At 56.7% G+C, this 57,671-nt stretch carries 52 protein-coding genes and 1 pseudogene (1 of these 53 running past the window's edge); 28 read left to right on the top strand and 25 right to left on the bottom strand.

Going from position 1 to position 57,671, the window contains the following annotated elements; translation table 11 throughout:
- On the bottom strand, positions 1-2,153 hold the 5' portion of the coding sequence (gene nifJ / locus IM290_RS19250; RefSeq protein WP_193042539.1) for a pyruvate:ferredoxin (flavodoxin) oxidoreductase. 1,372 nt of this gene lie to the left of the window's left edge; the window shows 2,153 of its 3,525 coding nt (coding positions 1-2,153); it begins with the start codon at positions 2,151-2,153; its stop codon lies off the left edge, out of view.
- Positions 2,154-2,423: 270 nt separating this feature from the next.
- Between nifJ and IM290_RS19245 the strand changes: the two genes are divergently transcribed.
- Entirely contained in the window at positions 2,424-2,690 is a 267-nt protein-coding gene (locus IM290_RS19245) for a DUF333 domain-containing protein (RefSeq protein WP_003856935.1), read from the top strand.
- Between the two features lies 1 nt (position 2,691).
- Here IM290_RS19245 and hslJ read toward each other — a convergent pair whose 3' ends face one another.
- From hslJ to IM290_RS19225, 4 genes are all read right to left on the bottom strand, one after another.
- The gene (gene hslJ, locus IM290_RS19240) at positions 2,692-3,129 is read right to left on the bottom strand and encodes a heat shock protein HslJ (protein ID WP_193042540.1); all 438 of its coding nucleotides are present in this window, start codon (positions 3,127-3,129) and stop codon (positions 2,692-2,694) included.
- A gap of 123 nt (positions 3,130-3,252) precedes the next feature.
- On the bottom strand, positions 3,253-3,381 hold the full coding sequence (locus tag IM290_RS19235; protein WP_017693358.1) for a DUF2474 domain-containing protein: 129 nt from the start codon (positions 3,379-3,381) through the stop codon (positions 3,253-3,255).
- Positions 3,381-4,391, bottom strand: a complete 1,011-nt coding sequence (gene cydB / locus IM290_RS19230) for a cytochrome d ubiquinol oxidase subunit II (protein ID WP_015570437.1) — start codon at positions 4,389-4,391, stop codon at positions 3,381-3,383. Before cydB ends, IM290_RS19235 begins: the two co-directional genes overlap by 1 nt.
- 5 nt (positions 4,392-4,396) lie before the next feature.
- Entirely contained in the window at positions 4,397-5,791 is a 1,395-nt protein-coding gene (locus IM290_RS19225) for a cytochrome ubiquinol oxidase subunit I (protein WP_015570438.1), read from the bottom strand.
- Positions 5,792-6,184: 393 nt separating this feature from the next.
- Here IM290_RS19225 and IM290_RS19220 point away from each other — a divergent pair, with 393 nt between their 5' ends.
- The 3 genes from IM290_RS19220 to patD all read left to right on the top strand — a co-directional run bounded on the left by IM290_RS19220 (position 6,185) and on the right by patD (position 9,444).
- The gene (locus IM290_RS19220) at positions 6,185-6,373 is read left to right on the top strand and encodes a hypothetical protein (RefSeq protein ID WP_017693360.1); all 189 of its coding nucleotides are present in this window, start codon (positions 6,185-6,187) and stop codon (positions 6,371-6,373) included.
- A gap of 82 nt (positions 6,374-6,455) precedes the next feature.
- Positions 6,456-7,880: a PLP-dependent aminotransferase family protein gene (locus tag IM290_RS19215; RefSeq protein WP_017693361.1), complete on the top strand. Its 1,425-nt coding sequence runs from the start codon at positions 6,456-6,458 to the stop codon at positions 7,878-7,880.
- Between the two features lie 139 nt (positions 7,881-8,019).
- On the top strand, positions 8,020-9,444 hold the full coding sequence (patD, locus tag IM290_RS19210) for an aminobutyraldehyde dehydrogenase (protein WP_193042541.1): 1,425 nt from the start codon (positions 8,020-8,022) through the stop codon (positions 9,442-9,444).
- Positions 9,445-9,479: 35 nt separating this feature from the next.
- Here the strand turns inward: patD and IM290_RS19205 are convergent, their stop codons facing one another.
- Genes IM290_RS19205 through IM290_RS19195 form a run of 3 tightly spaced genes read right to left on the bottom strand, consistent with a single transcriptional unit; the run spans position 9,480 to position 10,373 of the window.
- Complete coding sequence (locus tag IM290_RS19205) at positions 9,480-9,662, bottom strand: DUF1869 domain-containing protein (RefSeq protein ID WP_003856955.1); 183 nt, start codon at positions 9,660-9,662, stop codon at positions 9,480-9,482.
- 3 nt (positions 9,663-9,665) lie between these two features.
- Complete coding sequence (locus tag IM290_RS19200; protein WP_003856958.1) at positions 9,666-10,019, bottom strand: DUF1971 domain-containing protein; 354 nt, start codon at positions 10,017-10,019, stop codon at positions 9,666-9,668.
- A gap of 27 nt (positions 10,020-10,046) precedes the next feature.
- Positions 10,047-10,373: a DUF1971 domain-containing protein gene (locus IM290_RS19195; protein WP_023303799.1), complete on the bottom strand. Its 327-nt coding sequence runs from the start codon at positions 10,371-10,373 to the stop codon at positions 10,047-10,049.
- Positions 10,374-10,616: 243 nt separating this feature from the next.
- Between IM290_RS19195 and IM290_RS19190 the strand changes: the two genes are divergently transcribed.
- Positions 10,617-10,790 (top strand): GhoT/OrtT family toxin, encoded by a 174-nt coding sequence (locus IM290_RS19190; RefSeq protein WP_003856960.1) that lies wholly within the window; start codon positions 10,617-10,619, stop codon positions 10,788-10,790.
- A gap of 86 nt (positions 10,791-10,876) precedes the next feature.
- Entirely contained in the window at positions 10,877-11,635 is a 759-nt protein-coding gene (locus tag IM290_RS19185; RefSeq protein ID WP_193042542.1) for an alpha/beta fold hydrolase, read from the top strand.
- 33 nt (positions 11,636-11,668) lie between these two features.
- On the opposite strand, the gene IM290_RS19180 is transcribed toward IM290_RS19185, so the two are convergent.
- The 3 genes from IM290_RS19180 to IM290_RS19170 are packed head-to-tail and all read right to left on the bottom strand — an operon-like array spanning position 11,669 to position 18,163.
- Positions 11,669-13,843, bottom strand: a complete 2,175-nt coding sequence (locus tag IM290_RS19180) for a virulence factor SrfC family protein (RefSeq protein ID WP_193042543.1) — start codon at positions 13,841-13,843, stop codon at positions 11,669-11,671.
- Positions 13,840-16,821, bottom strand: a complete 2,982-nt coding sequence (locus IM290_RS19175) for a virulence factor SrfB (RefSeq protein WP_193042544.1) — start codon at positions 16,819-16,821, stop codon at positions 13,840-13,842. The genes IM290_RS19180 and IM290_RS19175 overlap by 4 nt, the downstream gene beginning before the upstream one ends.
- 4 nt (positions 16,822-16,825) lie before the next feature.
- On the bottom strand, positions 16,826-18,163 hold the full coding sequence (locus IM290_RS19170) for an SrfA family protein (protein WP_193042545.1): 1,338 nt from the start codon (positions 18,161-18,163) through the stop codon (positions 16,826-16,828).
- A gap of 282 nt (positions 18,164-18,445) precedes the next feature.
- Between IM290_RS19170 and IM290_RS19165 the strand changes: the two genes are divergently transcribed.
- Together IM290_RS19165 and IM290_RS19160 are read left to right on the top strand one after the other, a co-directional pair.
- Positions 18,446-20,044 carry an ABC transporter substrate-binding protein gene (locus tag IM290_RS19165; RefSeq protein WP_032669815.1) on the top strand — a complete coding sequence of 533 codons (1,599 nt, stop codon included), beginning with the start codon at positions 18,446-18,448 and terminating at the stop codon, positions 20,042-20,044.
- Between the two features lie 101 nt (positions 20,045-20,145).
- On the top strand, positions 20,146-20,379 hold the full coding sequence (locus tag IM290_RS19160; RefSeq protein WP_017382275.1) for a YdcY family protein: 234 nt from the start codon (positions 20,146-20,148) through the stop codon (positions 20,377-20,379).
- Between the two features lie 3 nt (positions 20,380-20,382).
- Here the strand turns inward: IM290_RS19160 and IM290_RS19155 are convergent, their stop codons facing one another.
- Both IM290_RS19155 and IM290_RS19150 read right to left on the bottom strand, forming a co-directional pair.
- The gene (locus IM290_RS19155; RefSeq protein WP_015570448.1) at positions 20,383-20,832 is read right to left on the bottom strand and encodes a DMT family transporter; all 450 of its coding nucleotides are present in this window, start codon (positions 20,830-20,832) and stop codon (positions 20,383-20,385) included.
- Positions 20,829-21,347 carry a GNAT family N-acetyltransferase gene (locus tag IM290_RS19150; RefSeq protein ID WP_032619622.1) on the bottom strand — a complete coding sequence of 173 codons (519 nt, stop codon included), beginning with the start codon at positions 21,345-21,347 and terminating at the stop codon, positions 20,829-20,831. Before IM290_RS19150 ends, IM290_RS19155 begins: the two co-directional genes overlap by 4 nt.
- 147 nt (positions 21,348-21,494) lie before the next feature.
- Here IM290_RS19150 and IM290_RS19145 point away from each other — a divergent pair, with 147 nt between their 5' ends.
- From IM290_RS19145 to IM290_RS19135, 3 genes are all read left to right on the top strand, one after another.
- Complete coding sequence (locus IM290_RS19145) at positions 21,495-22,070, top strand: helix-turn-helix domain-containing protein (RefSeq protein ID WP_017382277.1); 576 nt, start codon at positions 21,495-21,497, stop codon at positions 22,068-22,070.
- A gap of 66 nt (positions 22,071-22,136) precedes the next feature.
- Positions 22,137-23,171, top strand: coding sequence for an NADP-dependent oxidoreductase (locus IM290_RS19140; RefSeq protein ID WP_163313175.1), 1,035 nt, complete (start codon positions 22,137-22,139; stop codon positions 23,169-23,171).
- 259 nt (positions 23,172-23,430) lie between these two features.
- Complete coding sequence (locus tag IM290_RS19135) at positions 23,431-24,099, top strand: GntR family transcriptional regulator (RefSeq protein WP_003856981.1); 669 nt, start codon at positions 23,431-23,433, stop codon at positions 24,097-24,099.
- A 122-nt stretch (positions 24,100-24,221) separates the two neighbouring features.
- Here IM290_RS19135 and pqqU read toward each other — a convergent pair whose 3' ends face one another.
- Positions 24,222-26,339 (bottom strand): TonB-dependent receptor PqqU, encoded by a 2,118-nt coding sequence (gene pqqU, locus IM290_RS19130; protein ID WP_193042546.1) that lies wholly within the window; start codon positions 26,337-26,339, stop codon positions 24,222-24,224.
- A gap of 246 nt (positions 26,340-26,585) precedes the next feature.
- On the opposite strand from pqqU, the gene IM290_RS19125 reads away from it, so the two are divergent.
- Positions 26,586-27,647, top strand: a complete 1,062-nt coding sequence (locus IM290_RS19125; protein ID WP_023303790.1) for a YncE family protein — start codon at positions 26,586-26,588, stop codon at positions 27,645-27,647.
- A gap of 92 nt (positions 27,648-27,739) precedes the next feature.
- On the opposite strand, the gene ansP is transcribed toward IM290_RS19125, so the two are convergent.
- Positions 27,740-29,236 (bottom strand): L-asparagine permease, encoded by a 1,497-nt coding sequence (gene ansP, locus IM290_RS19120; RefSeq protein WP_015570454.1) that lies wholly within the window; start codon positions 29,234-29,236, stop codon positions 27,740-27,742.
- Positions 29,237-29,563: 327 nt separating this feature from the next.
- Entirely contained in the window at positions 29,564-30,454 is an 891-nt protein-coding gene (locus IM290_RS19115; RefSeq protein WP_033487813.1) for a LysR family transcriptional regulator, read from the bottom strand.
- Between the two features lie 112 nt (positions 30,455-30,566).
- Here IM290_RS19115 and IM290_RS19110 point away from each other — a divergent pair, with 112 nt between their 5' ends.
- From IM290_RS19110 to IM290_RS19045, 13 genes and pseudogenes are all read left to right on the top strand, one after another.
- Positions 30,567-30,965: a cupin domain-containing protein gene (locus IM290_RS19110; protein WP_015570456.1), complete on the top strand. Its 399-nt coding sequence runs from the start codon at positions 30,567-30,569 to the stop codon at positions 30,963-30,965.
- A gap of 71 nt (positions 30,966-31,036) precedes the next feature.
- Positions 31,037-31,576, top strand: coding sequence for a shikimate kinase (locus tag IM290_RS19105; RefSeq protein WP_017693371.1), 540 nt, complete (start codon positions 31,037-31,039; stop codon positions 31,574-31,576).
- Between the two features lie 109 nt (positions 31,577-31,685).
- Entirely contained in the window at positions 31,686-32,687 is a 1,002-nt protein-coding gene (locus IM290_RS19100; protein WP_193042547.1) for an LLM class flavin-dependent oxidoreductase, read from the top strand.
- The gene (locus IM290_RS19095) at positions 32,684-33,805 is read left to right on the top strand and encodes an amidohydrolase (protein ID WP_017382285.1); all 1,122 of its coding nucleotides are present in this window, start codon (positions 32,684-32,686) and stop codon (positions 33,803-33,805) included. Before IM290_RS19100 ends, IM290_RS19095 begins: the two co-directional genes overlap by 4 nt.
- 16 nt (positions 33,806-33,821) lie before the next feature.
- Positions 33,822-36,085, top strand: a pseudogene (locus IM290_RS21680) (NtaA/DmoA family FMN-dependent monooxygenase).
- A gap of 9 nt (positions 36,086-36,094) precedes the next feature.
- Complete coding sequence (locus tag IM290_RS19080; RefSeq protein WP_193042548.1) at positions 36,095-36,604, top strand: GNAT family N-acetyltransferase; 510 nt, start codon at positions 36,095-36,097, stop codon at positions 36,602-36,604.
- 9 nt (positions 36,605-36,613) lie between these two features.
- Positions 36,614-37,540 carry an amino acid ABC transporter permease gene (locus IM290_RS19075; RefSeq protein WP_040117689.1) on the top strand — a complete coding sequence of 309 codons (927 nt, stop codon included), beginning with the start codon at positions 36,614-36,616 and terminating at the stop codon, positions 37,538-37,540.
- On the top strand, positions 37,524-38,297 hold the full coding sequence (locus IM290_RS19070; RefSeq protein ID WP_017693375.1) for an amino acid ABC transporter ATP-binding protein: 774 nt from the start codon (positions 37,524-37,526) through the stop codon (positions 38,295-38,297). The genes IM290_RS19075 and IM290_RS19070 overlap by 17 nt, the downstream gene beginning before the upstream one ends.
- Positions 38,298-38,306: 9 nt before the next feature.
- Positions 38,307-39,194, top strand: a complete 888-nt coding sequence (locus tag IM290_RS19065) for a transporter substrate-binding domain-containing protein (RefSeq protein ID WP_193042549.1) — start codon at positions 38,307-38,309, stop codon at positions 39,192-39,194.
- Between the two features lie 41 nt (positions 39,195-39,235).
- Complete coding sequence (locus IM290_RS19060) at positions 39,236-39,853, top strand: glutathione S-transferase family protein (protein WP_006810732.1); 618 nt, start codon at positions 39,236-39,238, stop codon at positions 39,851-39,853.
- A 37-nt stretch (positions 39,854-39,890) separates the two neighbouring features.
- Entirely contained in the window at positions 39,891-40,121 is a 231-nt protein-coding gene (gene pptA, locus IM290_RS19055; protein WP_003857012.1) for a tautomerase PptA, read from the top strand.
- A gap of 186 nt (positions 40,122-40,307) precedes the next feature.
- Positions 40,308-41,309 carry a Kdo(2)-lipid IV(A) acyltransferase gene (locus IM290_RS19050; protein ID WP_032648397.1) on the top strand — a complete coding sequence of 334 codons (1,002 nt, stop codon included), beginning with the start codon at positions 40,308-40,310 and terminating at the stop codon, positions 41,307-41,309.
- A 91-nt stretch (positions 41,310-41,400) separates the two neighbouring features.
- Entirely contained in the window at positions 41,401-42,042 is a 642-nt protein-coding gene (locus IM290_RS19045) for a DNA-binding protein (RefSeq protein WP_032648396.1), read from the top strand.
- Here IM290_RS19045 and IM290_RS19040 read toward each other — a convergent pair.
- A complete protein-coding gene (locus IM290_RS19040) occupies positions 42,035-42,334 on the bottom strand; it encodes a helix-turn-helix transcriptional regulator (RefSeq protein WP_000612740.1) in 300 nt (99 codons plus the stop codon). The genes IM290_RS19045 and IM290_RS19040 overlap by 8 nt on opposite strands.
- Before the next feature lie 161 nt (positions 42,335-42,495).
- On the opposite strand from IM290_RS19040, the gene fusA reads away from it, so the two are divergent.
- Positions 42,496-44,595 (top strand): elongation factor G, encoded by a 2,100-nt coding sequence (gene fusA / locus IM290_RS19035; protein WP_163358534.1) that lies wholly within the window; start codon positions 42,496-42,498, stop codon positions 44,593-44,595.
- 48 nt (positions 44,596-44,643) lie between these two features.
- Here fusA and IM290_RS19030 read toward each other — a convergent pair whose 3' ends face one another.
- Entirely contained in the window at positions 44,644-45,216 is a 573-nt protein-coding gene (locus IM290_RS19030) for a flavin reductase family protein (RefSeq protein ID WP_017382293.1), read from the bottom strand.
- 105 nt (positions 45,217-45,321) lie between these two features.
- Between IM290_RS19030 and nhoA the strand changes: the two genes are divergently transcribed.
- Positions 45,322-46,167: an N-hydroxyarylamine O-acetyltransferase gene (gene nhoA / locus IM290_RS19025; protein WP_015570465.1), complete on the top strand. Its 846-nt coding sequence runs from the start codon at positions 45,322-45,324 to the stop codon at positions 46,165-46,167.
- An 80-nt stretch (positions 46,168-46,247) separates the two neighbouring features.
- Here the strand turns inward: nhoA and narI are convergent, their stop codons facing one another.
- The 6 genes from narI to IM290_RS18995 form a co-directional block, all read right to left on the bottom strand.
- Positions 46,248-46,928, bottom strand: a complete 681-nt coding sequence (narI, locus tag IM290_RS19020; protein ID WP_023303778.1) for a respiratory nitrate reductase subunit gamma — start codon at positions 46,926-46,928, stop codon at positions 46,248-46,250.
- Positions 46,925-47,620: a nitrate reductase molybdenum cofactor assembly chaperone gene (gene narW, locus IM290_RS19015; protein ID WP_032102973.1), complete on the bottom strand. Its 696-nt coding sequence runs from the start codon at positions 47,618-47,620 to the stop codon at positions 46,925-46,927. Before narW ends, narI begins: the two co-directional genes overlap by 4 nt.
- Positions 47,620-49,164: a nitrate reductase subunit beta gene (narH, locus tag IM290_RS19010; protein WP_015570469.1), complete on the bottom strand. Its 1,545-nt coding sequence runs from the start codon at positions 49,162-49,164 to the stop codon at positions 47,620-47,622. Before narH ends, narW begins: the two co-directional genes overlap by 1 nt.
- A complete protein-coding gene (locus IM290_RS19005; RefSeq protein ID WP_193042550.1) occupies positions 49,161-52,901 on the bottom strand; it encodes a nitrate reductase subunit alpha in 3,741 nt (1,246 codons plus the stop codon). The genes narH and IM290_RS19005 overlap by 4 nt, the downstream gene beginning before the upstream one ends.
- Positions 52,902-52,968: 67 nt before the next feature.
- Entirely contained in the window at positions 52,969-54,354 is a 1,386-nt protein-coding gene (locus IM290_RS19000) for a NarK family nitrate/nitrite MFS transporter (RefSeq protein WP_193042551.1), read from the bottom strand.
- A 210-nt stretch (positions 54,355-54,564) separates the two neighbouring features.
- Complete coding sequence (locus tag IM290_RS18995; RefSeq protein ID WP_015570471.1) at positions 54,565-55,140, bottom strand: TetR family transcriptional regulator; 576 nt, start codon at positions 55,138-55,140, stop codon at positions 54,565-54,567.
- A gap of 116 nt (positions 55,141-55,256) precedes the next feature.
- Between IM290_RS18995 and IM290_RS18990 the strand changes: the two genes are divergently transcribed.
- Positions 55,257-56,747 (top strand): MFS transporter, encoded by a 1,491-nt coding sequence (locus IM290_RS18990; RefSeq protein WP_193042552.1) that lies wholly within the window; start codon positions 55,257-55,259, stop codon positions 56,745-56,747.
- A 45-nt stretch (positions 56,748-56,792) separates the two neighbouring features.
- Here IM290_RS18990 and IM290_RS18985 read toward each other — a convergent pair.
- On the bottom strand, positions 56,793-57,671 hold an 879-nt coding region (locus IM290_RS18985; protein ID WP_058714967.1), incomplete at its 5' end, for a porin.

Here is a 57,671-nt window from a genome sequence, read left to right as displayed (position 1 = left end):
GGCGCGCCATCTAACGCTTCTGGCGACACCACTTTGGCGCGAATGGCCGAGTGCGGGCAGGCCGCCACGCAGTGGTTGCACTGGGTGCACAGCTCTTCTTTCCAGATAGGGATCGCTTCGGCAATGTTGCGTTTTTCCCAGCGGGTCGTGCCCATCGGCCAGGTGCCGTCAGGCGGAAGCGCAGAGACGGGAAGGGTGTCGCCCAGTCCGGCAAGCATCGCCGCCGTGACGGTTTTGACGAAATCCGGGGCGGCGTCAGACACCACTGGCGGCCGGTTCGGACTGCTGGCATTGACCGGCTGCAACGGCACCTCGAACAGCGATTCGCGGGCCAGCGCCAGCGCCTGCCAGTTGCGCTCAACCAGTTCCTGCCCTTTGCTGCTGTAGCTTTTGGCGATCGCCCCCTGGAGTTCCATTAGTGCGCTGTCGCCCGGCAGAATATTGGTCAGGTGGAAGAACGCCATCTGCATAACCGTATTGATGCGCGCCGCCAGGCCGCATTCGCGGGCGATCTTCGCGGCGTTAATGACATACAGGCGCGCCTGTTTCTGGTTAAGCACTGCCTGCACTTCCTGGGGCAGGCGTGCCCAGACCTCGTCGGCGCTGTAAGGGGTGTTGATCAGGAAAATACCGCCGGGCTTCAGGCGCTCGGCCATCTGATATTTATCAATGAACTGGAGCTGGTGACAGCCAACAAAATCTGCCTGAGAAATCAGGTATGCCGAGCGGATCGGGTGTTCGCTGACGCGCAGGTGGGAGACGGTCAGTCCGCCCGCTTTTTTGGAGTCGTAGACGAAATATCCTTGCGCATACCACGGCGTAGAGTTGCCGATAATTTTGATGTTGTTCTTGGTCGCCGAGACGCTGCCGTCGCTGCCCAGACCGTAGAACAGCGCTTCCAGTTTCGCATTGGAGGGCAGGGTGTTTTCCGGCAAGGGGAGAGAAAGGTTAGTCACGTCATCATAAATGCCGACCGTAAAGCGCGGCTTCGGTTTTGCCTCGCGGAGTTCAGCAAATACCGCCAGGACGCACTCCGGTCCGAACTCTTTGGAAGACAACCCATAACGCCCGCCAATGACGCGCGGCAGCGTTTCGCGCTCACCGCGGTTAAACGCCTCAGCCAGAGCGGTCATCACATCCAGATAAAGTGGCTCAGCCTGTGCCCCAGGTTCTTTGGTGCGGTCCAGTACCGCCACGGCACGCGCGCTGTCCGGCAGGGCTGCGAGCAGGTATTTCGCTGAGAAGGGACGGTAGAGGCGAACTTTGAGCACGCCAACTTTTTCACCACGCGTCAATAGCTCATCGACCACCTCTTCACAGGTGCCGATGGCGGAGCCCATCAGAACGATCACGCGCTCGGCCTGCGGATGACCGTAATATTCAAACGGCTTATATTCGCGGCCCGTCGCAGCGGCAAAATCGTCCATCGCCTGTTCAACGTGCTCATAGACCGCGTTGTACCACGGGTTTGTCGCCTCGCGGGACTGGAAATAGGTATCCGGGTTCGCAGAGGTACCCCGGATCACCGGATGTTCCGGATTGAGGGCGCGAGCGCGATGCGCATCGATGTCAGCCTGCGGCAGCAGATTCAGAATGGTGTCGTCCGGCAGCGGAACAATTTTATTGATCTCGTGGGACGTGCGAAAACCATCGAAGAAATGAATAAATGGCACTCGGCTTTTCAGCGTGGCGATATGCGAAATCAGCGCGAAGTCCTGCGCTTCCTGCACGCTGCTGGCGCAGAGCATAGCGCAGCCGGTCTGACGCACGGCCATCACGTCTGAGTGGTCGCCAAAAATAGAGAGAGCGTGAGTGGCTACGGTGCGTGCGGCGACGTGTAACACAAACGGCGTTAATTGCCCTGCCAGCTTGTAAAGCGTGGGGATCATCAACAGCAGCCCCTGAGACGACGTAAACGAGGTCGACAGGGCACCGGTCTGCAACGCACCGTGCACGGTGGCAATGGCACCGGCTTCGGACTGCATCTCTACAACCCGCGGGACATCGCCCCAGACGTTTTTTATCCCATTACCAGCCCAGGCGTCAGCCTGTTCAGCCATCGTGGAGCTGGGAGTGATGGGGTAGATGGCGATAACTTCGCTGGTACGAAACGCAACAGACGCGACTGCACCATTGCCGTCAATAGTTTGCATAGGAGAACACCCTTACATTGCGCAAAAAGAGGGGCCTGAAAAACGACGACAGACCCTGAATATTATCTGTGTATTTTAGCAAAGCTCAGGTTTTACGATTTTCGCTTTTGTGTCCTTGGTATGCGCTGTATCAATGACTCGAAGGCTATTCGCGTTAAAAAATTGCGAGAAATTGTTACCAGGGCGCATAAATACGCACATCCGCTCTCGACGATGCGGCGCGTGATGCCTATTATGCATAGGTTTCGCTTTATTTATGGGGAGGAAGGTATGCGTTCAGCATTTTGGGTCGGATGTGCCGCGTTACTGTTGTCGGCATGCAGCAATGAACCTGTACAGCAGGCGACAGCGGCACACGTTACGCCAGGTATGCGGGCGGCTATGTCCAGTTCAGGTCAGGCCAACTGCGCAATGATCGGCGGTTCACTCTCCGTTGCCCGTCAGCTCGATGGCTCCGCCATCGGCATGTGCGCATTGCCAAATGGCAAACGCTGTAGTGAGCAGTCGCTTGCCGTAGGTTCGTGCGGAAGCTACTGAGTTATTCAACTCGCTTAAACATCAATGTCTTATTGGCTGTCGCCAGTGTTAACTGGTCTTCGGTCAGGTCTACCTGTGCGCCTGTGCGTAGCATATCGGCGATGGTCTGATCCAGTTCATTTAGCTGCTGCTCGGTGCAGAGTTTCCGCGTCATTGCCAGCGTTTTGACCGTCAACTCTCCTTCGGACAGTTTCCCCTGGCCGTTGAAGCCGTTGCACATTGTGCCGGAGACGACAATGTTGTTAATCAGGCTGATATTGGGTTGCGCACTGAAGCGAATTTCAGGCTGGGTTTTCCCGCCTTTAACCGCTTTGCCATCCACATTCTCCAGAACGAAACGATGATTCTCTAGCTGTTCGGTCTGAACGGAGGCTTTACCAGGATTAACGCATCCAGCCAGTGCGAGGCTGATTAAACTTACTGCCGCGAGCTTTTTCATTTTTTTTCTCAAACTATCAATACCGTAAATATTTTTTCAGTGTAACCATACCCTCCTGGGTGTTAATGGGGTTTATCTGAAAGTGCGGGAAGGGACCGGGCGGCGGCGCACCCGGTCAGTGAGTTAGTGCGATTTAAATCCGGCTGCGGCCATCAGCATTTTAAAGAGCATACTTACGCAGGCCAGCGCCAGAACGCTGCCGCCCCAGATGATGGCAAGCCACATCAAACGTTTCCATACAGGTTGTTGCATCAGTGATAACCCTCCCCATGCTGTACTTTTCCGCGAAAAACGTAATAACTCCAGAAGGTGTAGACCAGAATCACGGGAATGATCAACAGTGCACCCACTAACATAAAGCCCTGGCTTTGGACTGGCGCAGCGGCCTGCCACAGGGTAATGTCCGGCGGGATAATATGCGGCCAGATGCTGATCCCAAGCCCGCTAAAGCCAAGAAAAACCAGCCCTAATGTCATAATAAACGGCAGAGTATGGCTCGCAGGATCGTTCAGGCAGCGCCACTGGCACAGACTCAGGATCGCAACCAGCGCAGGCACTGGCAGCAGATAAAACAGATTCGGCAGCGTAAACCAGCGCGCAGCAATAGCTGGTTGGGCGAGAGGGGTCCAGATACTGATTACTGCAATGAATACCAGAAGCAGGAGCAGAAGCACTTTCGATACCTGACGCATCCGCTGTTGCAGGGCATTTTCGCTTTTCATTACCAGCCACGTTGAACCTAGCAGCGCGTAAGCCACTACAAGACCCGCACCGCAGAAAAAATTGAACGCGGTAAACCAGTCAAACGGCCCACCGCTGTAAGCGCGACCAGTGACGCTGAACCCATGGATGACCGCGCCGACGGTGATGCCCTGGCTAAAGGTCGCCACAATTGATCCGCCAATAAAGGCCTTATCCCAGAACGGGCGGTGCGCCGGAGTGGCCTTGAAGCGAAATTCGAAGGCGACGCCACGAAATATAAGCCCGATCAGCATTATTGTCAGTGGAATGGTTAGCGCGTCGATGATAACCGCATAGGCGAGAGGAAAGGCGCCAAACAGGGCCGCACCGCCAAGCACCAGCCAGGTTTCGTTGCCATCCCAGACGGGAGCCACGCTATTGACCATCACGTCTCGGTCGTCCGCATTCGGCGTTGCCGGAAACAGGATGCCTATCCCCAGATCAAAACCGTCCATCACGATATACATCAACGTGGCGAAAACGATAATCACGAACCAGATAATGGAAAGATCGATACCCATTACGGTTACTCCTTAAATTCAGTGGTGACGGCAGAAAGCGGACGAGCAGGGCGGCCATCGGATTCAGTCGCGAAGGATTCATGGGGCTGCGGCCCTTTTTTAATCAGACGCACCATATAGCTGTAACCCACGCCGAATACAGCGGTATAAACCACGAAGAAGGCCAGCAAACTGACGCTCATGTGCAGATCGCCATGCGCGGAAACCGCATCCTTTGTACGCTGTAGACCATAGACGACCCAGGGCTGGCGGCCGACCTCCGTTGTTACCCATCCGGCGAGGATCGCGATCAGCCCGGACGGCCCCATCAGCAGGGCAAACCACAGGAAGGAACGTGAGGTATAAAGGCGCTGTTTATAACGCAGCCAGATTGCCGTCACGCCCAGGAGCAGCATCAACATTCCCAGGCCGGCCATGATGCGGAAAGACCAGAAGACAATGGTGGCGTTCGGGCGATCTTCTTTTGGGAACTCCTTCAATGCCGGAACCTGTTTATCGAGACTGTGGGTCAGGATCAGGCTGCCGAGAGCGGGAATTTCCAGGCCAAAACGGGTCCGTTCCTGCTCCATATCCGGCCAGCCAAATAGCAGCAGTGGGGTAGGCTCACCCGGCGGATTCTCCCAGTGGCCTTCTATGGCGGCTATTTTCGCTGGCTGGTGTTTTAAGGTGTTAAGCCCGTGCATATCCCCCACCAGCGCCTGGACTGGGGCCACGATCAACGTCATCCACAACGCCATGGAAAACATGGTGCGAATAGCGGGCGTATTGTTTCCGCGCAGCAAATGCCAGGCCGCGGAAGCACCGACAAACAGCGCGCTGCTGAGAAATGCCGCTATCGACATGTGCAGCAGGCGGTAAGGGAAGGAGGGGTTAAACACCACGGCAAACCAGTCCACCGGAACGACCTGACCGTTAATGATTTCATACCCTTGCGGTGTCTGCATCCAGCTGTTTGACGAGAGGATCCAGAACGTGGACATGAGGGTCCCCAGTGCGACCATGCAGGTCGAAAAGAAGTGCAGCCCTGGCCCGACCTTATTCCAGCCAAACAACATTACCCCGAGGAACCCCGCCTCAAGGAAGAACGCGGTAAGCACTTCATAGGTCAGCAGGGGGCCGGTAATACTGCCCGCAAACTGGGAAAACCCACTCCAGTTAGTGCCAAACTGATAAGCCATCACCAGGCCGGAGACCACGCCCATCCCAAAGTTGACGGCGAAGATCTTCGACCAGAAATGGTACAGCGAGCGCCAGACGGGATTTTTTGTTTTCAACCACAGCCCTTCCAGCACGGCGAGATAGCTCGCCAGGCCAATGGTTATCGCCGGAAAAATAATATGAAAGGATACGGTAAAGGCGAACTGTATTCGCGCAAGATGAAACGCATCTAAACCAAACATGCACTGCCTCAATGTTAAACGGTGTACTGTTATGATAGAGAGGCGGCAAATGAGATATCAGAAGCAGAAATCGATAATTTATCTATAACAGTTGTGGGAAAAGCTGAACTTTATCTGGCTGATATAGGTAACAAGGAAGAATAAAAAATTTCTTTTTATGATTTTTACGCATTAAACAGCTTGCTTTGTCGCCAGCAACATGCGTTAATGGATTTTTGGTTTTGAATCCAAATAAATATCTGACGTAGTTTTATAAAGCAGTTCTCATCACGTTGTGCCTCTCCGCAGCCTCTCTTGGGTCTTTATCTACATTCCGATTAGTTTTGTATCGAACCATTTATTGCCTGATCGGCTCATGAGTAATTTACGTTTTTACGTTTACAGGAGAATCCTATGACTTCTTATATCCATTTCCGCTGCCCATGCTGTCATGGCTCGCAGTACCGCACCTCAGCTTTTGATGTGTCTGACAAAAATCCGTTCGGCGCGAAATGCATTTTCTGCAAATCGTCGATGATCACGCTCGACCACCTGGCCGCAGCGCGTTCTGCTCAGAATCACATTACAGAGTACCGCAAGTAATCTGCCGCGTTTCCTATAACAGTTAGCAAAATCTTCTCTTTTTCTCCTGCTGATATACACTGTCAGCAATAAGGAGAATCTGATGAAAAAATACCAGCGTCTGGCGCAACAAATTATCTCGCAGATTGAGCTTGGCGTATGGTTGCCGGGCGATAAGCTGCCTTCTCTACGAGAGCAGGTGGCAAGCAGCGGCATGAGTTTTATGACCGTGGGCCACGCGTATCAGATGCTGGAAAGTCAGGGGCGCATTGTTGCCAGACCGCAGTCAGGCTATTACGTTGCCGCCCGCCCGACCACACACCAGCCTGCACCGCCCGCGCAGGTGATGCGCGATGAAGTGGTCGACATCAACACCTATATTTTCGACGTGCTACAGGCCAGCCGCGACCCCTCCGTTGTCCCTTTTGCCTCGGCGTTTCCCGATCCGCGCCTTTTCCCGCTTCAGCAACTCAACCGATCGCTGGCTAACGTCAGCAAAACGGCTACCGCCATGAGCGTGATCGAAAACCTGCCGCCGGGTAACGTCGACTTACGTCATGCCATTGCCCGTCGCTACGCTCAGCAGGGAATGAATATCTCCCCGGATGAAATTGTGATCACCGCGGGCGCGCTTGAGGCGCTTAACCTCAGTTTGCAGGCTGTGACTGAACCAGGGGACTGGGTTATCGTTGAAAACCCCTGTTTTTATGGTGCACTCCAGGCGCTTGAACGTCTGAAACTGAAAGCGCTGTCGGTTGCCACTGACGTGCGTGAGGGCATCGATCTCAGTGCCCTTGAGCAGGCGTTAAATGATTATCCGGTGAAAGCCTGCTGGCTGATGACCAACAGTCAGAACCCGCTCGGCTTCACGCTGAGTGCAGAGAAGAAAGCTCAGCTGGTGGCCTTACTCACCCGGCATAACGTCACGCTGATTGAAGACGATGTTTACAGCGAACTCTACTTTGGCCGCGAAAAGCCGCTTCCGGCAAAGGCCTGGGATAAGCAAGATATGACGTTGCACTGCTCCTCATTCTCCAAGTGTCTGGTGGCTGGTTTCCGTATTGGCTGGGTGGCGGCGGGAAAACATGCGCGCCGTATTCAGCAGTTGCAGCTGATGAGTACGTTGTCCACCAGCTCTCCCATGCAGCTGGCGCTGGTGGATTACCTGGCGACCAAACGTTACGACGCCCACCTTCGTCGCCTGCGACGCACGCTTGCTGAACGCAAACAGCAGGCCTGGCAATCGCTTTTGCGTCATATGCCTGCCGGCGTCAAAATCCATCATAACGACAGCGGCTACTTTTTATGGCTTGAACTGCCTGAACAGCTGGATGCGGGGCGGTTGAGTGAGAAGGCGTTAACCCATCAAATCAGCATTGCGCCCGGCAAGATGTTTTCCACCTCCAATATCTGGACACCGTTTTTCCGTTTCAATACCTCATGGGGCTGGGGCGAGCGGGAGGAGCAGGCGGTCGTCCAGCTGGCGGGGTTAATCCGCGAAATGATGCTGCACCCAGTCACACCTTGATGAAAATTCCTGAAGCGACATGACGCGCGGTCTACCTTTAGTAAGGGAGCGCGGATTGGTAACGTGACGTTGTCGCGTTTCTGCCCGCCAGAACGTGTGCTGACAGCGAAAACAATGTCGATTTCAACAGGACGATGCTATGCAAAATCAATTGCTGATTAATGGTGAACTGGTGACCGGCGAAGGTGAGAAGCAGGCGGTTTATAATCCTGCCACGGGTGAAGTGCTGCTGGAGATTGCTGAAGCGTCGGCAGCACAGGTGGACGCTGCCGTCCAGGCTGCCGATCGCGCGTTCACAGAGTGGGGACAAACGACGCCGAAAACGCGCGCCGAATGTCTGTTGAAACTGGCTGATGTGATAGAAGCCAACGCTGACGCGTTCGCAAAAGTGGAGTCCCTTAACTGCGGGAAACCGCTGCACTGTGTTCAGGGAGATGAGATCCCGGCCGTGGTCGATGTGTTTCGCTTCTTTGCCGGGGCCGCCCGCTGCCTGAACGGGCTGGCTGCCGGAGAATACCTCGAAGGACATACCTCAATGATCCGCCGCGACCCGGTTGGCGTTGTCGCCTCTATTGCGCCCTGGAACTACCCTCTGATGATGGCGGCGTGGAAGCTGGCGCCCGCGCTGGCGGCGGGAAACTGTGTCGTCATCAAGCCGTCTGAAATCACCCCGTTGACGGCGCTGAAGCTGGCGGAACTGGCGAAAGATATCCTCCCGCCAGGCGTGCTGAACGTGCTGTTTGGTCGCGGCAAAACCGTAGGAGATCCGCTGACCGGTCACGAAAAAGTCCGTATGGTTTCTCTCACCGGCTCTATTGCTACCGGAGAACATATTATCGGGCATACCGCATCTTCAGTTAAACGTACCCATATGGAATTGGGCGGAAAAGCCCCGGTCATTGTCTTTGACGATGCAGATTTGGATGCCGTGGTTGAAGGCGTGCGTACGTTTGGTTTCTACAATGCTGGTCAGGATTGTACCGCAGCCTGTCGTATCTATGCCCAGAAGGGGATTTACCCCGCGCTGGTCGAAAAGCTGGGCGCAGCCGTTGCCAGCCTGAAAATGGGCGCGCCGGACGATGCGTCAACCGAGCTGGGCCCGCTCAGCTCCGCAGCGCATCTTTCCCGCGTTTGTGCTGCCGTGGACGAAGCCAAAACCCTTGGACATATCCGCGTCGTCACCGGTGGCAGTAAAAGAGAGGGGGCAGGATATTACTTCCAGCCAACGCTGCTGGCCGGGGCGAAGCAGGAAGATGCGATCGTCCAGCGAGAAGTGTTTGGTCCGGTGGTCAGCGTGACAGAATTTGAGGATGAAGCGCAGGTGCTGAACTGGGCTAACGATTCGCAATACGGCCTGGCCTCGTCCGTCTGGACCAAAGACGTCGGACGCGCCCATCGCCTCAGCGCACGGTTGCAGTATGGCTGCACCTGGGTCAATACCCATTTTATGCTGGTGAGCGAAATGCCGCACGGCGGGATGAAGTTATCCGGTTATGGCAAAGATATGTCGGTCTACGGACTTGAGGATTACACGGTAGTCCGGCATGTAATGATCAAACACTAAACTCTCATGCCCGGCGCAGTGCCGGGCGATTCAGCTTACCAGCCACATACCTCGTGTTCATTTTCCGTATCGTAGGCGCGAACGGTGTTCACCAGATCCTTCACGACATCTGCCGCGACGTCCGGGATCAACAGCTCCATTGGCGCTTCTGTTTCATAATCCACCGACACGCCGTTGCTGTTGTTGGTGACGGTCACGGTATAGGTAGCCTTACCCATTATTTACTCCTTATGCGTGTTGACCACTTTACCGATGCCCGCACCGCTGAGCGTGACGGCAGGATCCGCGAAAAAATCGATATTAAAATAGGTGTCGTCGGTCAGTAGCTCAATGCGGTGCCATTTTTGCGGTGGGGAGATGCCAAAAGAACCGGCCTCAATGACCACTTCCAGATCGGGTTCGGTGGCGTCGCCATCGGCAAAGCCAAAGTAACGCACTGCACCCTGCATGACGGATAACCGACCGTACACGCCGGCTTTGGTGTTGTGATGGGTAAAAAGCGCTTTTGGGGCGGTCTCTTTATTCCAGAACGGCGTCGAGCGGGTATGAACAAAGTTTTCAGGAATACGTAACATCATAGTTTCCTTCATGTTGGCGGGCGCTTAAAGGGACTTAAGCACCTCAGGTTCAACAAAGAATTCAATATTGAACAGGGTGTCGTCGGTCATCACCTCAATGTGGTGCCATCTCTCTGGCGGGAAAACGCCGAAACGACCCGCTTCAATGACGAGCTCGCTGTCAGGCTCAGAGGTAAATTCATCAGCATAGCCCAGATAACGCACTGCGCCACGCATCACCGACAGGCGAGGGTAAACGCCCGGACGCGTGCCCGTATCAAGGTGACGTTTAAAAATGCCGGCGGGGGCCGTTTCTTTGTTCCAGAAAGGCGTGGAACGGGTGTGAATGCAACTCTGCGGAATGCGTAGCATGTTTCCTCCCTTAAAAGCCTGCTGTTATTAAACTGCTTTCTGAGGGGATGGATTTATCAAAAAGTGCATTTAATATGCATCTTATCAATAATAACCGTTTTGCTTTACCCGGCGTTGTTACACAAGGTACTCAGTTGTTATTATCCTTAGTATTTAAGTGGTTATGATGTAACGAAAAAACTTGATCTGTGTCAACATATGACGCATATTGCGTGCGGTTATTTTTCGGCTCAGGTAAACAGAATGACGTTGTATCAAAAGATGTTGGTGTTCTACGCAATCATGGCCTCCATCTGCGCATTAATCACCTGGTTCCTGTCTAAAGATCGTAAACGTATTCGCCTGTTGAGCGCATTCCTGGTGGGTTCCACCTGGCCGATGAGCTTTCCTGTTGCCCTGTTGATCTCTCTTTTCTGAAGCACGCTTCCAGAATCGGCATCAAGACATAGCATTCCATACATTGAATCTGTATAAATATACAGTCCTTCATACATGGAGTGCTTATGAACAGTTTCTATTCGCAGCAAGCAGGCTGCACTGTGCGCTGGCAAGATCTTCCCGGTGTCGGTGACCCGGTTGTGTTTATCCACGGGTTGGGCTGTGCATCGTCGTATGAATATCCTCGTATTGTCTGTGATACCCGTTTCGGGGGGCGCAGAGCCATTCTGATCGATCTTCCCGGTAGCGGTTACAGTGACAAACCTGACAACTACCGTTATCGCACGAGCGAACAGGCGCAGGTGGTGGTTGAATTGTTAAACCATCTCGGCCTGGATAGTCTATGGCTGTATGGTCATAGCATGGGGGGGAGTATCGCGATCGAAACGGCAGCACTGTTAACGTCGCGCGTTAAGGGCCTGATAGTATCTGAACCCAATTTTCATGCGGGTGGCGGGATGTTCAGCCGAGCAATTGCGGCCCAAACGGAACAACATTTTCTGGCTCAGGGCTATGATGACATGCTGCGGGCGGAAACGTCGCCGTGGGCTGGAAGCCTTCAAAGCAATGCCCCCTGGGCCGTCTGGCGCGGCGCAACAAGCCTGGTCGAGGGCGTTAAACCTGACTGGGCACGCCTGTTCTTGTCATTGAGCTGCCCGGTAATGTTAGTTTTTGGTGAGCGATCCCTGCCTGATGACGATTTTAATCGCCTGCAACAAAACGGCGTTGCTGTAAAAATTATCCCTGATGCGGGCCATTCAATGTCCTGGGAAAACCCGTCAGCGTTGGCTCAGGCTTTATCTGGCTTCATAAACGGCTCATGAAGGGGTAGCCCGCATTGCTGCGGGCTGCAATGATTAAGACAGCAGGGCAGACAAGGCTTTCCGCGCAGCAGGCTGAACGTCATACGGGCACTGATAATCCACGTTCTCAATCGCGCGTGTGTAGAGCGCAACCAGCCAGTCATAAACATAGGCTGTCGCCGCATGGACAGGCTGCTCGCCAAGTCGGGTAAGACGGGGTGAAGCGCTGCTCACAACTGGCGTCACAAAAATTGGCTGACCTTTGCGGATCCGGCTTGCAGGCCGTTCAGAAACGGGCGTCATTTCATAGCCAAGCCAGCTAATGAAATTGCCTGTCGCGGCATGCAGCTGCGCGGCACTGCTTTTATCTTTTTCTGCAATGCGTTGCAGTTGCAGCGGCAGATCCAGCCGGTAGCTGGTAACGATCAGCACATCCGCAATCTGCTGTAATACCTCTGCGTCCAGGCCCAGACGGGCAGCCGCCGCGTCGTTGCGACTCCACTGACGAAGATGGTTAACCCACACGTTATGGGCCAGCCGCGCCTTGTCTTTGGTCTGCAACGCGCCTGGATTTTCCTGCGTCTCTTCCGCAAACAGATCGATAACATCGTTAAACAGGCCGTTGACCTGTTCCTCACGAGGCTGGTGAACGGTCAGCAGCGTCTCAAACGCGTTTAACGGCGGCAGAAGCCCCTCAAGCAGTTCACCATGACGAGCGGCACTGCCTTGCAGCGTTCGGACCATTTTTTCGGCCTGTGCCCGCCCTGCGCCTGGCTCCTGAGTGAGAGGCGCGACATATGGGCGCATCAGCGTCGACACCGACTCTTGTAACAGCCTTTTTAGCGCGCGGAGACGCTTCTGGCGCTGTGCCGGCAGGGTAGCCTGCGACAGCCACTCAATCACCCGCTGCATGCTGTGGGTATCGAGCGCCTGGAGCGTGCCCCAGCGCAGGCCCGGCTGGCCCAGCAATTGCTGCACCGCTTCGTCCAGATTCTGCTTTGTGGTAAACCGCGCATCATGAGGGGTAATGGCCCAGACCAGCCCCGGCAACGCGGATTCTTCAACCGGCTGCGTCTCTTTGACCCAGTTTTGCAGGAGCCTTGCCGTTTTCGCGGTCTGCTGGTGGTGCGCCGTCGCATTGCAGATAACCAGGATATCCGGCTGAATGTGCTGACGATAATGCTCCAGCAACCACAGGCATTTTGCCTGCATCATCAGCGGCGTGTTTTCCTCAGAAATGGCAGGGATATCAATGACGTCAACGTTATCCAGCACGCAGTTCTCAACGGGCAGCACCACTTCGCGGGTCAGAGATGCCAGTACATCGACGGGCAGGCTAATGGCGTTAAGCAGCTCGCCGTTTTTTACCGGATGAAGCAGTGTTTCCTGTGCTTCCGGCACGGTAAACGCCCCGTGCGTAAGGAAGCCTTCGCAGGGCAGACCAAAGCTGTCCACCAGCAGACTCAACGGCGCCGCAAGCGCGCTGGCATGGCTGGTTTGATGCAGCACCTGGGCGAATTTAAGCCACTGCTGGGTTAACTCCTGCTGCTCACCCCACAGCAGAGACCAGACGCTGGCGCGGGTGCTGAGATCAAGCGACGGAACCAGCAGGGCAAACTGGTGCCACAGGGCATCATCAATATGCTGCTTAGCGCCGGGTACTACGCTTTGCCAGAACCGGGCAATGGTCGCGACTTCCCGCGCCGTCATTCCCGGCACGCTCTGCGGTTGACGCAGCGCCCGCCACTTCTCAAGCCGGGCTTCAATCACCAATTTATCCACCGCGCGGATCTGCGGATCCAGCGTGGTGCGCGCGATAAACAGCTGCACCAGCTCGGCCTCCGTTACCAGGCGCAGGCGTAAGGGAAACGCGTCGTCTGCGACCTCGCGGGACGCTCTGCTGAAACGCACGGCCATGTTGGTCGGTGCATGCCCGGGGTTAATATGCGAGAAGTAATCAAACGTGCGTTGACCCGGCGTAACGTTCAGCCGTTCGTCCCCGCTGCCGCAAAGAGCAGCCAGCAGGTGCGCTTTCGCGGCCTGCGAGTGGCCATATAAGCCGATACTGCCCTGGCTGACAAGGGCGCGATCGAGCGCCTCTTCACGCGCGCTTACTGCGTTAAGGCGGGCAAGCAGGGCGTCGGCTTCGTTATCCAGCATCGGGGCGTGCTGTCGCGTCTCGTTGATCCACCCGATTAAGGCCTGAGTGGTGGCAGTCGTCGCAGTCATTTAAGGTATACGCTCCCGCTGTCGATCCAGTAGTGGCTGCCGCTGTGTCGGCGATCGGCCAGAGTATTCAGTTTAAAGGTCAGGGCATCCGGCGGCACTGGCGTGCCGTCCTGTAGCCAGGCATCACTCAGCTCGAAAGATTCCGGGCCTTCCTGCTTAGTGCCGCCACGCAGCTTCAGGCGCACGTTCAGTACGCCGTCGCCCGCAATGGCTTTCGCCAGCTCGGCTGAGTTGATGCTCAGGGTATAGAGCGGCGTAGCGGGCCAGCGGGCATTGGCCAACTGCCGGAAGCCGAGCGTAACGTTGCCGCGCAGCGGGAAGTGCAGACGGGCGTCCAGTTTCGCGCCGGGTTTATCGAGGTCGATATCGTGATACCAGACGTTCTCGTCCCGCAGGGTATTGATCGTGTTATCCAGCACGCCCAGATAGCGCACCGTAGAATACGCGCCGATATCCGCTGCTTTAAAGTTAAAGCGCGGCAGACGAAGATCCAGCGCCAGGCTACAGAGCATCGCTCCCACCGCAGCGGTGGATTTCGGGTTGCCGATCCGTCCCTGCTGGCTGAACGGATACCATTCATGAACCTGGTATTTATCCAGCCAGACGATGCGGTTGACGGGCACCGGTTGCAGGTGGCGAATCAAGGCCTGAACGCCCGGCAGACAGCCCGGCCGTCCCGTGATCAGCAGGATATCGCAGCTGTAATGAGAGATCGCCTCACATACCGCATGAAGCGGGGCGGCAAGCGTGAATTGACCCGCCAGCATGGCGTCCCGCATCTCCCGGAAGCTGACGTGCAGCGGTACGCTGAACAGATCAAAGTGTTCTGAGCCGGCAGGCAACGCATGGTCGATCGCCTGCTGGAGATAATTCATCACGTTGCGCGTCGGTTTTTGCGCAAGCAGATCGCCAAAGGTGGCATGCAGCCCGGCCAGCGGATCGTCAACATCGCTCGATTCCCACGCCGCCAGGATCGTGTGACCGATCGGCATAAAGAGCTGAAGCGCCGTCTGCTGGCGCAGGACCGCCTGGGTATCGATCCGCCCGGAGTCACCGAACAGGGATGCCATCAGCTGGGAGGCATCGGCTATGCCGGATTTCTGAAGCTGGGTTTGCAGGGCGGGCAGAACGTAGCGCTGGATCACGTCCAGCAGCGTGTCGTCGCCAGCGACCTTGAACCCTTCGCGGAACAGCAGCTGCGGGGTGATTTTGACGTTATTCCCGGAACCATCATCTAACTGATAGTGCGTGATGGCCATATCCGTCGTGCCGCCGCCGATATCAATCGAGGCCACGCGCAGCGCACGCCCCGGCTGGACGCCAGGCTCAGGCGCGCGATCCGGACGGGCGAGGGAGGCGAAAAAGGCCTCGGTCTGGCCACCAAAATGGGAAATGGCTTCGTTATACAGCCACACCAGCTGGCCGCAGCTGGCCTCGTCCCACTCCATCTGGATCTCAGGGACCGGCACCACGCTTTTTTCCTGCTGCTTGCGGCTGGCAAAATCTTCATCCTGCGGGTGCCAGCCCATCGCTTTCCAGACGATGGCGATGGCTTCGAACATGCGGCGACGGAAAATCTCGCGCTCCTGTTTCGGCATTGCCGACGGCAGGGTGAGGATCAGCGTCCGCAGCTGGCGCGGAGAGGCCGGGAAGCCGAGCCGCAGGCGGGTGGCCACGCTGTTAATCTGGCCAAGCGCCTGAGCCAGCAGCTCGCAGAGCATGTGCGTCATCAGGGTGCTGCGGCTGTACTGCGGAGAGAACACCGGCAGGCGCTCATCCTGCGGCAGCGTAAAGAGCGGTTCCCCGTCGTCGTTCATCAGGTTCATCAGCGGAAACGCAGTTGCCAGCGGTTCGCGCTGGGTTTTGCTGTTCATCTGGCTAAAGCGCCAGTCCTGCACCACCGGCGTCTCGTCCCACAGATAGCGACGCGGGCTGGAGATGCCGCTGTTGCCTTCCGTGCCCAGACGCTGCATCGCCAGCTTACGCGCTTCATCACCCACGCGGACAATCGACGGCCAGACGAACGCATCCTCCCGGCCGCTTTCCACGGAGAAGTGCTGTTTGCCAAAACGCGCTTCAGAAAACTCAAGTCGGCTGGTAAACAGCGGCTCATTCAGGAACTGCGGCTCACTCAGAGATCGTACCTGAAGTTCAGCCGTCTGGCGCAGGCCGTCGTTGGCATCACCATGATCTTCAATAATCACGCCGCAGGTGTGGGTGTTGCCTACGTCAAGGATCAGATCGACAGGAATAGCAGGGGTGCTCAGGGTATGGGTGACAAACTTCACTTCCGGCACGGTGAGTTGTTCACCGAGCATGGAGAGCAGGTTGAGCCAGTGCGCCTGATATTCAAAGCTGCGCATGGCCTGATGCAGCTCGCGCTCGGAGCGTTTTTCAACCCCGTCGGCAAACTGGGTGAAGGCTTCTCGCAGCCAGCCGTCAATCCAGGTCTGGTCGAGGAAACTCTCAACCTCATTGTCGCGCCAGGCGAGCGCGAAACGCGTGCCGTTCAGGATATCGTTTTCAACCGGCGACAGGGCAGACGTCGCATGCTCTGCAATCTGGCTGTCGAGCGCGACGGTGACCCGGTGCGTATTGCCAGCTGCGTCGGGCGTGGAAAGCTTTCGTACCTGGACGCGCGCCCAGTTATCCGGGCCTTCAACAAACGTCCGCGGCGGGTTAAAGCGCAGGAAAGGGATCGGCAGCCAGACGCCGTCCAGCACGGTCAGGGAGTCATGCAGTGGAATGGTGCTTTCAGGCTTGACCACTTCCGGCTGCCCGCCATCGGTGGCAGGGAGCGTGTACCGGCCGTTAACCAGGTCAAAATCCAGACGCAGCAGCGGGCCATTTGCCGTTTTACGCACGAAACGCCCGTTGCTGGCGGTGTCCTGCGGAGTCAGGCCAAAATCGAGAAACTGCACGCCGCTGTTAGCAATCAGCGTCACGCTCTGTTTATAGTCGCAAAGATTAACCAGCATAGGATCAAACACCTGCTTTCTTGAACGTCAAAGGAACGACGGTGTTGGCATCGTAACGTGCGGTGCATTCCGCCACATCGCTGGCACCTGCCTTACAGGTCACTTCCGGCATCGGATAGCGTGAACCGTCGGTGCAACGAGCGTTTCCGCGCGTTTTGATCAACAGCTCGCCGTTGCTGTGTAATCCGGAAAAGACGTCTACCCGGCAGACAATGTTGTCGCCATGCACGACCCGGGCGAAACCTTTATTGTTCTGGATCTGGTAGCGCAGCGACGGCGGTTTGCCGGTGAGCGGATCCTGCACATCGAGAAACGCGCGCCAGGTGCCGTTCAGGAAGCGCGTTAACCCCGCTTTGACCTGGTTTGCCTCCATCACCATCGCATCTTTCGGTATCGCGGTAATGACCACCGGTTCGGCTGCCGGGGCAGGCGTTTTCACCTTCGGCTCTACCACTTCGGCCTGGTGCAGCGGGAGTTTCAGTTCAAGCGGCTCAACCGTCTTTATGGGGGCCGGAGCAATGGCGACGGGTACTGGCGCTGGTGTGGCAACAGGCGCTGCGATCGGGGCCTGTTTTGGCCAGAGCAGCGGGGTGGCGATGGCTGCAATAATGACGGCGGCAACCGGCAGCAACCACAGGGGGGAGCGACGTTTTTTCTGTATGGCCGCCGGTGCGGGCTCTGGCGGCGCGGCGTTCATGCGCACCGGCTCTGGCGTATACAGTTCATCTTCGGTGATACGGACGGTAGCCACAGGCTTGATAAGCGGCGCGTCGGCCTGCTCAAAGGTCACCACCGGGGCCGGTTCTGGCTCAGGTTCAGGCTCAGGCTCGTTAATCACCACTGGCTCAGGTTCAGGGACCAACGATTCGCGCAGGCAGTCCAGCACGTCGTCGCGCGCGTTCTCGTTAAGGTTGACGAAACCCCAGAAGCAGATCACCGGTTTGCCATCCACCAGGAAAACAAAGTTTTCACCGGGAAACTGAAAGGCTTTTGAGAGCAGAGAGCCAAACAGTTGCTGCGCCGTTTTCGGTGACTGAAGGCATTTTTTACTCAGCGACTCCACGCTGGCGAGCGTGTTTTCCAGATAGCGCAGGGCGCGATAACGATCATCTTCATCCGCCGCCTTCCAGCTGGAGACGGTTCCCTCAACCGGGGAGTACCAGTCAACGCGATCGCCGCCGTCGTTGACCTGGGGGATGGCCAGGCAATCAACGATAGCCTGTTGTTTGCGCAACCGAAGCGCTTCGCGGATTTGCAGCGCTGATTCAAAAACGGCCTGTCCGCCGCCGCCAACGGCCTGAAAATCATCCAGATTACCGCTGCGTAAAAGTGTTTTTGCCACGATTTGGTCCTGTAGACTTTTTCACGCCATTACTTTAGCGAATCAGGTAAGCAAGCAAACGGCTGAGGAGACGGCAAAAGGGACGATTTCTTGCGGCATTGATCGTGACGGTTGTGCTTGACGAATAATGGACCTTAAGGCAAATCGGTTTCTGCGGGATGATGCTAAAACCAACGAAATGTACGGCTTTAGAATAACCTGATAGTGATTCGTTATTTGTCAGGCCAAAACGTCTGTGCTGTTATTACTGTTCACTATAATAAAACCGAAAGGGTAATAACCATGTCTACAGGGAAAACCGTGCTCGCCCTCGCGCTGAGCGCGCTGCTACCGGCAAGCGCCGCATGGGCGGAAAACAAAGACACCATTATCTACTGCTCCGAGGCGTCGCCGGAGTCGTTTAACCCGCAGATCGCCAGCTCTGGACCTTCGTTTGTCGCCAGCTCGCAAACGCTGTATAACCGTCTGATTAACTTCGACCCGGTAAAAAACACGCCGGTGCCTTCTCTGGCCGAGTCGTGGACCATTTCGCCAGACGGCAAAACATACACGTTTACCCTGCGTAAAGGGGTAAAATTCAACAGCAATAAATACTTCAAACCGACCCGTGATTTTAACGCTGATGACGTTATTTTCTCCGTTATGCGTCAGAAAGACCCTAAGCATCCCTATCACAATGTTTCCCAGGGTAATTACGAATACTTTAATGACGTGGGCCTCGACAAGCTCATTCAGGATGTGAAAAAGATCGACGATTATCACGTTCAGTTCACGCTGAGTGAACCCAACGCGGCGTTCCTGGCCGACTGGGGAATGGACTTCGCCTCGATCCTCTCTGCCGAGTACGCGGACGCGATGCTGAAAAAGGGTACGCCTGAAAATGTGGATACCTGGCCAATCGGCACCGGCCCGTATGTGCTTCAGCAGTACAAGGTGGATTCGCTGATCCGCTACGTCGCCAATCCGAACTACTGGGAGGGAGAGGTGCCGACCAAACACCTGATCTTCTCCATCACGCCAAATGTTGAGACGCGTCTGGCTAAGCTGCAAACGAACGAGTGTCAGATCATTCCTGCGCCGTCGCCGGTGCAGTTTGAAGCGATCAAGAAAAACAAAGACCTGACCCTGCACTCGGTAGATGCGCTGAACGTGGGGTACCTGGCGTTCAACACGGAGAAAAAACCGTTTGATAACGTGCTGGTGCGCCAGGCTCTGAATTACGCAACGGACAAAAAGGCCATTGTGAACGCGGTCTTTATGGGGTCTGGTACGGTCGCTAAATCGCCGATCCCGCCGAACATGCTCGGCTTTAACAAAGACCTGAAGGATTACGGCTACGATCCGGAAAAAGCGAAAGCGCTGCTGAAGCAGGCGGGTCTGGATAAGGGCGCGGAAGTGACCCTCTGGTCCATGCCGGTTCAGCGTCCGTACAACCCGAACTCGCGACGCATTGCGGAGATGATCCAGGCTGACTGGGCGAAAGTGGGCGTGAAGGCGAAAATCGTCTCATACGAGTGGGGGGAATATCTCTCCGGCATGCGTAAAGGCGAGCATGATTCCGCGCTGTTCGGCTGGATGTCTGATAACGGCGATCCGGACAACTTCGCCGATGTGCTGCTGGGTTGTAACAGCATCAAAACCGGATCTAACGCCGCGCGATGGTGTGATAAGGGGTATGATGAGCTGGTGCAAAAGGCCAAACTGACCAGCAACCCGGACGAACGTGCGAAGCTGTATGGCCAGGCACAGGAGATTTTCTACCAGCAGGCACCGTGGATTGCGTTAGCTAACGGCAAAACGTTCTACGCGACCCGCAGCAACGTGACCGGGTACAGCGTGAGTCTGATGGGCAGTGACTTCTCGAAAGCGAAGCTGAACTGATCGTATTCTTGCCGGGTGGCGGCTATGCCTTACCCGGCCTACAGTTACCACCCGTAGGCCCGGTAAGCGTAGCGCCACCGGGCATTTGGAAAGGAGTGACAATGTCACATTTAAACGATGTTATCGCCCGCGTCGATGCCGCCATCGAAGAGAGCATAATTACCCACATGAACGAACTGCTGATCGAATTAAGCGACGATGCAGAGCTCAGCCGTGAAGATCGCTATACCCAGCAGCAGCGCCTGCGTACCGCGATTGCGCATCATGGTAAACAGCATAAAGAAGAGGCGGAGGCGCGCCATGCCCACCTCACGCAGGGTGGGACTATCCTGTAAGGGTTAAAACTGGCGCCGTGCCACCAGCCAGGCGCCGACCACCAGCATCACTGCGCCGCAGACCGGGCCAACCAGCGCCCGCAGGGGAACGCCGTTGCTCTTGAGGATGTCCATCACCAGGCCGCCAATCAGCTGGCTTGCTACCAGCACGGCAATGGTCGTTGCCGCGCCCACATTCTGATACCCGCTAATACTGGCAAAGACAAAAAATGACCCCAGCAGGCCGGGGATCAACGTCCACCAGCGCACCGTCGACGCCAGTTCGCTAAACCCCGCCAGGCCATTTTTCACCAGCAAAATGCTGACAAACAGCACAATCCCCACCAGCGAGTTCAGCAGCATGGCGATAAGAATAGTGGAAGAGGATTGCGTAATGCGCACCATCAGGGTGTTTTGCACCACCAGCCCAATCCCGGCGGCCACCAGAAACGCTAACGTCAACGATTGATTCATGGCAGAGCATCCGGATCGCTGCGCTCATCGAGCTGGAGTTGCATAAAGGTTAAATCCAGCCAGCGACCGAATTTGGTTCCCACCTGCGGCATATTTCCGGTGGTAATAAAGCCCAGGGTTTTGTGCAGATGAATCGACGCCTGATTCTGCGCCTCAATACCGGCAACCATCACATGTTTACCAATCTGGCGGGCTTCCTTGATTAATTCCGTCATCAGCAGCCGACCGATGCCTTTGCCCTGATGATCGGGATGAACGTAAACCGAGTGCTCCACCGTATGGCGAAAACCGTCGAATGCTCGCCAGTCGCCAAATGAGGCGTATCCCGTCACAACACCTTCTTCTTCACTGACCAGCACCGGATAACCCAACAGCGTGCGCGCCTCAAACCATGCAATACGGTTATCGGTGTCGACTGTTGTATCGTTCCAGATGGCGGCGGTGTGCAGCACCGCATGGTTATAAATTTCACCGATAGCGGCACAATCTTCTTTGCAGGCATGACGAACGATCATGGTTAACCTCTGGCTGTGTTGTTCACTATAGTAGTACGATTTACTCACAATATTACACAGTTCTTGTGTTGCATCGCTACGACAAAATCCCTATTTTTTGTCACCAAACTGCCCCGAAAAATCATCCGTACACTATAGTATGACGTCATGAACACAATGACAGACAATATGAATCAACGCATTAGCGCCCGCATACGCCTTGAACGCGAGTCGCGGGGCTGGTCATTAAGCGAACTGGCCGAACGGGCAGGTATTTCACGCGCCATGATCCATAAGATTGAACGGGGGGACAGTAGCCCAACGGCGACGCTGCTTGCCCGGTTATCCGGTGCCTTCGGTATTAGCATGTCTACGCTCATTGCGCGCGCGGAAATGCAGGAGGGCAAACTGTTACGTCTGGCGAACCAGCCCGTCTGGCGCGATCCGCAAACCCACTATTTACGTCGTCATGTGTCGCCGCGCAGCGATATGCCTATTGACCTCGTCCAGGTGGAACTGCCCGCGGGCAGCGATGTGCCGATGCCCGCCTCCTCTTATGCGCTGGCGCGACAGCTGATTTGGTTGCAGGCAGGTGAACTGGTCTTTCTGGAGGGGGACACCCGCCATGAAATGAAGGCCGGAGATTGTCTGGAACTCGGGCCGCCGAACGACTGCCGGTTTATTAACGAAACGGATGAATCGTGCCTTTATCTGGTCGTGCGGCTTAATCAGTCCGGCTCATAATGCAAAGGCGATCCGCAGGATAACGTGCCAGACTTGAATGACATTTTCAGCTGTAAGGAGCGATGAATGAGTCAATCAACTACGCAAAACCGACGCTGGGTACTGGCTTCCCGTCCACACGGCGCACCGGTTGCCGAAAATTTCCGCCTGGAAGAGCAGCCGATCCCCACGCCCGCAGACGGGCAGGTGTTATTACGCACCGTATGGCTCTCGCTTGATCCGTACATGCGGGGCCGTATGAGCGATGCGCCATCCTATTCACCTCCTGTCGAGATTGGCGCGGTGATGGTGGGTGGCACGGTAAGCCGCGTCGAGACCTCCCGCCATCCGGATTATAAAGAGGGCGAGTGGGTTCTGGGCTACAGCGGCTGGCAGGAGTATGAACTTTCCGACGGGAAAGGACTGGTCAGGCTGGGTGAAAACCCGTCGCACCCTTCGTGGGCACTCGGCGTGCTGGGAATGCCGGGCTTCACCGCGTATATGGGGCTGCTTGATATCGGCCAGCCTCAGGCGGGGGAAACGCTTGTCGTGGCGGCAGCCACGGGGCCGGTCGGCGCAACGGTGGGGCAGATCGGTAAAATCAAAGGGTGCCGGGTCATCGGCGTGGCCGGCGGGGAGGAGAAATGCCGTCATGCGGTCGACGTGCTCGGTTTCGACGCCTGTCTGGATCACCATGCGGATGATTTTGCCGAACAGCTGGCGAAAGCCTGCCCGCAGGGCATTGACGTATATTATGAAAACGTCGGCGGTAAAGTCTTTGACGCCGTGCTGCCGCTCCTGAATACCTCCGCGCGCGTACCTGTTTGCGGACTGGTCAGCGGCTACAACGCGACCAACCTGCCGGATGGTCCGGATCGCTTGCCGCTGCTGATGGGGACCATCCTCAAAAAACGCATCCGCATGCAGGGCTTTATCATCGCTCAGGACTATGGTCATCGTATCGACGAGTTCCAGCAGGAAATGGGACGTTGGGTGAAGGAAGGCAAAATTCACTATCGCGAGCAGGTCACCGAAGGGCTGGACGCGGCGCCGGAGGCGCTGATTGGGCTGCTGGAAGGGAAAAACTTCGGCAAGGTCGTGATCCGCGTGGCGGCGGACTAAACAGAGCATCGGTTATGGCGGGCAAAGTCCGCCATAATTATTTGTGAAGATACGATATATTGTCTTTAATTAATCCATAAGCATTGCGCGCCATCGGCCCAGCTGAGCCAGAAGTGGTAAACGTAATATTAATTGAACAATTTTTATTTTAACGCGCGCCCTTCATACCAGGCATGACGATACAGGATATATCAAACCGGCGATGTTTTTATAAACAGTCGCTGAAAATGGCATTTTGTTTTGGCTACGGGAATTAAACATGCTTGATTTGGAAAATCTGGAAAAAGCACAAAGAATCAGTCTGACGATGCAAGTTGAGAACAGTTTAAAGGGAGCGTTAATTACGGGCTCATTAAAACCTGGGGCTCGACTCATCACGAAAGAGATTGCGGATAAATTAGGCACCAGCATCACACCGGTGCGCGAAGCCCTGCTGCGCCTGGTGTCGGCAGGCGCATTACAGGCCACGCCTGCTCAGGCGTTTTTGGTGCCAGAGGTTACGCTGGAGCGTTATAACGAAATTAACGCCATTCGAAAACAGCTTGAGCCGATGGCCGTTGCGGCGGCGTGTCAGAATATGACCGAGACCAAACTGGATGCATTACGCGCGCTGTCAGATAACTTCAGCACCGCCATGCATCAGGGCGACGTGCAGAAGGCGATCCATGCCAACCGCGTGTTCCGGTTTACGCTTTATCAGTATGCCGAAATGCCGACCCTGAACTCGCTGATTGAGCAGCTCTGGGTACGGATTGGTCCGTGTATCAACTACCTGCACGAAGAGATGAAAGATATCCCTGCAACGACTTACCATTATGCCGATCTGCTTTCTGCGCTTGAGCAAAGGGACGTGACGGCCAGTCGGGAAGCGATCGACCGAGCCATTGATGAAGCTAATATCCTCCTGCAACGGCAATACTACAGTTAAGGATCGCACTGGCGCACTTATTTTTTTATTCGTTTTAAACTTCCCTGAGTATATTCCCGGCGCTTAAGGCTACCGGGAATGATGTTATTTTTTACCGGCAACGTGCGCTGCCGGAAAATGTTTTACTCAAAGCGATAAGAGACCGACAGGCCCACGCCATAGTTACGGCCAGGGGCGGGTTCGTAATAGCGATTGTAGCCAGCGTTAACAATCTCTGAACCGACGTACTCTTTATCAAACAGGTTATCGACGCGACCAAAGATGTCCATTCCCCATTTGCCGTAATTGAGTTTATACCCGGTATTCAGACCGACCACGGTATAAGAGGGCGCTTTGGCGGTATTGGTGTCGTTTGCCATCACGTCGCTCATGTAGCGGGCATCTGCCCCCGCGTACCAGCCTTCCTCAGGCTCCCAGCCAAACGACGCATACCCCATGTTACGGGCAATCCCCGGCATCCGGTTGCCGCTACAGTCTGCATTGCTACAGACGTTGGTACGGTAGGTCGCATCGAGATAGGTCCACGCCATTTTCAGCTTCCAGTTTTCGGCAAACTGCTGGTCGAGCGCAATTTCCACACCCTGACGGCGCGTTTTCCCCGCATTTTTGTAGGTAGTGCGACCATCTTTGTTTTCGTCCACCACGATCTCGTTGTCGGTATCCGTGCGGAACAGCGCCGCCGTCAGGATGCCATTGCCGATGCGGGTTTTGCTGCCAATCTCATAGGTGTTGTTGGTTGACGGTTGCAGATTAATATTGAGGCCGCCTTTGCCATCAGAACGGTAGGAGAGTTCGTTGATGGTCGGGGTCTCAAATCCACGTCCCGCCGCGGCATAAAGGTTCCAGGCGTCGGTCACGGCGTATTTCACCGCACCAGCCGGGAGCCATTTATGGTAGCTGGCGTCACCGCTGTCATCGCCGTTTTGCGGGGTAATGTAATGATCGTTGGAGTCAAACCAGACGGAGCTGTAACGCACGCCCGCCTCAACGGACAGCTTTTGCGTGAGCTGCCACTGGGTTTGCAGGTAGGGATCAAGGTTCCACATCAGGTTACGTTCGTCACGGCGTTTGTTACCCTTCACGCCAAAATCCGGCACGCCGTTGTTCATCACGAAGTTTTCATACCCGCGGCGATTTTCACTCATATTTTCGTAGTTAAGGCCGGTGGTAAACGTTACCGGCACCAGCAGCTCGCCGCGGTGGGTCCAGCGGGTATCAATACCCTGATAATGGCGCTGCATATCAATTACGCCGCCCGAATGCGCAGGATTGTCACGCTGAGTGGACGCCGGAATGGACTGGTACTGGGTCATTTCACGCTCACCGGCGTACATCATCACGCTGAGGTCGTCCTGTTCGCTCAACTGACGGTCGTAGCGGATCCCGGCCTGGGTCTGCTTAATGGTTTTACGCGTATTGTACTGATCGCCACGGGGTGACTGGCGCGGGTTGTTCTGCCACTCCTGATAACTCAGTCCGCCCGGATCGTTGGCTTTCATGTCCACGCTGTTAAAAATCAGCGTTAGCTTGCTGACATCATCAATGCGCACGCCCAGTTTCGCATTGGCGAGGTTTTTCCGTGCGCCGCTGTGGTCACGATAGCCATGGGTGCTGAAACGGGTGGTGGATACCGCATAGTCCACATCCCCCGCCTGAGTCCCGTCGCCCACCGCACCGGTGGCCTTCATGCCGTAACGCCAGGTGCCGTAGCTGCCGTAATAGCTGCTGGCTTCAATTGTGGCTGGCTGTTGTCCGGTCTGGGTGTTGATGTTGATCACGCCGCCGGAGGCATTGCCGTACAGGGCAGAGAAGGGGCCGCGCAGCACGTCGACGCTCTCAATGCTGTTGAGGTCAATGTTTGATGTCTGCCCCTGGCCGTCGGGCATGGTTGCCGGAATGCCGTCCACGTACATGCGGATCCCGCGTACGCCGAAGGTCGAACGCGCGCCGAATCCGCGAACGGAAAGTTGCAGATCCTGAGCATAGTTCTGGCGGTTCTGGATTTGCAGGCCTGGTACGCTCCCAAGGGATTCAGAAAGGTTGATGCGCGGTGTGGCATGTCGCATATCCTCGCCGCTCACCACGCTGACTGCGGCCGGGGTGTCCAGTTCGGAGACGGTTTGCGGCGTGGCGCTGACGATCAGGGTCTGTTCATCCGCGGCCATCGCACTCAGCGGGCCAAAAATGACGGGAACGAAGAGCAGTGGTAGTGATGCCTTACGGGCAGTAATAATTTTCATGGAGTAAACCGGTTAAGAAAAATTCGAACCAAATCAACTGGAACCTGTGTATATATGTTAAATCCTTTGTAAATGTTATGAAAACTATAACCGCACATTTCGTGAATGTAAGGTTTTGAAGGAAAGAAATACTCCACATTCAACTCATTAATGATTACTATTCTCATTAAAATAACGGCAAAGCGATGACTTTGCCCACCGGAAGTGATGTCAGCGGTAAATCTCCTCATTTAAAAAGGAATTGTTATGTCTTTACGTCATCTGTGCTCGCCGCGCCTGCGTGGGTCTCTGCTGTTGGGCTCTTTACTGTTTGCCGGTACGTTCCAGGTTCATGCCGCTGAAGAGATGCTGCGCAAAGCGGTCGGCAAGGGCGCGTATGAAATGGCCGTCAGCCAGCAGGAAAACGCGCTGTGGGTTGCGACGTCACAAAGCCGCAAAACCGATAAGGGCGGCGTGGTCTATCGTCTGGATCCGGTCACGCTGGAAGTGACGCAGGCGATTCATAACGATCTCAAGCCGTTTGGCGCCACGATCGATAACGCCACCCAGACGCTGTGGTTCGGTAACACCGTCAACAGCACCGTGACGGCGATTGACGCCAAAACGAGCGAGGTGAAAGGGCGCCTGGTGCTGGACGATCGCAAGCGTAGCGACACGGTGAAGCCGCTTCAGCCGCGCCAGCTGGTGGCCGATGACACGACCAATACGGTGTACATTACCGGTATCGGCAAGGAGAGCGTGATCTGGGTTGTTGATGGCGCAACGCTGAAGCTGAAGGACACCATCACCAATACCGGCACGTTCAGCACCGGTCTGGCCCTGGATGCGAAGGCAAAACGCCTGTATACCACCAATGCGGACGGCGAGCTGGTGACCATTGATACGGCAACTAACAAAATCCTCAGTCGTAAAAAAGTGCAGGATGACGGAAAAGAGCACTTCTACCTGAACCTGAGCCTGGACACTGCCGGCCAGCGTGCGTTTGTGACGGATTCAAAACAGCCAGAAGTGCTGGTGGTGAATCTGAAAGATGGCAGCGTGATGCAGAAAATCGCCGCGCCAGCATCGCTGGCCGTACTGTTTAACCCGGCGCGTAACGAAGCCTATGTGACGCACCGCGAGGCGGGCAAGGTGAGCGTGATTGACGCCAAAACCTACAAAGTGACCAGGACCTACGATACCCCGGTTTACCCGAACAGCCTGGCGCTGTCTGCGGACGGTAAAACGCTGTACGTAACGGTGAAACAGAAATCAACCCGTCAGCAGGAAGCGACCCAGCCTGACGATGTGATTCGTATCGCGCTGTGATGGTGGAATTGCCCGGTGGCGCTGCGCTTACCGGGCCTACAAAACCATGAGATGTAGGCCGGGTAAGGCGAAGCCGCCACCCGGCTTTTTTATTAACGCGAGGTTTCTTCTACCAGCGGTGCGTCGTGCTTTTCATCGTCGTGATGAAGCGGCGCGGTGCTGTGGATCTCGTGAACGCGCTTACGCACGCCGAACCAGCCAGCAATCAGCAGAACCGCCAGCAGTGGGATCGTCGCGATGGTGTAAGTACCGTTCGGGTAGTCAAACGCCATCAGTACCAGCACGCTGAACAGGAACAGCAGGGTGAGCCAGGAGGTCACCGGTGCGCCCGGCATCTTGAAGCACACATCAGCCGCTTTGCCTTCTTTGATCGCTTTGCGCAGACGCATCTGGCAGACCACAATAAAGGCCCAGGAGGCGATAATCCCCAGTGCAGCCACGTTCAGAACGATCTCAAATACGCGGGACGGCACCAGATAGTTCAGGAACACGCCAAAGACGTAAACCACCAGCGTGGCCAGAATCCCCGCATAAGGAACCTGCTGCCTGCTCATCTTCGACATAAACTTCGGCGCAGAGCCTCCCATCGACATGGAGCGCAGGATACGGCCCGTCGAATAGAGCCCGGAGTTCAGGCTGGAGAGCGCGGCGGTCAGTACCACGATGTTCATGATGCTGCCCACGTACGGCACGCCCAGCTTAGAGAAGAAGGTTACAAACGGGCTTTGCCCCGCCTGGTATGCATTCCACGGCAGCAGCAGCACCAGCAGCACCACGGAACCCACATAGAACAGACCGATACGCCAGATCACGCTGTTGATGGCTTTTGGCACCATCGTCTGCGGATCTTTACATTCGCCTGCCGCCGTACCGACCAGTTCGATGGAAGCAAAGGCGAACACCACCCCCTGCACCAGCACCAGCGCAGGCAGCAGGCCGTGCGGGAAGAAACCACCGTTATCGGTAATCAGGTGGAAGCCGGTTGCGTTACCGTCCAGTGGTTTACCGGTACCGAGGAATACGGTTCCGACCACCAGGAAGATCACAATGGCCAGCACCTTCACCAGTGCGAACCAGAACTCCATCTCGGCGAACCATTTCACGCCGATCATGTTCATGGTCCCGACAATTGCCAGCGCCCCAAGGGCGAACACCCACTGCGGCACATCGCCAAACGCGCCCCAGTAGTGCATGTACAGCGCAACGGCGGTGATATCGACGATACCGGTCATCGCCCAGTTAACGAAGTACATCCAGCCCGCGACATACGCGGCTTTTTCACCAAGAAACTCGCGGGCGTAAGAGACAAAGCTGCCGCTGGAAGGGCGGTGGAGTACCAGTTCGCCGAGGGCGCGAAGGATGAAGAAAGAGAAGATCCCGCACACCAGATAGACCAGGGCGAGAGCGGGGCCAGCCATTTGCAGACGTGCGCCTGCACCTAAAAACAGACCTGTACCGATAGCGCCGCCGATGGCGATCATCTGCACCTGACGGTTGCCCATCGCCTTGTGATAGCCCTCTTCATGAGAGTTCAACCAGCGACGTTTCGCAGCATGATGATCGGCTGCGCTTTTATTGCTTGTTTTCATTGAGTTACCTGTTTGCCTGTCTGAACCATTAACGTGATAGTCCTGCCTGGCAGATGCCGAAACAAACGATTGCTTCTGCGCAGACACATGCTGCCTTTCCAGTCATTCTGTGTATGGATAAGGCAAAACATGGCGAGGCATCCTACCCGCAATTGTTAAGCGACGCAAAATATAACCGTGTCGAAAGTGATGCTCGTCGAAGGAAATCGTGTGGTCAGAGCAGACGGCGATCACAACGCGCTGAATCGTGACGTTTTTTTAGGCAAAAAGGTCTGCGAATTCTGATTTAATCATCAGGTTTACTTAATAGTTACTTATAGGTAGAGCTTATGAATGCCGCAGGGCTGCAATAAGTAATGCAAACGCGGTAGTGTGCTGGCGGCGGCTCGGATAGTACAGATGGTATCCCGTAAAAGCCGGGCACCAGGCTTCAAGCACACGCACTAACCGGCTCTCAGCAAGGGCGTCCTGAACCGCATCTTCCGGGACGTACGCCAGCCCCAGACCGTTTTCGGCGGCATCGATGCGTTGCGGCAGGCTGTTGAGGATCAGCTGGCCGTCAACCCGCACGCGCAGCTCACGTCCGTCCCGTTCAAATTCCCAGGCATATAACCCGCCGCGTGTGGGCAGGCGCATATTAATGCAGCGGTGCTGATCAAGCTGCTCCGGCGTTTCCGGTACGCCGAAACGTTGCAAATAATCTGCCGACCCGACGACCGCCATGCGCATGTCCGGCGCAATACGAACGGCAATCATATCTTTCGCCACCTGCTCACCCAGACGCACCCCCGCGTCAAAGCGGCCATCGACAATATCAGTCAGCCCATTGTCCACCGTGACTTCAACGTTGATATCAGGATACTGCGCCATAAAGGGTTTAAGCACAGGCCACAGCACCGCAGACATGGCGTGCTCCCCGGCGGTAAGGCGAATATTCCCGGCAGGTCTGTCGCGGGTATCACGCAGCGCGGTGAGTTCCTGCTCGATCTCCAGCAGATGGGGGCTTAAGCGCATGAAGAGTTGCTCGCCGGCCTCGGTAGGGGCCACGCTACGGGTGGTGCGGGTTAACAGACGGACTTCCAGCCTCGTTTCCAGATTTCGCATTGCGTGGCTGAGCGCCGACTGAGATACCCCAAGCTGCGCCGCGGCGCGGGTAAAGCTGCGCTCCCGGGCGACGACCATAAAGGAAAGCAGATCGTTGAAGTTGTCTTTTAACATGGTGGTTTACTCGATTTATGAAATGAATTCATGGTTCCTTTCTGATTATGCACTCTAATGCTCCCCATGGCTTTACGCTACTGTTAACGCAACAGCAAACGAGGAGTTAATCATGAAAATTATCCGTAGCGGTTCGTTACCTTCCGTTCAGGGGCCAGAGGCCTGGTTTACCGGCTGCGTGCGCATTGACGCGCCTTTCCAGGCGACTGAACCGGCAAAAGTCGGCGGCGCGACCGTCACCTTTGAACCCGGCGCACGTACCGCCTGGCATACGCATCCTCTTGGACAAACGCTGATCGTGACGCAGGGGCGCGGCTGGTTACAGGAGTGGGGGAAAGAGGCGGAACCGCTGAATCAGGGTGATATCGCCTGGATCCCACCCGGCGTGAAGCACTGGCACGGCGCAAGCGCGCAGACGGCCATGACCCATATCGCCATCGCAGAAGCTGTCGACGGGAGCCCGGTGGCATGGCTGGAGAAGGTCACCGACGAGCAGTATCCAAACGAGTAGTCTGGCGTTTCGTAAACAAATTATTAACGTTATGATTCGATCCGTTTTCTTCAGCATGTGCAGGCGGAACGGTGAAAATCAATATCATAGGCACCAGCGGAAGTGGGAAAAGCACGTTTGGCAGGCGAATCGCGGAGGCGCTGGCTATCCCTTACATTGAGATGGACAGGCTTTACTGGCGAGCGAACTGGCAGGGAACACCGGATGATGAGTTTCTTGCAACCCTGGAAAAAGCGCTCGCCGCCTCGCCTGACTGGGTCCTGGACGGGAATTACAACCGCACACGCGACGTTAAGTGGCGCGACGTCGATCTGGTGGTGTGGATAGATCGTGGGTTTATCCGCACGCTCTGGCAGGCGGTGACGCGGGCCTCCAGACGCGCCTGGCACAAACAGGAACTCTGGCCCGGCACGGGGAACCGCGAAAGCTTTCGTCGGTCGTTCCTTAGCAAGGACTCTATTATCATCTGGACGATCAAAACCTGGCGCAGCAACCGCAAACGATATGAGGCGGATATGCAAAACCCGCAGTACGCACACATTCGCTTTCTCCGCATTACCCGACGGCAGGATGCGGAAAGACTCATTACATCGCTCAAATCACGCCGATGACAGACTCTCTATTGCCGTTTTCCGGCAATCCAAATGTAAATTAATTGTTTCTCAGAGGTGAAATCCACCTTTAATAATGACGACATGTTAAGTCAAACGAGAACGCAACATGTCATGGCGAATCAGCATTCTGGATAAAAGCCCCGTCGCAGAACACGAAACAGCCGCCGATGCGCTGGCGCGAACCTTAGCACTGGTGCAACAGGCAGAAACGCTGGGTTATCACCGCTTCTGGATTGCCGAACACCACAATACCCCGCAGCTTGCCAGCCCCTCGCCGGAGCTGCTGATTGCCTGGATCCTCGGGCAAACAAAACGTATTCGCGTGGGCTCAGGCGGCGTCATGCTGCAACATTACAGCCCCTATAAAGTCGCCGAAAATTTTAACGTACTGGCCGCCATTGCGCCGGGCCGGGTTGATCTGGGCGTTGGCAAAGCGCCCGGCGGTCTGCCGCTCTCTACCCGCGCCTTGCAGCACGGCCTTAATCCGCAGGAAAAAGGCAGCTTTGCTGAACAACTGACGCAGCTCGATCGCTGGATCCGCCCTGAAAATCAGTCAGCGGAGGAGGACGTTCTCGCCACGCCGCTGCCGCCGGTGCCTGCCCGGGGGTTTCTGCTGGGCGCCAGCACAGAAAGCGCGCTGCTGGCGGCCTCCCTCGACTGGCATTTTGTCTTTGCCGCCCATCTGAACGGTGATCCTGAGCTGCTGCGCGAGGTCGTCACAGCCTGGCGTCAACACAGCGTCCGGGAGGTGATTGTGGCCGTGCAGGCCATTGTTGCCCCAACCCAGGCTGAGGCCGATGCGCTGGCGCAGAAGGTTGAAGTGTGGGGCGTGGAGCTGGCAAACGGACAGCGCGTCACCGTCGCCAGCGAAGAACAGGCCTACGCCTTTGCGCGGCAGGCGGGGAGTGAACCGGTGCGCATCGCGCGTCGGGCGCAGTCTCTGCTGGCCGGAACGGCGGCGTCGGTGCTTGAACAGCTCAACGCGTTGCATCAGCAGTGGGGGATTGACGAATTTATCATCGACACGCCGGTCGCTGATGGCGCAACGCGCGTACAGTCCCTGCGACTGCTGGCCGAGGCGCGTCCTGACAGGGAGGTTACCGTATGAGCTTTAGCGAACAACTGATTGCCTGGCGCCGTGAGCTGCACCAGAACCCTGAACTCTCTGGTCAGGAGGTCGAAACAACGGCGCGCCTGCGCGAGTGGCTGACGGCAGCCGGGATTGCCCCGCTGCCTTACGATCTCCAGACCGGGCTGGTTGCGGAGATCGGCACGGGCAACGCACTGGTTGCGCTGCGCGCCGATATCGACGCGTTACCCATCGACGAGCGCAGCGGGGTGCCGTTTAGCTCCCGGCGCGCCGGGGTGATGCATGCCTGCGGACACGACATTCACACCAGCGTGATCCTCGGCGCCGCGCTAAAGCTGAAAGAGCGGGAAGCCTCGCTCAACGGTCGCGTGCGGATCCTGTTCCAGCCAGCGGAAGAGAATTTCGGCGGAGCGAAAAGCATGGTGCGGGCCGGGGCGTTACGCGACGTACGCGCGATTTTCGGGATGCATAACGAGCCGTCACTGCCGGTCGGCGAGTTTGCCACGCGCGGCGGCCCGTTCTATGCCAACGTTGATCGCTTCGTTATTCACGTGACCGGCAAAGGCGCGCATGCCGCACGTCCCCATGAAGGCAACGACGCCATCGTGCTGGCAAGCCAGCTGGTAACCGCGCTGCAAAGCGTAGCCAGCCGTAACGTCAACACGCTGGATTCGGTTGTTCTGAGCGTGACGCGCATCGCCGGGGGGAATACCTGGAACGTGCTGCCGGAAAGCGTTGAGCTGGAGGGCACGCTGCGCACGCACCGCACGGAAGTGCAGCAGAACGTAAAAGCGCGCGTCGGTGAAATCGCCGCCGGATTTGCCAGCGCCTTTAGCGCGCAAATCAACATCACCTGGTACGCCGGGCCCACCGCGCTGGTGAACGATGAGCACTGGGCCGGGTTTGCCACCTCGGTCGCGCGCGAAGCGGGATATGAAACCCGGCATGCGGAACTGCACATGGGCGGGGAGGATTTCGCGGTCTATCTGCAAAACATACCCGGCGCGTTTGTCAGCATTGGCAGCAACAGTCCGTTTGGGTTACATCACCCGGCATTTAACCCGGACGAAGCATTAATCGAACCCGCTGCCCGCTATTTTGCTCAGCTCGCGGAAAAAGCCCTGCAACACGTTTAATTAATTTGAGGTGAATATGTCTGCACATCGTCAATTGCGGCTGGGGACCATTTTGCATGGTGCATCCGGAAATATGTCTGCCTGGCGCCACCCGGCGGCGGTCGCGGATGCCAGCATTAATTTTGATTTCGTTAAAGAAACGGCTTTAAAAGCAGAAGAGGGCAAGCTCGACTTTATATTTGTGGCCGACGGCCTTTATATTAACGAGAAATCCATTCCGCATTTTTTAAACCGCTTTGAGCCGCTGACGGTGTTGTCCGCGCTGGCGAGTATCACCTCGCGCCTGGGGCTGGTCGGCACGTTATCCACCTCCTACAGCGAGCCTTTCACCGTTGCACGCCAGTTCGCCAGCCTCGATCACCTGAGCAACGGACGCGCGGGCTGGAACGTGGTGACGTCACCGCTGGAAGGGTCAGCCAGGAACTTCTCCCGCGAAAAACACCCGGAGCATGCGCTGCGCTACCGCATTGCCGATGAGTATCTCGACGTGGTGAAGGGGCTGTGGGATTCCTGGGAAGGGGATGCCTTTATCCGCAATAAAGAGAGCGGACAGTTCTTTGATGCGTCGAAACTGCATACTCTTGATCACCACGGTGATTTCTTCCAGGTTTCCGGCCCGCTGAATATTGGCCGCACGCCGCAGGGACGTCCGATTGTCTTTCAGGCTGGTGCGTCCGACGACGGTAAAAAGCTGGCGGCAAAACACGCTGACGCCATCTTTACCCACCATGACACGCGGGAAGAAGCCCAGGCTTTTTACCGCGATGTTAAACAGCAGCTGGAAAGTCACGGCCGTCGCGCAGAGGATTTACATATATTCCAGGGCGTCAGCGTGATTGTTGGAAACGACGCCGATGACGTAGAAAACCAGTATCAAACTACGGCGGCACTGGTCTCCATTAATGATGCGCTGAATTACCTCGGACGTTATTTCGAGCATCACGACTTCAGCCAGTATCCCCTCGACGCGCCGTTCCCGGATATTGGCGATTTGGGCAAAAACAGCTTCCGCAGCACCACCGATGAAATCAAGCGTAACGCCCGTGAGCGCAACTTAACTCTGCGTCAGGTCGCGCTGGAAGCCGCATCGCCGCGCCCGCGTTTTTCCGGCACACCGGAGCAGGTGGCCGATGGTTTACAGGCCTGGTTCGAAGAGAAGGCGGCGGATGGCTTCATCATTCAGGGCGGCACGCCGGACACCTTCCCGCGCTTTGTCGACCAGGTGGTGCCCGTTTTACAGGCGCGCGGCCTGTTCCGCACCGACTATCCCGGCACCACGCTGCGCGAAAGTCTGGGCTTAGACGAGCCCAAAAATCAGTTCACACAACAATAAAAGAGAAAAATGCTATGCAGAAATCATCGCTTATTCTGGCGCTTGCGCTGGCCTTTACCCCTGCCGTCTGGGCAGAGAACGTCAATATTAACGGCACCGGCGTGAGCATTGAGGCCAATAAAACGCCGATCAATACCGCCAAAAACAGCGATGCGATCGCGCAACTGCCGAAAGACTATCGTTTTGCCGTGCCGGGGAAATTTACCGTGGCGGTGGCGGGACTGAATCAACCGCCACTGACGGTCTTTTCCGACGACAACAAAACTCTGCTGGGAAGTGAGGTCGACATCGCGCGTCTGGTAGCGGACAGCCTCGGACTGGAGCTGAACGTGGTGCCCACCTCCTGGGAGGATTGGCCGCTGGGGGTTGCCTCCGGGAAATACGACGCGGCTATCAGCAACATCACCGTCACTAAAGCGCGCAAAGAGAAGTTCGACTTCGCCACCTACCGCAAGGATTCACTTGGCTTCTACGTGAAATCCACCAGTCCGATCAACTCGCTTGTGAAGGCAGAGGATATCGCCGGGCTGCGCATCATCGTGGGTTCCGGCACCAACCAGGAGGCCATCCTTCTGGCATGGAACGAAGAGAACCTCAAAAAAGGGCTTAAACCCTTTACGCCGATCTACACCAAAGACGACGCGGCCCAAACGCTGGCGCTTCAGTCCGGACGCGCGGACGCCTACTTTGGCCCGAACGTGATCGGTGCCTGGAAAGCGGCGCTTAACGGTAAAACCAAACTGGTCGGCAGCGTCGACGGCGGCTGGCCGAAGGCGGCGCATATCGCGGTGACGCTGAAAAAAGGCAGCGGCCTGGTCGAGCCGGTTCAAACCGCGCTGAACGGCGCGATCAAGAACGGAGATTACGACAAAGTGCTGAACCGCTGGGGGGAAGGCGTGGAGCGTATCTCCAATTCCGAAGTTAACCCGGCGGGTCTGGGCGATTAAGGAGGCGCTATGCGCGAACAATTTCGTGACGTTTCGCCGGAAGATGCCGATCTTCAGCCCATTATCGAGGGGCTTTTCGGTGAGTACGCCGCTCGTTACGGCGACTACTTTTCAAAGGATGCGGAAGTCGAGCTGACAGAGTGGTACCTGGCGCCGCAGGGGCTGTTTATCGTCCTGGAGCGCGATGGCGAGATCATCGCCACCGGTGCGTACAAGCCCTTCGACGAACATACCGCAGAGATCAAACGCATCTGGACGAATAAAGCGCTGCGCCAGCAGGGGCTGGCCGCGCGCGTGGTACAGGAGCTGGAGCGCCGGGCGGTGCTGGCGGGCTACAGCCGCATCTACCTGACCACGGGGTTTCGCCAGCCGGAGGCGGTGCGGCTCTATCTCAGTCAGGGGTATCAGCCGCAGTTCGATCTTAACCGTGACCCGGAAGAGTACAGCCAGCCGCCGTTCGACGGTCGGCTGCGTTTCACCAAGACGCTGATCCGCGAAGCGCTCAGCAAAACCGCATAAGGAGCGACGATGAGCAACGTTGAAACCATAAAAGTGGTCCCGGCACGTTATCCGCTGCGTGCTGCTGGCGCCGTGGTGGCGCTGTTTGTGCTGGCGGTCGTAATCCAGTCCGTGGCCTTTAATCCGCGCTGGGAATGGGCGGTATTTGCCCGCTGGTTCTTCGACCCGGTGATCCTCGAAGGCGTCGGCCAGACGCTGCTGCTGACGTTGATAAGCACCGTACTGAGCGTGGTGATTGGCGGCATGCTGGCGCTGGCGAGGCTCTCGTCATCATGGCTGTTGAGCAGCCTGGCGTGGGGGTACATCTGGCTGTTCCGTTCCCTGCCGCTGATCGTGGTGCTGATTATCCTCTATAACTTCTCCTATCTCTACGACACGCTCTCTCTCGGCGTGCCTTTTACCGGCATTACCTGGGGCAGCTTTGAAACCATCAATGTTCTCGGGCAGTTTTCTACCGCCATCGTGGGGCTGACGCTGGTGCAGAGCGCCTATACTGCGGAGATCATTCGCGGGGGTTTCCTTGGGGTCGACCACGGTCAGTATGAGGCGGCCGCTGCGCTAGGTCTGCCGGCATGGCGTCGCACGGTGCGCATAATTCTCCCGCAGGCGCTGCGCACCATCCTGCCGTCCGGGTTTAACGAAATCATCAGCCTCGCCAAAGGGACGGCGATGGTTTACGTGCTGGCGATGCCGGAACTGTTCTACACGATCCAGATGATCTACAACCGCACCCAGGAGGTGATCCCGCTGTTGATGGTGGGGGCCGTCTGGTATCTGGTGATCACCACCGTACTGTCTGCCATCCAGCATGTTATTGAGCGTGGACTCGCCCGCAGCGAGCGCCGCTCCGCCGTTAACCACAACCGGGCGGCCAGTCGCGCGCGTTCCGTCACCACTTCGCCAGCACAGGAGCCTGTTCATGCAAGCCTCTCCTGAAGGACATATTTCCATTACCGGCGTCAGTAAGTTTTTTGGCCGACATAAAGCGCTCGATAACGTCACGCTTGAGATCCCGCCGGGCTCCGTGACGGTGATCCTCGGCCCCTCTGGATCGGGAAAATCGACGCTGCTGCGCACCATTAACCATCTTGAGCGCGTAGACGAAGGCTTTATTCAGATTGACGGGGATTACATCGGCTATCGCCGTCAGGGTGACAAACTCTACGAGCTCAAAGAGAAAGAGATCCTTAAACAGCGCGTCAACGTTGGGTACGTGTTTCAGAACTTCAATCTTTTTCCGCATCTCACGGTGCTGGAAAACCTGATTGAAGCACCCATCGCGCATAAAAAGTTCAGTAAAAAAGAGGCTGTTGAAAACGCCTACAGCCTTCTGGATGTGGTAGGTCTGCGCGATAAAGCCGATGCCTGGTCGCGTCACCTCTCCGGCGGCCAACAGCAGCGTATCGCCATTGCCCGCGCGCTGGCGCTGCGCCCGCGCGTGATGCTGTTTGATGAACCCACCTCGGCGCTGGATCCGGAACTGGTTGGCGAAGTGCTGGACGTGATTAAAAAGCTCGCCCGTTCCGGCACTACGCTGGTGGTGGTCACCCATGAGATCGGCTTTGCCCGGGAAGTGGCGGACCAGGTGGTATTTATGGTCGACGGTAAAATTGTGGAGCAGGGCAGCAGCGACGACGTGTTAAACCGACCGTCGCATCCGCGAACGCGCCAGTTCCTCTCAAAAGTGCTGTAAGGAGCGCAGATGAAATATGGACTCCTGGCGGGGCTGGTCTTCACGACGGCGAGCTACGCCAGCATTGATTTAAAGGCCAACGAACAGCCGCTGCCGGTGACGGTTGATCAACAGGCAGTGGCGAAAATCCCGGCGAACTATAAATTTGTTGAGCCGGGTACCCTCACGGTGGCGATTTCAGCCCTGAATTCTCCGCCGCTGGCGCTGCTGGCCAGTGATAACCGCACCCGTATTGGCAGCGACCCGGATATCGCCCGGTTGCTGGCGGGCAGTCTGGGGCTGAAGCTGAAGCTGGTGCCAACGGCGTGGGAAGACTGGCCGCTGGGGATCACTTCCGGGCGTTATGACGTAGCGTTGGTGAATATCGCCGTCACCGAGCAACGTAAGGCGAAGTTCGATTTTGCGACCTATCGCGTCGATTCCCTCGCCTTCTCGGTGAAATCCACCAGCAACGTACAGTCGATCACCAGTGCGAAAGATCTGGCCGGTAAAAAGGTGATTGTCGGGTCAGGCACCAATCAGGAACGTATTCTGCTGGGCTGGAACGAAGAGAATAAAAAGGCCGGGCGCGAGCCTGCGTTGCCGGTTTATCTGACCGACGACGCCTCAGGCAATCTTTATATTCAGTCCGGCAGGGCGGATGTTTTCTTTGGACCGCAGTCCGTTTCGGCCTACAAAGCCGCGTTAACCGGCAAAACCCGCGTCGTGGGATTAGGGCCGAAGAAAGCCTATGTCGCCACCACAACCAAAAAAGGCAATGGGCTGGTGTATGCGTTGCAGGCTGCGCTGGACGGTGCGATTAAGCGCGGGGAGTATCAAAAGGTGCTGGCGCGCTGGGGGGAGGCGGGCGAAGCGGTGACGTCTTCTGACGTTAACCCGCCCGGGATAACCTACTAATGGTGCTCTACACTTAGGGTTTTCATCCCTGAGGGGGCAACATGATCAAACTCTATGGCGTACCCGGCTGGGGGTCGGCAATCAGTGAAGTGATGCTGACTCTGGCAGACATCCCGTATCAGTTCGTCAACGTGGACGGGTTTGACCAGCCCGGCCCGCAGCGCGAATTGCTGTTGAAACTGAACCCGCTGTGCCAGGTGCCGACGCTGGAGCTGGAAAATGGGGCGATCGTGACGGAAACCGCAGCGATCGCCCTGATGGTGCTCGACAGACGTCCCGACCTCGCGCCGCCCGTAGGGCAGGCCGAGCGCCAGCAGTTTCAGCGCCTGCTCATCTGGTTTGTGGCGAACGTCTATCCCACCTTTACGTATGCAGATTACCCGGAACGCTGGGTGCCTGATGCCCCGGAACAGCTGAAGAAAAATTGCATTGAGTACCGAAAATCGCTTTATCTGTGGTTCGACAGCCAGCTCAGCGCCTCGCCGTTTGCGTTTGGCAAACAGCTGACGCTGCTTGACGTCTATATTGCCGTTGCGCGTACCTGGGGGCCACGTCATGAGTGGTTTGCCACTAACACGCCTAATATTACCGCCGTCGCGGATGCCGTCTGCGCGCTGCCGGAACTGCACAAGGTGCTAAAAGCTAACGATATAATCTGATAACGTGGAACGCTCACCTATAAAAGGAGCCCTGCCCATGCCACACGTTGATATCAAATGTTTTCCACGCGATCTGACTGACGAACAAAAAACGGCCCTGGCGGCGGATATCGCCGAAGCGATCGCCCGTCATCTGAACAGCAAAGATCGCTCAATCTCCGTGGCGCTTCAGGAGGTTCAGGAGGCTGACTGGAAGGCGCAGGTCTGGGATACCGAGATCGGCCCGAAACTGGATGAACTGATTAAGAAGCCCGGTTATTCGATGTAACTTGCCTGCCGGGTGGTGCAATATCACCCGGCGCTCCTCGCTTTTATTCCATTTCGCAAAAATCGATAATAAAAACCATAACGATTCCGCTACAATTCATCCTTCCGAACAATATTCGTTAAATCAGCAGGTAAGCACTGCAACTGCACCAGATTAAGTACAAATTAGTAAAAGGATAATTTTTCCATGACAAAATTACCTCAGTTTTCACTTGCCTTTATTCATCCTCGTTACTGGCTCAGCTGGGCAGGCATTGCCGCGCTCTGGTGCACGGTTCAGCTTCCGTACCCGCTGCTGTTGAAAACAGGTCACGGGCTTGGGCGTCTGGCTATGCGCCTGCTTCCACGCCGCGTGGAGATCGCCAGACGAAATCTTGAGCTTTGCTTCCCTGATATGAAAGAGGACGAGCGCGAGCGTTTACTTGAGCGTAATTTTGAATCGGTTGGAATGGGCGTCATCGAAACGGGGATAGCGTGGTTCTGGCCAGACTGGCGCGTACGGAAACACTTCAGCGTGACCGGCTACGAACATATGGAACAGGCGCGGGCGCAAGGAAGGGGCGTGGTGCTCATTGGCATGCATTTTCTCACGCTGGAATTAGGCGCACGCATCTTTGGCATGCTTAACGCGGGTATTGGTGTGTATCGTCCCAACAATAATGCGTTGCTCGACTGGCTGCAAACGCGCGGTCGTCTGCGTTCCAATAAAACCATGCTTGACCGCTATGACCTGAAGGGCATGATCCGCGCGCTGAAGCAAAACGAGATCCTGTGGTATGCCCCGGACCACGATTATGGCAAAACGAATAGCGTGTTTGTGCCGTTTTTTGCCGTCCCGGACGCCGCGACAACTGCCGGGAGCTACATGCTGGTGAAAAGTGCCAGACCGGCCGTGATCCCGTTTGTACCGCGCCGAAAAGCAGACGGCACAGGGTATGAGCTGATTATTCTGGAAGATATTAGCGATACCTTGCAGGGAGGCGACAAAGCGTCGGTGGCCACGCAAATGAACAGAGCGATTGAGCGCGCCGTGATGATGGCGCCTGAGCAATATATGTGGCTGCATCGCCGGTTCAAAACCCGCCCTGAAGGCCAGCCGGACCGGTATAAACGCAAAAAACAGGTCGCGTCTACTGCAAGAACCTTTTCTGCCAGCGATATTTCGGACCGGTCGAGTATCCAGCAGTAGCCCGGCAGGGCGGATGCCGGTGCGCTCCGCCCTTTATAAATCCTGCCGCGCTGGATAGAATTACCGCATCCATATTGACGGGATGCCCCACATGACCGGAAGAGTCGATTATCATCTAGAAAAATACCTCCTCACCGAAGCCGGCGAGCCGGAACGTCTGACGCGCCAGTGGGCCGAGGTGATGCGCGAATGTCATGACCAGAAATCCGGGGCAGAAGAGCGGCTGCGTCTCGCGCTGCTGAACGTGGATTATGTGACCAGCTTTGAGCTTCCCTTCCGGTTACTTCTTACCCGTGCACCGCAGCTGATTGATAGCATCAGAAATGAGTTTCAGCTCAGTCAAAAAAATGTCCTGTTCAACGGGAAGCGGTTTGGCTGCGTCTACAGCCTTAAACGGGATTTGAACGGCATTCCCGATGAATTTACCTACCACCTGAAGACCCGTATTCAGCGGATCGATGCGTCCGGCGGTTCGGAAGTGCCTTACCGGCAAATCGCTCAGCAGGTGAAAGCCCCCCGCGAGCGCCTCCAGCTGGCGCTGGAACAGGGGCTTGCGGTCACCGCGCTTGACGGGCTTTTCTGGTTTGGCCTCCAGCGCATAGCCGCCGAGGTGCAGCGGTTAAGGAAGACCGGGATGAGAATAGTGACGTCCGATACGGAGGTGTTCGACACCCTTACCGGAACAACACGGCGCATTCCGGTTTATCGTCTTGAGGACGCTGCCGCTACTTAGCCTGGAGCAGGATCGCCAGCAGCCCAGGAAAGCGGGCGTCCAGATCCTCTCTTCTCAGTGAGATCATATTCTCGCGCCCCTGCGGGCGCTGCCAGATCACGCCGCTGTCGCGCAGCACGCGCCAGTGGTGAGTCATAGTAGATTTCACCACCTCTTCCGGGCGCAGCGCGTTACAGCTCAGTTCGCTGCCGTCGGCCAGCCTGCGGATAATCGCTAATCGCAGCGGGTTGCCGAGGGCGAACAGCACATTTTCCAACACTATTTGTTCAGGTTCCGGGTGGTTTGGGATCATCGTTTTCCTGCGTCTCGCGTGAGATTGAGCTATATCAACAATAGGTCAACCGTTAAAAAATAGTTCGATAATACTCGTACAATGGGACTATTATAACAAACGAACGAACACGCGACCATCCCGGTCGTCACAAACCAGTCATGAAGACTTAAGGAAATATCATGCCCCGACCCATTCCACTCGAACGTTATCGCAACATCGGTATCTCCGCGCATATCGATGCGGGCAAAACAACCACCACTGAGCGCATCCTGTTTTACACCGGGATGAGCCACAAGCTGGGTGAAGTACACGATGGCGCGGCAACCACCGACTGGATGGCGCAGGAGCAGGAGCGCGGGATCACCATTACGTCGGCGGCGGTAAGCTGTTTCTGGCCCGGTATGGACAGAGGCTTTGAACCGCACCGCATCAATATTATCGACACCCCCGGGCACGTGGATTTCACCATTGAGGTGGAACGTTCCATGCGTGTACTCGACGGCGCGGTGATGGTCTATGACTCCGTCGGTGGCGTGCAGCCGCAGTCGGAGACCGTCTGGCGTCAGGCGAATAAATATCACGTCCCGCGCCTGGCATTCGTCAACAAAATGGACCGCCCGGGTGCGGATTTCTTCCGCGTGGTGCAGATGATGCAGGAGCGGCTGAAAGCCAATCCGGTCCCGATTGTGATCCCCGTGGGGGCAGAAGAACACTTCACCGGCGTGGTGGATCTCATCAGGATGCGCACTATTCTTTGGGATGATGCGACGCAGGGCATGGCGTTTAGCTATGCGCCAGTGCCTGACGATCTGCTGAGCACCGCCCAGGCGTGGCGAGAAAAAATGGTTTCGGCTGCGGCAGAAGCCAGCGATGAGCTTATGGATAAGTACCTTGAGACGGGCGAACTGGATGAAGCGGAAATCATCAAAGGGCTGCGGATCCGGACTATCTCCGGCGAAATACAGCCCATGCTGTGCGGCAGCGCCTTCAAGAACAAGGGCGTGCAGCGCATGCTCGACGCGGTGATTGAATTGATGCCGTCTCCACTGGACGTGCCCGCTATTGATGGGGTAGACGAAGACGGACAGCACGCTGAGCGTCACCCAAGCGATGATGAACCGTTCTCGGCGCTGGCCTTCAAGCTGATGAGCGATCCGTACGTCGGCCAGCTGACCTTTATCCGCGTCTATTCCGGCATACTGCGTAAAGGCGACGCGGTTTACAACCCGGTGAAGGGTAAGAAAGAACGTATCGGGCGCATCGTGCTGATGCATGCCAACGATCGCCATGAGGTGGACGAGCTGCGCGCAGGGGATATCGCAGCCTGTGTCGGGCTGAAAGACGTCACCACCGGTGACACGCTGACCGACCCGAATGCGGTGATCACCCTTGAACGGATGGAGTTCCCGGACCCGGTTATTTCGCTGGCGATTGAGCCGAAAACCAAGGCCGATCAGGAGAAAATGGGGATCGCCCTACAGCGCCTGGCGGCGGAGGATCCGTCGTTTCGCCTGCACACGGACGAAGAGTCCGGACAGACCATTATCTCCGGGATGGGCGAGTTGCATCTGGAGATCATCGTTGACCGCATGAAGCGCGAGTTTGGCGTTGAGGCGAACATTGGTCGTCCGCAGGTCACCTACCGTGAAACTCTGCGTAAAGCGGTGAAGGATATTGAAGGTAAATTTGTCCGACAGTCCGGCGGGAAAGGGCAGTACGGTCATGTGGTCCTGAGCCTTGAGCCGTTAGCCGCCGGGAGTGGTTTTGTGTTTGAAGATGCCACCAAAGGCGGGGTGGTGCCGCGGGAGTACATCCCGTCGGTGGAAAAAGGCTTGCGAGAAGCCATGAATACGGGAGTGCTGGCGGGCTATCCGGTGGTGGATGTGAAAGCGACCCTGACGTTTGGTTCCTACCATGACGTTGACTCCTCGGAGATGGCCTTCCGCATGGCGGCGATCCTCGGCTTCAAAGAGGGCGCACGGCGGGCGGATCCGGTTATTCTTGAGCCGGTGATGCACGTTGAGGTGGAAACGCCGGAAGAGTACGCCGGGAACATTATGGGCGATCTCTCCTCCCGTCGCGGCCTGGTGCAGGGGATGGCAGAGCAGTACGGCAGCCAGATTATTCGCGCTGACGTCCCGCTGGCTGAGATGTTTGGCTACGCCACCACGCTGCGCTCGATGTCCCAGGGGCGCGCGACGTATACGATGGAATTCCATCATTTTGCGGAAGCTCCGCGGAATGTGGCGGATGAGATTATTGCGAAGCGTGTTAAGTAATAAAAAGCCCTCTTCCTCAGGAAGAGGGCTTTTCTTTTTTGAGGTGCGTTAATCCAGCGCCTTCACCATTTTCCCGCTCGCGACAAACGTACCCGCACCCAGATGATGCAGCGTATTCAGCTTATCCCCGTCAAACTGCCAGCGTCCGGCGACAAATGCGCGTTCATCCGCCGCGGCGGAAACCACTTCGCCAAACAGAGTGTCATATTTCTCGGCCGCAGAGGTTACAGGTAATAACCGGCACTCCATCCACGCCAGACATTTTTCTTCTATAACCGGCAGCCCAAGCTCAGGGCCATAAATAACCGGGATCCCGTAGCAGTTAAATTTATCCTCGTCGCGACCGCTGACGCTGCCGACCGCCCAGGTCCAGTTGGCTGCCGCCACGCCGGGGATCACAATGCCGAATTTCCCGCTGCGTTCGATCAACTCCCGTGACCACGCGCTTTTGTCTACCACAATCGCGATACGCGGGGGTTCAAATTCCACCGGCATAGACCATGCGGCGGCCATGACGTTGCGACGATCGATGGTCTCATCCCGGCTGGTGATGAGCACGGTTGGACCGTGATTCAGAAGACGGCTGGCATGGCGTAATTCAACAGGGCGAAAGTGGTTCATAGGATCTCCTCATGTACACGATGAGTATGACGAAAAAGCACTTTTGCGCATATGCATAAGGGAAAATAGTTTATAAACAGGGGATATCACATCCTGGAGCAAATCATGTCCCCATTTCTGAGTGCTTATTTCGCCCGCACGGGCTGGCAGCAGCCCGTACAGGTTGATATCGATACCCTGCGGGGGCTGCATTTACACCATAACTGCGCGATCCCTTTCGAAAATATTGACGTCGTTTTGCCGCGGGAAATCCATCTGGACGACGGGTGTCTGGTGGATAAACTGGTCACCGCGCGTCGGGGGGGGTATTGCTTCGAGCAAAACGGCCTGTTTGAGCGGGTATTGCGCGAAGTCGGTTTTACGGTGCGCAGCGTGCTGGGGCGGGTTGTGCTGGCTAATCCGTCGCAGATGCCGCCGCGTACGCACCGGTTGCTGCTGGTTGAGCTGAACGGCGAGCGCTGGATCGCCGATGTGGGATTTGGCGGACAAACGCTGACGGCGCCGATTCGTTTGATCGCCAACGAGGAACAGGAAACCCCGCACGGGAGTTATCGTTTGCTGAGCGAGGGTAACGACTGGGTACTGCAATTCCGCCATCACGAGCACTGGCAGTCGATGTACCACTTCGACCTGGCGACCCAGTACTTCAACGATTACGTGATGGGAAACTTCTGGTCGGCGCACTGGCCGCAGTCCCATTTCCGTCATCACCTGCTGATGTGTCGCCACCTGCCGGACGGGGGCAAGCTGACGCTGACCAACTTTAATTTTACCCACTGGCAGAACGGTCATGTGGAGGAGCAGATCCATTTGCCGGATGCGGAGGCGCTGTATAAGCTGATGCAGGCGCGGTTTGGCCTGGGCGTTGATGACCCGAAGCACGGCTTTACCCTGGCCGAGCTGACGGCCGTGATGGCGGGGTTTGATACGCATCCACAGGCAGGGAAATAGCCCGGTGGCGGCTACGCCTTACCGGGCCTACAGCGGCTTGAAACGTAGGTCGGGTAAGGCGTAGCCGCCACCCGACAAAATCAACGGCGCGATCTCACTACCTGATACCGACGGGTGAAGTACTCAAACGGCGCGCTCCACACGTGCACCAGGCGGGTGAACGGGAAGATAAGGAAGATCGTCATCCCCAGCACCAGATGCACGCGGAAGATCGGCGCGACGCCGCTTAGCATTTCTGACGAGCCTCCCTTAAACGTCACGATCCCCTGCGCCCAGCCGACCAGCTTCATCATCTCGCTTCCGTCAGGATACTGGGCGGAGAAAGGAATGGTCGACAGCCCAAGGATGCACTGAAGCAGCAGGATACTCATGATGATAATATCCGGCGTGGTGGACGTGGCACGCACCCGCTGGTTGAACAGGCGGCGGTAAAGCAGCATCGACCCGCCAACCAGCGTCAATACGCCGCACACCCCGCCCGCCATCATCGCCAGCTGCTGCTTAACCGCGACGGGTAAAAACCAGGCGTACATCCAGTGCGGGGTTAACATGCCGAACAAATGCCCGAAGAAGATCCCCAAAATCCCGATATGAAACAGGTTAGAGCCCCAGTTCATACCGCGTTTGCTGAGCATCTGGCTCGACGAGGCGCGCCAGGTGTACTGCCCGTAGTCGTAGCGCAACCAGCTGCCAAGGAAAAACACGGTGGCGCAGATGTACGGATAAATGTCATAGAAAAACACGTTCAGGTAATGTGTCATTTTGGGCCTCCGGCGCTGACGTCCACGTACTGCGGCGCGACGTCCTGGCTAAAGCGTCGTTGATATTGCTGCATCGGCGAGCTGTCGCACGATGTGGCGTTGTCTTCGATAAACTTCACCTGTTCCTCTTCCCACACGGCGTCCAGCGCCTGACGGGTATCATCCCGTTTTTCACCAGACACCTGCTTCGCCACGCTGTCGCTGGAAAGCCGTGTACCGGCCATCGTCAGCAGGGCGTCAAACAGCTGGTAATGCGCCACCTCGCGCTGTTTCAGCCGGCCGCCAATCAGCGCCAGGATCGGCGCGACGTTTTGCAGCCCTTCACGCGCCTCGTCATCGCTGACGATACTGAGATATTCCAGATAGAGCGGCAGATAGTCCGGCAGCTCGCGGCAGTCAAGCTGAAGGCCGGCTTTCTCATACTGGCTCATCAGGTCTACCATCGCCTGACCGCGATCGCGGGACTCGGCGTGAACGTGCTCGAACAGCAGTAGCGACGTTGCGCGCCCGCGTTCAAACACTTCGCACCATTCGGCCTGCTTATCCAGCAGCGGGGCGCTCAGGTGCTGCTGCGCAAACGGCAGCAGCATGGGCGCGTCCTGTTCCACCAGGGAAAGCGCTTCGTCACGGTTTTCCCACAGCAGCTCATCGGGATACTCAATGAGTAGCGCGATGATTTTGAGGATTTGCATTATTCTCCCTCCCCGTGTTCACGCACCTCGGTGATGTTGATCGCGTCGATGCGGCTGCTGTTGAAGAGGTTGAATTTGGTGTCGGAACCGTGGCAGCCGTCGCCAAAGGTGAAGCCGCAGCCGTTTTTCTCCGGGAAGGCGTCGCGCGCCATTTCGCGGTGGCTGGTCGGGATCACGAAGCGATCTTCGTAGTTGGCAATCGCCAGGTAGCGATACATCTCTTCGACCTGTTCTTCCGTCAGGCCCACTTCTTCGATGGCGCGGGTGTCGGTCACGCCTTCCACGGTCTGGGAACGCTTGTAGTGGCGCATCGCCATCATGCGCTTCAGGGCGCGCAGCACCGGGCCGGTATCGCCCGCGCTGAGCATGTTCGCCAGATACTGCACAGGAATGCGCAGGCTTTCGACGGCAGGCAGCACGCCGTCGCTCTGCGGCAAACCACCCGCGTCCGCGTAGGACTGGATCGGCGACAGCGGCGGCACGTACCAGACCATCGGCAGGGTGCGGTATTCCGGATGCAGCGGCAGGGCAAGCTTCCAGTCCATCGCCATTTTGTAAACCGGGGAACGCTGTGCCGCGTCGATGACGTTCTGCGGAATACCCTGTTTCAGCGCTTCCTCAATCACCGCCGGATCGTTCGGGTTAAGGAACACGTCGCACTGGCGCTCGTACAGATCGGTTTCATGCTCGGTGCTGGCCGCCTCTTCAATGCGGTCCGCGTCATACAGCAGCACGCCAAGGTAGCGGATGCGCCCGACGCAGGTTTCCGAGCAGACGGTCGGCTGACCCGATTCAATGCGCGGGTAGCAGAAGATGCATTTCTCTGACTTGCCGCTCTTCCAGTTGAAGTAGATTTTCTTGTACGGGCAGCCGCTGATGCACAGACGCCAGCCGCGGCATTTGTCCTGGTCAATCAGCACAATGCCGTCCTCTTCGCGCTTGTAAATCGCACCGCTCGGGCAGGTGGCAACGCAACTGGGGTTCAGACAGTGCTCGCACAGGCGCGGCAGGTACATCATGAAGGTGTTTTCAAACTGGCCGTACATCTCCTTCTGGATCTTCTGGAAATTGCGGTCGCGGGCGCGTTTTTCGAACTCGCCGCCCAGCAGCTCTTCCCAGTTGGGCCCCCATTCGATTTTATCCATTCGCTTGCCGTCAATCAGCGAGCGCGGGCGGGCGGTAGGGAGGTGATCGCCCTCTGGCGCGCGGTGCAGATCCTGGTAATCGAAGGTGAAGGGTTCATAGTAATCGTCAATCTGCGGCAGGACGGGGTTAGCGAAAATCTTCGACAGCACGCCCATTTTGCCGCCGAGGCGCGGGGTCAGCTTGCCGTGAATACCGCGGATCCAGCCGCCTTGCCACTCATCCTGATCTTCCCAGTTTTTCGGATAGCCGATACCCGGTTTGGTTTCGACGTTATTAAACCACGCGTACTCCATCCCTTCGCGCCCGGTCCAGACGTTCTTACAGGTGACCGAGCAGGTGTGGCAGCCAATGCATTTATCAAGATTCAGAACCATGCCAACCTGTGAGCGTATTTTCATTTTTTCGCCTCCTGTACCTGATCCCGACCTTCGCCGTCCAGCCAGTTAATGTTTTTCATTTTACGGATCATGATGAACTCGTCGCGGTTCGAGCCGACGGTGCCGTAATAGTTGAAGCTGTACGCCAGCTGCGCGTAGCCACCGATCATGTGGGTCGGTTTCGGGCAGACGCGGGTGACCGAGTTGTGGATCCCGCCGCGCCGTCCGGTTACTTCTGACCCCGGAATGTTCAGAATGCGCTCCTGAGCGTGGTACATCATGGTCATGCCCGGCGGAACGCGTTGGCTGACCACCGCGCGGGCGGTGAGGGCGCCGTTGGCGTTAAAGGCTTCGATCCAGTCGTTGTCCTCAATGCCCAGCTCGCGCGCGTCGGTTTCGCTGATCCAGACGATTGGCCCCCCGCGCGACAGGGTTTGCATCAGCAGGTTTTCGCTGTAGGTGGAGTGAATGCCCCATTTCTGGTGCGGCGTAAGGAAGTTAAGCGCTTTTTCCGGGAATCCGTTCGGCGGGATTTCGCGCATATGGGTAACGCTGCGGGTGTCAATCGGTGGACGATAGGCCACCAGACTCTCCCCGAAGGCGCGCATCCAGGCATGATCCTGATACAGCTGCTGGCGGCCCGAAATCGTGCGCCACGGGATCAGCTCGTGAACGTTGGTATAGCCTGCGTTATAGGAGACGTGCTCGCTCTCAAGGCCGGACCACGTCGGGCTGGAGATGATTTTGCGCGGCTGCGCCTGAATATCGCGGAAGCGGATTTTCTCATCTTCTTTGTTCAGCGCCAGATGGGTGTGATCGCGTCCGGTCAGTTCGCCGAGGGCTTCCCAGGCTTTGACCGCGACCTGACCGTTAGTTTCCGGCGCAAGGGCGAGGATCACCTCTGAAGCGTCAATGGCGGTCTCGATGCGCGGACGACCTTTCGCCGGGCCGTCAGGCTTGACGTAGTTGAGCTTGCCGAGGAAATCGACCTCATTCTGGGTGTTCCACGATATGCCTTTTCCGCCGTTGCCGAGCTTGTCCAGCAGCGGCCCAAGGGCCGTGAAGCGCTCGTAGGTTTCCGGGTAGTTACGCTCGACCACGGCGATGTTCGGTGCCGTTTTGCCGGGGAGCAGATCGCATTCGCCTTTGCGCCAGTCCTGAATATCAAACGGCTGCGACAGTTCCCCCGGTGAATCATGCTGTAGCGGCTGTAGCACCACGTCAGTTTCGGTGCCGAGATGCCCTACGCACACTTCAGAGAACACTTTGGCGATGCCCTTGTAAATCTCCCAGTCGCTGCGGGACTCCCACGCCGGGTCAACGGCTGCGGAAAGCGGGTGAATAAACGGATGCATGTCCGAGGTATTCATATCGTCTTTTTCATACCAGGTGGCGGTGGGCAGGACGATATCCGAGAACAGGCAGGTGCTGGACATACGGAAATCGAGCGTCACCAGCAGATCCAGCTTGCCCTCAATGGCGGCGGTTTGCCATTCCACCTCTTCAGGTTTCACGTCGTCCGTTGAGCCTAAATCCTCACCCTGAATACCGCTCTCGGTGCCAAGCAGGTATTTCAGCATGTATTCATGGCCTTTCCCGGACGAGCCAAGCAGGTTAGAACGCCAGACAAACAGGTTGCGCGGGTGGTTCTTACCGTTATCCGGCTGTTCGCAGGCGAAGCGGATATCGCCCGATTTTAACGCCTGAACAATGTAGTCCTGCGGCGACATGCCGGCGGCGTCCGCCCGGGCCTTAACGTGCAGCGGGTTGAGATTAAGCTGTGGAGCCGACGGCAGCCAGCCCATGCGCTCGGCGCGGACATTGAAATCAATCAGGTGACCGGTAAACTTCGATGCGTCTGCAAGGGGAGAAAGCAGTTCCTGTGCGGTGAGCTTCTCATAGCGCCACTGGCTGGCGTGGTTGTAGAAGTACGATGTGCTGTTCATCTGGCGCGGCGGACGGTTCCAGTCCAGCGCGAAGGCCAGCGGCAGCCAGCCGGTTTGCGGGCGCAGCTTTTCCTGGCCGACATAGTGCGACCAGCCGCCGCCGCTCTGCCCGACGCAGCCGCAGAAGACCAGCATGTTGATCATCCCGCGGTAGTTCATGTCCATGTGGTACCAGTGGTTCACACCGGCCCCGAGGATGATCATCGAACGACCGTGAGTTTTGTGCGCCGTGTCGGCAAATTCACGGGCGATTTTTTCTATCAGATAAGCGGGGACGCCGGTAATTTGTTCGCCCCAGGCCGGGGTATAGGCTTTTATCTCGGCGTAGTTTGTCGCCGCGTTACTGTCTTCCAGACCGCGATCGAGGCCGTAGTTTGCCAGCACCAGATCGTACACGCTAACCACGCGTCTCTGGCTGCCGTCGGCCAGCGTCAGGGTTTTACTCGGTACGCGGCGCGTCAGCACCGGCTCCTGCTTCACGCTGCGGAAATGCGGATTCTCGTTGCCCCCGAAGTAAGGGAAGGCCACGTCTGCCACGCTGTCGTGGGTGATGAGCAGGGAAAGCGTCAGCTCGGTTTCCTGTCCTGCAGCCAGCGACTCCAGGTTCCATTTGCCTTTTTCACCCCAGCGGAAGCCGATGGAACCATTCGGCGCCACCAGATTTCCGGCCACGTCAAAGGCGATGGTTTTCCACTCCGGATTATTGGTTTCACCCAGCCCGTCGGCCAGATCCGACGCGCGCAGCATGCGGCCCGGCACCACGCGACCGTCAGCCTGTTCATCCAGCAGGACCAGCATCGGCATGTCGGTGTAGCGGCGGCAATAGTTGAGGAAGTACTCGCTCGGGTTATCGAGGTGGAACTCTTTAAGGATCACATGGCCCATCGCCATGGCAAGGGCGCTGTCGGTACCCTGTTTGGGGGCCAGCCACTGGTCGCTGAGCTTCGCCACCTCCGAGAAGTCCGGCGTAATGGCGACGGTCTTGGTGCCCTTGTAACGCACTTCGGTAAAGAAGTGGGCGTCCGGGGTGCGCGTCTGCGGCACGTTCGAGCCCCAGGCAATGATATAGCTGGAGTTGTACCAGTCCGCCGATTCCGGCACGTCGGTCTGTTCGCCCCAGGTCATCGGCGACGCCGGAGGCAGATCGCAGTACCAGTCATAGAAGCTCAGGCAGGTGCCGCCGAGCAGGGAGAGATAGCGCGTACCGGCGGCATAAGAGACCATCGACATGGCCGGGATGGGGGAAAAACCGGCTACCCGATCCGGGCCGTAGTTTTTGATGGTCCAGACGTTGGCGGCAGCAATCAGCTGGTTAAGCTCTTTCCAGTTTGAGCGGATAAAACCGCCTTTTCCGCGCGCTTTTCTGTAGCTCTGCGCTTTCTGCGGATCGTTTTGAATGGCATCCCAGGCCAGCACCGGATCGGTATGCTGCGCCAGCGCCTCGCGCCAGAGTTCGATCAGCCTGCGGCGTACCAGCGGGTACTTGAGACGGTTGGCGCTGTAGAGATACCAGGAGTAGCTTGCGCCACGCGGGCAGCCGCGCGGTTCGTGGTTAGGCAGGTCAGGGCGGGTGCGCGGGTAGTCGGTCTGCTGGGTTTCCCAGGTTACCAGGCCATTTTTGACATAAATTTTCCAGCTACAGGAGCCGGTGCAGTTAACGCCGTGGGTGGATCGCACAATTTTATCGAACTGCCAGCGCTGACGGTAGCTGTCCTCCCAGTCGCGGTTGGTGTGGTACACCTGCCCGTGCCCATCGGCGAAACTGTCGCCTTTTGTTTTGAAGTAACGGAAGCGGTCCAACAGTTTGCTCATGACATTTCTCCTGCTTCGATAGCATGGCCGGAGGGTGAGAGATCACGCTCCGGCGAAGAGGTAGTTATTATTTTTGTGAGGATTTGCGGCCGTACACCAGCCAGGTGACGAGCACGCAGACGATGTAAAACACGAGGAAGACTTTCATGGCGCCCACCGGGGAACCGGTCATCGCCAGGGATGTGCCAAAGGCTTTGGGAATAAAGAACCCGCCTACCGCACCGATGGCAGAGATAAAGCCCAGCGCGGCAGCCGTTTCGGTCACCGCTTCATGCTGTGCCTGTTCGTCGCTCCCGCCCTGTTTTTTCACGCGGTCGAGGGTGATTTGGCGAAAGTTAATCGCGATCATCTGGAAGGTCGAGCCGCTGCCCAGGCCTGCGGTGAGGAACAGGCCCATAAAGACCAGATAGAAGGCCATAAAACTGCCTGAACCAGACCCGGGGAGCGTCAGGAAAATCAGTGCGCTAAAGATGGCCATAAAGACGAAGTTGATCAACGTCACCCGTACGCCGCCCAGCCTGTCTGAAATCATCCCGCCAGCCGAACGCGCCAGGGCGCCGATCAGCGGGCCAAAGAAGGCGAGGTGGAGGATATTTACGTCCGGAAACTGGGTTTTCGACAGCATAGCAAAGCCTGCCGAGAAACCGATAAACGAGCCGAAGGTTGCCAGATAAAGCAGGCTCAGCAGCCAGAGATGAAAGCGCTTAAGCACCGGAAGCTGGCTGGCAATGGACGCTTTCGAGCTGGCGATGTCGTTCATGCCAAAAAACGCCGCAAGGGTGGCAAGAATCAGCAGCGGCGCCCAGATCCACGCCGCGTTCGCCAGCCACATCGTCGAGCCATCCTCCTGCGGTACGCCGTGCACGCCGAGGAAGGTAAACATCGGCAGAAAAATCACCAGCGGCGCAACCAGCTGCATCACGCTCACGCCCAGGTTACCCAGCCCGCCGTTAATGCCCAGCGCGCTGCCCTGTCTGGCTTTCGGGAAGAAGAAGCTGATGTTTCCCATGCTGGAAGCGAAGTTGGCGCCGGCAAATCCGCAAAGCAGTGCGATGATGATAAAGACCCAGTAAGGCGTGGCGGTATTCTGGATGGCGATCCCAAGCCAGACACAGGGTACGACCAGGATAACGGTACTTAACACGGTCCAGTAACGTCCGCCAAATATCGGCACCATAAAAGAGTAGGGGACACGCAATATCGCGCCGGAAAGAGAAGGTAATGCCGTTAGCATAAAAAGCTGATCGGTGCTGAAATTAAATCCGACCTTATTAAGATTTACCGCAATAGCGCTAAACAACATCCATACACAAAACGCGAGAAGCAAACACGCCACGGAAATCCACAGGTTTCTACGTGCGATATGTTTCCCTTTATTCTCCCAAAATTGCGCGTTTTCCGGTTTCCAGTTACTCAACAGATGCTGATTACTCTTCTCGCTTTGATGTGACATATCACCCTCTTGCTTACCCAAATGGAGAGAAAAAAGAAGTGAAAACAGAAAGATACCTTTCGGCAGTTTGTAGAAATTTTTGGATGTTATGGGATACATCTGAAAGGATAGATAAAAAAGCGAATCCCTGAGTTTGGAATGGGAATCAGGGTTCGCTTTATGTGTTACTAATTGTAACTATTTGCGGAAATTAATACCCCGATGGGAGTATTAAAACAATTCGAGGGAAATAAGCTTATCCAGATGCTTATTAAATGCCGCGTCGTCCATTTCAGGCATATTTAATACGTATATGCCATCCAGGCCACATACCAGACCAATTAAACGCCAGGCGATATTTTCCGGCTGGTCAGCAAGCGTAAAGGCGTTGGCCTCCGCCCCGGCGCGGATAATCGCGACCGTTTCCTGGTGCCACATCTCCATGGTCAAAACGTAGGCGCCTTTGATATCGCTATCCCGGCTGGCGAGAATTTGCGCCTCCCGCCACAGTCGAATGTAGGGCTCAAACCCGCCGTCATCGCTGCCGAGCATGGCATGCAGGCGCTCACGCCAGCCGGCGTTTTCGCCAACGATTTCAGCATCCAGCAAATCGCGGATCAGCCGGACAAACGCCAGCGACTTAAGCTCGCCCGCCGACGCAAAGTGGTGATGCACCTGCCCGGTGGCGACGCCCGCTTCGGTGGCGATGCGGCGCACGGTCATCGCAGCGAATCCTTCGGTCAGCGCCACGCGCATCGCGGCCTGGAGGATCTCTTCCCGCCGCTCGTCCTTGCTCAGATAACGCATAATTTCTCACTCTCAATGGCAACGAAACGAGTGTAACAAAGAGCTGGACAAGTGTTCAACTTTACGTAGGATCGCATTCTGGACATGTGTCCAGTTTTTAACTGAAAAGGAAATTTATGTTTCGTCAGTGGTTAGCGTTAGTGATTATCGTGCTGGTGTATATCCCGGTGGCGATTGACGCGACGGTGCTGCACGTGGCGGCGCCAACATTGAGCATGACGCTGGGTGCCAGCGGCAACGAATTGCTGTGGATTATTGATATTTACTCGCTGGTGATGGCGGGAATGGTGCTGCCGATGGGCGCGCTGGGCGATCGCATAGGTTTTAAGCGCCTGCTGATGATCGGCAGCGTGCTGTTTGGCCTGTCATCGTTAGCGGCGGCTTTTGCGCCGTCCGCGGGCTGGCTGATTGCCGCCCGCGCGTCGCTGGCGATTGGCGCGGCGATGATCATTCCGGCTACGCTTGCAGGGATCCGCACCCTGTTTATTGACGTGCGGCACCGTAATATCGCCCTCGGCGTCTGGGCTGCCGTTGGGTCGGGCGGCGCGGCGTTTGGCCCGCTGATTGGCGGCATGCTGCTGGAGCACTTTTACTGGGGGTCGGTGTTCCTGATTAACGTGCCGATCGTGCTGATCGTGGTTTCGCTTGCTGCGCGCCTGGTGCCTGCTCAGCAGGGGCGGCCCGAGCAGCCGCTCAATATCAGCCATGCCATTATGCTGATTGTGGCGATTTTACTGCTGGTCTATAGCGCCAAAACCGCCCTGAAAGGGGTGCTGTCGCCGTGGATGGTGGCCTGTACGCTGCTTACCGGAGCGGTAATGCTGTTTATCTTCGTCCGTATCCAGCTGCGCGCGTGCGTGCCGATGATCGACATGCGTCTGTTTTGCCATCGCATTATTTTAAGCGGCGTGGTCATGGCGATGACCGCCATGATTGCGCTGGTGGGCTTTGAACTGCTGATGGCGCAGGAGTTGCAGTTCGTGCATGGGTTTACGCCGTTTGAAGCAGGGATATTTATGCTGCCGGTGATGGTGGCGAGCGGATTTAGCGGGCCGATCGCGGGTGTGCTGGTCGGGCGTCTGGGGCTGCGCATTGTCGCGGCCGGAGGCATGGGGCTTAGCGCGGTCAGTTTTATCGGCCTGTCGACGCTCGATTTCAGCACCCAACAGTGGCAGGCGTGGAGCCTGATGGTGCTGCTGGGCTTCAGTGCCGCCAGCGCACTGCTGGCATCGACGTCAGCGATCATGGCTGCCGCGCCGAAAGAGAAAGCGGCCGCCGCAGGCGCGATCGAAACCATGTCCTACGAGCTGGGTGCTGGTCTGGGGATCGCCATTTTCGGTCTGCTGTTAACCCGCAGCTTTTCGGCGTCTATTGTACTGCCGCAAGGGCTGAGCGCGTCGCTGACCGATAAAGCCTCGTCGTCCATCGGTGAAGCGATGAAGGTGGCGCAGGAGCTGTCGCCGTCGCTGGCCGAGCCGGTGATGACGGCGGCGAAAACCGCGTTCATCACCTCGCACAGCGTGGCCCTGGGCAGTGCGGGAGGCATGCTGCTGATTCTGGCGGTCGGGATCTGGTTTAGTCTGGCGAAGGTCGGAGGGCAGCAGTAATAAAAAAGGCCAGCCGCGAGGGCTGGCCTTTTGAACTAACAGATCTTAGAACTGGTAGGTCAGACCTACAGCTACGATGTTGTCGGTAGCCACTTTGGCATCTTTGGTGAACTGGCTGTCATCCACGAGGTTGATTTTGTAATCAACATAGGTGGACATGTTTTTGTTGAAGTAGTAGCTCGCGCCAACGTCAACGTATTCAACCAGGTCCTGGTCGCCATAAGAACCGATGTCTTTACCTTTGGATTTCAGGTAAGCGATGGACGGACGCAGACCGAAGTCGAACTGGTACTGAGCCACAACTTCGAAGTTCTGCGCTTTGTTGGCAACGTGACCGTTACCGAACGCCGTCATGTTGCGGGTTTCAGAGTAGGTGGTTGCCAGGTAGATGTTGTTCGCATCGTACTTCAGGCCAGCAGCCCAGACTTCTGCGTTTTCGCCACCGGCGTTCAGGTTGCTTGCAGCACGAACCTGACGGTCGGTACGGTCAGATTTCGCGTAGGTCGCACCCACACCGAAGCCGTCGAATTCATAGGTAGAAGACAGACCCCAGCCGTCACCGTTGGATTCGGTGATATCGTCACGGTCGTTTTTACCCTGGTACTGAGCAGCCACGTTCAGGCCGTCAACCAGACCAAAGAAGTCGGTGTTACGATAGGTTGCAACGCCAGTGGTACGGCCGGTCATGAAGCCGTCAGTCTGCGTCCAAGTATCGCCACCGAACTCTGGCAGAACGTCAGTCCATGCGCCGATGTCATAAGCCACACCGTAGTTACGACCGTAGTCGAAGGAACCGAATTCATCGAATTTCAGACCAGCGTACGCCAGACGGGTTTTGTTGCCGTCGGAACCTTGAGCTTCAGAGCGATTGCCCTTGAACTCATATTCCCACTGACCGTATCCGGTCAGCTGATCGTTGATCTG

It is taken from the genome of Enterobacter cloacae complex sp. S1 (assembly GCF_014930525.1).
GTDB lineage: Bacteria > Pseudomonadota > Gammaproteobacteria > Enterobacterales > Enterobacteriaceae > Enterobacter > Enterobacter hormaechei_C.
The sequence above is the reverse complement of the archived record's forward strand: the minus strand, read 5'-3'. Positions and strand labels throughout refer to the sequence as shown.

Excerpts from the sequence above, each read along its gene's own strand:
- IM290_RS19245 (WP_003856935.1), top strand. The coding sequence starts at position 2,424 with ATGCGTTCAGCATTTTGGGTCGGATGTGCCGCGTTACTGTTGTCGGCA.
- IM290_RS19165 (WP_032669815.1), top strand. The coding sequence starts at position 18,446 with ATGTCTACAGGGAAAACCGTGCTCGCCCTCGCGCTGAGCGCGCTGCTA.
- IM290_RS19140 (WP_163313175.1), top strand. The coding sequence starts at position 22,137 with ATGAGTCAATCAACTACGCAAAACCGACGCTGGGTACTGGCTTCCCGT.
- IM290_RS19235 (WP_017693358.1), bottom strand. The coding sequence starts at position 3,381 with ATGCAACAACCTGTATGGAAACGTTTGATGTGGCTTGCCATCATCTGG.
- IM290_RS19000 (WP_193042551.1), bottom strand. The coding sequence starts at position 54,354 with ATGTCACATCAAAGCGAGAAGAGTAATCAGCATCTGTTGAGTAACTGG.
- ansP (WP_015570454.1), bottom strand. The coding sequence starts at position 29,236 with ATGAAAACAAGCAATAAAAGCGCAGCCGATCATCATGCTGCGAAACGT.
- IM290_RS19095 (WP_017382285.1), top strand. The coding sequence starts at position 32,684 with ATGAGCTTTAGCGAACAACTGATTGCCTGGCGCCGTGAGCTGCACCAG.
- IM290_RS19065 (WP_193042549.1), top strand. The coding sequence starts at position 38,307 with ATGAAATATGGACTCCTGGCGGGGCTGGTCTTCACGACGGCGAGCTAC.
- hslJ (WP_193042540.1), bottom strand. The coding sequence starts at position 3,129 with ATGAAAAAGCTCGCGGCAGTAAGTTTAATCAGCCTCGCACTGGCTGGA.
- narW (WP_032102973.1), bottom strand. The coding sequence starts at position 47,620 with ATGCAAATCCTCAAAATCATCGCGCTACTCATTGAGTATCCCGATGAG.
- IM290_RS19075 (WP_040117689.1), top strand. The coding sequence starts at position 36,614 with ATGAGCAACGTTGAAACCATAAAAGTGGTCCCGGCACGTTATCCGCTG.
- IM290_RS19175 (WP_193042544.1), bottom strand. The coding sequence starts at position 16,821 with ATGCTGGTTAATCTTTGCGACTATAAACAGAGCGTGACGCTGATTGCT.
- IM290_RS19115 (WP_033487813.1), bottom strand. The coding sequence starts at position 30,454 with ATGTTAAAAGACAACTTCAACGATCTGCTTTCCTTTATGGTCGTCGCC.
- IM290_RS19225 (WP_015570438.1), bottom strand. The coding sequence starts at position 5,791 with ATGTTTGGTTTAGATGCGTTTCATCTTGCGCGAATACAGTTCGCCTTT.
- IM290_RS18995 (WP_015570471.1), bottom strand. The coding sequence starts at position 55,140 with ATGCGTTATCTGAGCAAGGACGAGCGGCGGGAAGAGATCCTCCAGGCC.
- IM290_RS19220 (WP_017693360.1), top strand. The coding sequence starts at position 6,185 with ATGACTTCTTATATCCATTTCCGCTGCCCATGCTGTCATGGCTCGCAG.
- IM290_RS19160 (WP_017382275.1), top strand. The coding sequence starts at position 20,146 with ATGTCACATTTAAACGATGTTATCGCCCGCGTCGATGCCGCCATCGAA.
- IM290_RS19040 (WP_000612740.1), bottom strand. The coding sequence starts at position 42,334 with ATGATCCCAAACCACCCGGAACCTGAACAAATAGTGTTGGAAAATGTG.
- IM290_RS19190 (WP_003856960.1), top strand. The coding sequence starts at position 10,617 with ATGACGTTGTATCAAAAGATGTTGGTGTTCTACGCAATCATGGCCTCC.
- IM290_RS19005 (WP_193042550.1), bottom strand. The coding sequence starts at position 52,901 with ATGAGCAAACTGTTGGACCGCTTCCGTTACTTCAAAACAAAAGGCGAC.
- IM290_RS19060 (WP_006810732.1), top strand. The coding sequence starts at position 39,236 with ATGATCAAACTCTATGGCGTACCCGGCTGGGGGTCGGCAATCAGTGAA.
- IM290_RS19135 (WP_003856981.1), top strand. The coding sequence starts at position 23,431 with ATGCTTGATTTGGAAAATCTGGAAAAAGCACAAAGAATCAGTCTGACG.
- cydB (WP_015570437.1), bottom strand. The coding sequence starts at position 4,391 with ATGGGTATCGATCTTTCCATTATCTGGTTCGTGATTATCGTTTTCGCC.
- IM290_RS19045 (WP_032648396.1), top strand. The coding sequence starts at position 41,401 with ATGACCGGAAGAGTCGATTATCATCTAGAAAAATACCTCCTCACCGAA.
- IM290_RS19050 (WP_032648397.1), top strand. The coding sequence starts at position 40,308 with ATGACAAAATTACCTCAGTTTTCACTTGCCTTTATTCATCCTCGTTAC.
- narI (WP_023303778.1), bottom strand. The coding sequence starts at position 46,928 with ATGACACATTACCTGAACGTGTTTTTCTATGACATTTATCCGTACATC.
- IM290_RS19195 (WP_023303799.1), bottom strand. The coding sequence starts at position 10,373 with ATGCTACGCATTCCGCAGAGTTGCATTCACACCCGTTCCACGCCTTTC.
- IM290_RS19150 (WP_032619622.1), bottom strand. The coding sequence starts at position 21,347 with ATGATCGTTCGTCATGCCTGCAAAGAAGATTGTGCCGCTATCGGTGAA.
- IM290_RS19030 (WP_017382293.1), bottom strand. The coding sequence starts at position 45,216 with ATGAACCACTTTCGCCCTGTTGAATTACGCCATGCCAGCCGTCTTCTG.
- IM290_RS19110 (WP_015570456.1), top strand. The coding sequence starts at position 30,567 with ATGAAAATTATCCGTAGCGGTTCGTTACCTTCCGTTCAGGGGCCAGAG.
- IM290_RS19185 (WP_193042542.1), top strand. The coding sequence starts at position 10,877 with ATGAACAGTTTCTATTCGCAGCAAGCAGGCTGCACTGTGCGCTGGCAA.
- nhoA (WP_015570465.1), top strand. The coding sequence starts at position 45,322 with ATGTCCCCATTTCTGAGTGCTTATTTCGCCCGCACGGGCTGGCAGCAG.
- IM290_RS19215 (WP_017693361.1), top strand. The coding sequence starts at position 6,456 with ATGAAAAAATACCAGCGTCTGGCGCAACAAATTATCTCGCAGATTGAG.
- IM290_RS19205 (WP_003856955.1), bottom strand. The coding sequence starts at position 9,662 with ATGGGTAAGGCTACCTATACCGTGACCGTCACCAACAACAGCAACGGC.
- IM290_RS19200 (WP_003856958.1), bottom strand. The coding sequence starts at position 10,019 with ATGTTACGTATTCCTGAAAACTTTGTTCATACCCGCTCGACGCCGTTC.
- IM290_RS19145 (WP_017382277.1), top strand. The coding sequence starts at position 21,495 with ATGAACACAATGACAGACAATATGAATCAACGCATTAGCGCCCGCATA.
- pqqU (WP_193042546.1), bottom strand. The coding sequence starts at position 26,339 with ATGAAAATTATTACTGCCCGTAAGGCATCACTACCACTGCTCTTCGTT.
- narH (WP_015570469.1), bottom strand. The coding sequence starts at position 49,164 with ATGAAAATACGCTCACAGGTTGGCATGGTTCTGAATCTTGATAAATGC.
- IM290_RS18990 (WP_193042552.1), top strand. The coding sequence starts at position 55,257 with ATGTTTCGTCAGTGGTTAGCGTTAGTGATTATCGTGCTGGTGTATATC.
- fusA (WP_163358534.1), top strand. The coding sequence starts at position 42,496 with ATGCCCCGACCCATTCCACTCGAACGTTATCGCAACATCGGTATCTCC.
- pptA (WP_003857012.1), top strand. The coding sequence starts at position 39,891 with ATGCCACACGTTGATATCAAATGTTTTCCACGCGATCTGACTGACGAA.
- IM290_RS19180 (WP_193042543.1), bottom strand. The coding sequence starts at position 13,843 with ATGACTGCGACGACTGCCACCACTCAGGCCTTAATCGGGTGGATCAAC.
- IM290_RS19070 (WP_017693375.1), top strand. The coding sequence starts at position 37,524 with ATGCAAGCCTCTCCTGAAGGACATATTTCCATTACCGGCGTCAGTAAG.
- IM290_RS19100 (WP_193042547.1), top strand. The coding sequence starts at position 31,686 with ATGTCATGGCGAATCAGCATTCTGGATAAAAGCCCCGTCGCAGAACAC.
- IM290_RS19125 (WP_023303790.1), top strand. The coding sequence starts at position 26,586 with ATGTCTTTACGTCATCTGTGCTCGCCGCGCCTGCGTGGGTCTCTGCTG.
- patD (WP_193042541.1), top strand. The coding sequence starts at position 8,020 with ATGCAAAATCAATTGCTGATTAATGGTGAACTGGTGACCGGCGAAGGT.
- IM290_RS19155 (WP_015570448.1), bottom strand. The coding sequence starts at position 20,832 with ATGAATCAATCGTTGACGTTAGCGTTTCTGGTGGCCGCCGGGATTGGG.
- IM290_RS19080 (WP_193042548.1), top strand. The coding sequence starts at position 36,095 with ATGCGCGAACAATTTCGTGACGTTTCGCCGGAAGATGCCGATCTTCAG.